Below are 55,233 nucleotides of genomic sequence, written 5' to 3' on the forward strand. Positions count from 1 at the left end.
GGCAATACGGTGAAATTGGACGTGCCGACCGTGATAAACCTGCGCCTTGATCCATTCGAGCGTACGGCCTTTTTCAAGGGTAACGTTGGTTCACAAGAATACTTTGAATGGTACAAGTTCGAGTTCTGGCGTTTCGTCCTGGTTCAGCAAAAAGTCGAAGAACTGGCGAAGACCGCCATTGAATTTCCGCCGATGCAGAAAGGCGGAAGCTTCGGAATAGACGCAGTCAAGGCACAAATCGCCGAGGCCATGCGCAAGCAACACGCACAGTAAGCCAAGTTGCACGTCGCATGGACGGCACATCAATGCGGGTGGAGAGCTTTTGTGCCTCCAGCCGCATTGAACCAGCTTCTGTCGAGGCGCGAGCGGTTGACGTACGGCCGTTAAGTTAAGCCATTTGGAAGGGTTCAGATCGCAGAGCGCGGTGGCCTTGCTTTAAATCGACTGAGCGCAAGACTGGCAGAAAGGTGTGTGGGGGACGGCGTCAAGCCTCCTCTCGGCGATCGGCTTGCCACATTTTACACAGATGCCAAAAGTTCCAGCCTGAATCCGGTCCAACGCCGCCTCGACGGCGAGGAGCTCCTTTTGTCCAGTCTCGCCGAGTACTTCCAGGACTTCATCGTTATTTCGCTCGGTGGCACGATCGTCATCATCAGGATTACGAGGCTGCTCGAAATCATGCTCGATCGCTCGCAGGCGGGTTTCCAGCTCATGCCGGCGTTCGTCAAGGATCGCCTTGTGCTTTTCGATATGCTGCCTCGGTTGCGAGGAGGACTGCTTCTGCATGGTCGTTCTCCAGTCGGCTTCATGTTCGTGACCGACACTTTGTTCTGCTGCCAATCTCGCCCCCTGATCGAAGAAAACGAGCGATTCCCTCCGCCGCAAGCAAACCTAGGCGTGTCGTGGGTCCGTTGCATTGATCCGGATCAAGATCAGCTCTCGGTCTGACGCGGGGTGACAAATGCCGAGCCTCCGGTCACATGTCCTGCATAAACGACTGCATTTCTTCAGGTGTGACTTTGCCGTCATTGTTTGCATCGACCGCGTCGAAGACGCGTTTGTGGATTGCGGTCAACTCTTCGAAAGAAATTGCGCCGTCCCCATCACTATCGGCGATGACGAACATGATCTTCATCATATGACCGTGCATTGGCCCCATCATGCGCATTCCTTCACTCATGCCCGATGACATCATGTTGCGGCCCATCATGCCGGGCATCATTTCCGATCCTTCGGCCTCGGGCTTAGCCTCCGACTGGGCCAAGTCTGGACTTTTCGTCTGGGCGGACGCGATGCCCATGGCACCGAGCAAGGCCAGCAGAGTGATAGTTGGCAGTCTGAACATGGACATTCTGCATCTCCTCTTTGAGGCATTATCCTCCATGGTTATGGAGTTGCCTGGAGGGATACGATGAATGCCGGGTTCAAGCGTTGCGCTGGATCAAATTGCCTGTCGCGGTAATCCGCGCCTGGCGGCAGTCCGAACCTTGGAGGACGGCTTTACCAACCCGAGAGGGCTGCCGATCCTAACCCGATCTGCAATAGGTCCTAGGCTATCGTCGGTGCGATCGGTAAGCGGATCGGACTTTCCAAGAACCGTGCATTTCAAGGCGTATGGCATGCCGGTCGGCGAGATGACGGCGCATCGTCATTGTCCGTCCGCCGAGATTAAACCTGGGAAATCACTCCGCTTTCTTTTTCGACCGCCCGCCGTGCCCTGATCGCCGTTGCGAAATGGAGCGAGGGCTTGCCGAACCGGGCCTTCGAACTGAAGGCGCTCATTGTGATGGACAAGGTCAGCGCGGCTTGACAATGTGACGAGATGCGTTGCATTTTCGCCACAATGCGTTGCTTAAAGGTCACGCAAGGGTTTAGACATTCGCTCCCGATCGAGTCGTTGCAACGCTGGCTTTTTTAAGCCGGCGTTTCCTTGGTTTCGATCGGATGGCGAGGGCGGCAGGTGCCGTCTGAAGAGAGGCCGAATGACGCAGGATGGGGTATCGCCGGCGGCGGCGGGCGAGACGGTGACGACGGTGACCGATCGCCGCGCCCTTTTTGCCGTGCCCGGCCTCGTGCTCGCCGGCGGCGCGCTTCTCTGCGCCACGGCGACGCTGTTCGTGCTGCTCGGTCTGACGCCGATCGCGCCGACGTCGCATGTCGTCATCACCTCGGTGATCGTCAATTCCTTCTTTGTCCTGACGCTGCTGGCCTTGATCGCTCGCGAGGTGGCAAGGCTGCTCAAGGCGCGCACCCGCGGCCGTGCGGCAGCCCGTCTGCATATCCGCATCGTCGTGCTCTTCTCGATCGTGGCGATCACGCCGGCGATCCTCGTCGCCATCTTCGCCAGCATCACGCTGAATGCCGGCCTTGACCGCTGGTTTGCCCTGCGCACCCAGTCGATCGTCAGCTCGTCGCGCAATATCGGCCAGGCCTACATGATGGAGAATGCCAGCTATCTGCAGGGGCAGACGGTCTCCATGGCCAACGACCTGGAGCGCAACCGTGCGCTCTACAGCCTCGACAGGACGGGTTTTGCCGACTTGATGACCCGCCAGGCGAGGGGCCGCGGCTTGCTCGGCGCCTTTCTCGTCGAGCGCGACGGCTCGGTGATCGTGCAGGCCGATATCGCCACCGAAAAGCCGCTGCCGGCCATTCCACAGGACGCGCTGGAAAAGGCGGCTGCCGGCCAGCCGACGCTGATCCCGCCCGGCGTCACCAATCTCGTCGGCGCCATCATCAAGCTCGATGCCATCCAGGGCACTTTTCTCTATACGGTGCGCGCCGTCGATCCCAAGGTCATGGGTGCCATGCGCATGATGGAGGAGAACGCCACCGAATACAGCTCGATGGAGGCGAACCGCTTCTCGCTGCAGGTCGCCTTCGCCGTGCTCTACATCGGCTTCGCGCTGATCGTGCTGTTGGCGGCGATCTGGACGGCGATCGCCGTCGCCGACCGCATCGTCCGGCCGATCCGCCTGCTGATCACCGCGGCCGACAGCGTTGCATCGGGCAATATGGACATCGTCGTGCCGGTGCATGCCGTCGACGGCGATGTCGCCAATCTCTCACGCACCTTCAACAAGATGATCTCGGAAATCCGCACCCAGCGCGACGAGATCCTGGAGGCCAAGGACGAGGTCGACGACCGCCGCCGCTTCATCGAGGCGGTGCTTTCGGGCGTCACCGCCGCTGTCATCGGCGTCGAGCAGGACCGCCGCATCGCCATCGTCAACAGTTCGGCCGAGACGCTGATGTCGCTATCGGCCGACGAGATGCTCGGAAAGCAGCTGGTCGATATCGCCCCTGAGGTCGATCACGTGCTGACCGAGGCAGCGGTGCGTTATCGCGGCGATTTCCGCAAGCAGATCGCGCTGGTGCGCGGCGGCACTGTGAGGACGCTGAGTGTGCAGGTTACCCGCGAGGAGGTGCGCGACATGAGCGAATCCTACGTGATCACGCTCGACGACATCACCGATCTCGTCATCGCCCAGCGCTCGACCGCCTGGGGCGACGTGGCAAGGCGCATCGCCCATGAGATCAAGAACCCGCTGACGCCGATCCAGCTGTCCGCCGAGCGCATCCAGCGCCGCTACGGCAAGCAGATCGACCCGGGTGACCGGACCGTCTTCGACCAGTGCACCGATACGATCATCCGCCAGGTCGGCGACATCGGCCGCATGGTCGACGAATTCTCCGCCTTTGCCCGCATGCCGAAGCCGACCAAGGAGCCGAGCGACCTGCGCAATATCCTGCGCGACGCGATCTTCCTGCGCGAGATGGGCAACCATCACGTCACCTTCGAGCAGGATTTCGGCGACCAGCCGCTGGAGGGCCTGTTCGACAGCCGCATGCTCGGCCAGGCTTTTGGAAATCTCATCAAGAACGCCGTCGAATCGATCGAGGCCGTTCCGAGCGACGAACGGGACGAACGCAAGATTCTCGTCCGCGCCGCCCTCGATACCGGCCGCGACCGTTTCACCGTCGACGTGATCGACAATGGCCGCGGCCTGCCGGTGGAGAACCGCCACAGCATTCTGGAACCCTATATGACGATGCGTGAGAAGGGCACCGGCCTCGGCCTCGCCATCGTCAAGAAGATCATCGAGGAACATGGCGGGCAGCTGGAGCTGCACGATGCGCCCGCCGATTTTGACCGGGGAAGAGGGGCCATGATCCGCGTGCATCTGCCACGCCTGGATCCGACGCCCGCTCCCGCAGCCAATGACAAGGAAAGCGTTTATGGCCTCTGATATTCTCGTCGTCGACGATGAGCACGATATTCGCGAGATCGTTTCCGGGATTCTCTCCGACGAGGGGCACGAGACGCGCACGGCCCATGACAGCGACAGCGCGCTGGCGGCGATTTCCGATCGGGTGCCGCGGCTGATCTTCCTCGATATCTGGATGCAGGGCAGCAAGCTCGATGGCCTGTCGCTGCTCGACGAGATCAAGACCCGCCATCCGGAACTGCCCGTCGTGATGATATCAGGCCATGGCAACATCGAGACCGCTGTCTCGGCGATCAAGCGCGGCGCCTTCGATTTCATCGAGAAACCCTTCAAGGCCGACCGGCTGATCCTGATCGCCGAACGGGCGCTGGAGAATTCCAAGCTGAAGCGCGAGGTTTCCGACCTGAAGCGCCGCACCGGTGACGCGCTGGAGCTGATCGGTACCTCGGTCGCCGTTTCGCAACTGCGCCAGACGATCGAGAAGGTTTCGCCGACCAACAGCCGCATCATGATCCTCGGCGCCTCGGGCTCCGGCAAGGAGCTGGTGGCACGGATGATCCACAAGAAGTCGACCCGCGCCAACGGCCCCTTTGTTGCGATCAACGCCGCCAACATCACGCCCGACCGCATGGAGGTGGCGCTGTTCGGCACCGAGGGCACGCCCGGCCAGGCGCGCAAGATCGGCGCGCTCGAAGAAGCCCATCGCGGCATCCTCTATCTCGACGAAGTCGGCGAAATGCCGCGCGAGACGCAGAACAAGATCCTGCGCGTGCTGGTCGACCAGCAGTTCGAGCGCGTTGGTGGTTCCAAGCGCGTCAAGGTCGATGTCCGCATCATCTCCTCGACCGCCTATAATCTCGAGAGCCGCATCGCCGAGGGCTGGTTCCGCGAGGATCTCTATCATCGCCTCGCCGTCGTGCCGGTGCGTGTGCCGGCCCTTGCCGAACGGCGCGAGGACATTCCCTTCCTCGTCGATCAACTGATGCGCCAGATATCGGAGCAGGCCGGCATCCGTCCGCGCCGTATCGGCGACGACGCCATGGCGGTGCTGCAGGCGCATGACTGGCCCGGCAACATCCGCCAGCTGCGCAACAACATCGAGCGGCTGATGATCCTTGCCCGCACCGACGGCCCGGATGCGCCGATCACCGCCGACATGCTGCCGACCGATCTCGGCGACATGCTGCCGAAGGTGTCCGCCAAGAACGACTATCACATCATGACACTGCCGCTGCGCGAAGCCCGCGAGATGTTCGAGAAGGACTATCTGATCGCCCAGATCAACCGCTTCGGCGGCAATATCTCGCGCACCGCGGAATTCGTCGGCATGGAGCGTTCGGCGCTGCACCGCAAGCTGAAGTCGCTCGGCGTCTGATCCTTTCCGGCGCGGCCGACGCTGCGCCGCGCCCATATTGCTTTCCGGAAGACCAGGTTTCCCATGCCGAGAATTGCCTATGTGAATGGCCGCTACGTCAAGCATTCCGATGCCAGCGTGCATATCGAGGATCGCGGCTACCAGTTTGCCGACGGCGTCTACGAGGTCTGCGAGGTGCGCCACGGCTATATCGTCGATCTCACACGCCATCTGAACCGTCTCGACCGATCGCTTGGTGAGTTGCGCATCGCCTGGCCGATGGGCCGGGCGGCGCTGACGCAGGTCATTCGCGAGACGCTGCGCCGCAACCATGTCCGCAACGGGCTTTTCTACATGCAGGTGACGCGCGGCGTCGCCCGCCGCGATCATGTCTTCCCGGCTGAGGGGACGCCGCCCTCACTCGTGATCACCGCCAAGAGCACCGATGCCAAGATCATCGCCGCCAAGAACGCCAACGGCATCAAGGCGATCACCCTTGTCGACAACCGCTGGGACCGCGTCGACATCAAGTCCGTCGGCCTGCTGCCGAATGCCATGGCCCGCCAGCAGGCCAAGGAGGCCGGCGCCCAGGAAGCGATCTATACCGACGGCAACGGCATGGTGAAGGAAGGGGCGGCGACCAATGTCTGGATCGTCGATCCGGACGGAACGCTGGTGACGCGCCCGGCCGAACACGGCATTCTGCGCGGCATTACCCGCACCACTCTGATGGATGTCGCAGCCAAGCTGGGGCTGACGATCGCCGAGCGGAACTTCTCCGTTTCGGAGATGCTCGCAGCCCGCGAGGTCTTCCTCACTGCAGCCACAAGCATTTGTTTTCCGGTCGTTTCCGTCGATGGCCAGGCCATTGCCAACGGGCATCCGGGCAGCGTTTCGCAGAAAGTCCGCGAAGCTTTTTTCGACGTTGCGGAAAAGATTGCGATTTGATACCAAGATTTGCTGGACAGGTGGAACGAGGATGCCACCCGGTCTTCGCATGGTGAGGTTGATTGATATTCTACCGGCCAGATCAGGTCGGCAATAAAGAAAGAAGCGGCGCGATGGCGGAACGTTCTCAGAATCTTCAGGACTTATTTCTCAATACTGTTCGCAAGCAAAAGATTTCCCTGACAATCTTTCTGATCAACGGCGTGAAACTCACGGGCGTTGTTACGTCTTTTGACAATTTCTGTGTTCTTCTTCGCCGTGACGGCCATTCGCAGCTCGTGTATAAGCATGCGATCTCGACGATCATGCCGGGCCAGCCCATGCAGATGTTCGAGAGTGAAGAAGCAGCGTCCTAACAGGATCAGCCGTCATTTCGACACGCGATACCAAGAACGATTCGATCATCCCTGAGGCCGCCAAGCACAGGGACGATATGCGCGCGACTGTGGTCGTGCCGGTGCTGAAATCGCGCAGTCGCGGCGGCCAGAGTGAATCGGCCTCGACCCGCACGCCGGAAAGCCGTCTCGAAGAGGCGACGGGCCTTGCCCAGGCGATCGACCTCGATGTCGTCAATGGCTCGATCGTCCCGGTCAACGATCCGAGACCAGCCACGCTGCTCGGCACCGGCAAGATCGAGGAGATCAAGGCGCTGCTCGATGAGCGCGATTCCGGTCTCGTCATCGTCGATCATCCGTTGACGCCGGTGCAGCAGCGCAATCTCGAAAAGGAATGGAACGCCAAGGTCATCGACCGGACGGGCCTCATCCTCGAAATCTTCGGCCGCCGCGCCTCCACCAAGGAAGGCACGCTGCAGGTCGATCTCGCCCATCTGAATTATCAGAAGGGCCGCCTGGTCCGAAGCTGGACCCACCTTGAACGCCAGCGCGGCGGCGGCGGCTTCATGGGCGGCCCCGGCGAAACCCAGATCGAAGCCGACCGGCGGATGCTGCAGGACCGCATCATCAAGCTCGAACGCGAGCTGGAGCAGGTCGTGCGCACCCGCCAGCTCCACCGCGCCAAGCGCCGCAAGGTGCCGCACCCGATCGTGGCGCTGGTCGGCTATACCAATGCCGGCAAATCGACGCTGTTCAACCGTATCACCGGCGCCGGCGTGCTGGCCGAAGACATGCTCTTTGCCACGCTCGACCCGACGCTTCGGCGTATGAAGCTGCCGCACGGCCGCACCGTCATCCTGTCCGACACCGTCGGCTTCATCTCCGACCTGCCGACCCATCTGGTCGCCGCCTTCCGGGCGACGCTGGAAGAGGTGCTGGAAGCCGATCTCATCCTGCATGTCCGCGACATGTCCGATGCCGACAACCAGGCGCAGAGCTCCGACGTGATGCGCATCCTGAACGACCTCGGCATCGACGAAGCCGAAGCCGAAAAGCGTCTGATCGAAGTTTGGAACAAGATCGACCGGCTGGAGCCCGAGGTGCATGATGCCATGATGCAGAAATCGGCCGGCGCCAGCAACGTGGTGGCGGTTTCGGCCGTCAGCGGCGAGGGCGTCGACACGCTGATGGAAGAGATCAGCCGCAGACTGTCAGGCGTGATGACCGTGGCGACGATCCGCCTTCCGGTCGACAAGCTGGCGCTGCTGCCCTGGCTTTACGACCACGCGATCGTCGACGGCCGCGAGGATAATGAGGACGGCACGATCACCCTCGATCTGCGCCTCTCGGAAACCGAGGCGACCGAACTCGAACGCCGCATCGGCAACGGACCGAAGTCTTCAAAGGAAGATTGGGAGCGGTAAGGTCGACGAGACCAGCCCCTCATCCGGCTGCCGCCACCTTCTCCCCGTAAACGGGGCGAAGGGACAAGCCGCAATGTCTCGGCTCCCGCGCACCTCTGGTATGGCACGTCCCCTCTACCCGTTTACGGGGAGAGGGTTAGGGTGAGGGGCAGCCATCTGCACGAACCGGACAGGCGATAACTCACTCCGCCCCAACCACGATCGCTCTTTCAATCGCCTTCGCCGCCTGCCAGATTTCCTCCATGCGTTCGAGACTGGCTGCCTCCAGCGTCTCGCCTTCTGCTTCAAGAACCTGTTCTATATGGCTGAACCGCCTGCGGAATTTTGTATTTGTTCCGCGCACTGCCTGTTCCGGATCCGCCTTCACATGCCGGCCGATATTGACGACCGCGAAGATCAGGTCGCCGAGCTCGTCGCTGACCTTTGCCTGATCGCCTTCGCGAAGGGCCACCCGCAATTCGCCGATCTCCTCCTCGATCTTGTCGAGGATCGGCTCGGGTGCCGACCAGTCGAAGCCGACTTTGGCGGCGCGTTCCTGCAGCTTCAGTGCCTCCGTCAAGGCCGGGAAGCTACGCTGCACGGAGCCGAGGAAACCGCCGTTGAAGTCCTCGGTGATGCCGCGCCGTGACCGCCGTTCAGTGCGCTCGCGTTTCTCCGCCTGCTTGATCTCGTCCCATTGTCTCTTCACCGCGTCCGGCGTATCCGCCGCCGAGCGGGCAAAGACGTGCGGATGGCGGCGGATCATCTTGGCGGTGATGGCGTTGACCACGTCGCCGAAGGAAAATTCGCCCGCCTCCTCGGCCATGCGGGCATGAAAGACCACCTGCAGCAGCAGGTCGCCCAGTTCGTCGCAGAGATCGTCCATATCGCTACGCTCGATCGCATCGGAGACCTCATAGGCCTCTTCGATCGTATAGGGCTTGATCGTCTCGAAACTCTGCACGATGTCCCAGGGGCAGCCGGTTTCGGGATGGCGTAGCGCCGCCATGATCTCGATCAGCCGCGAAATGTCTTTGGAAGGTTCCATGTTGCCTCGGTTCAGCAGGCTTCAGTTCAGAGGCCCTCAGTTCAATGGCCCTCAGTTCAGTGGAATGTCGTTGGCGCTCTTCGACGACTGGTAGCTGGTCGACAGCACGTCGTAGCGCGCCTTGATGCGGGCGGTCTGTGTCTGCAGCGCGGTCTTCAGCGGAGCCTCCTCGGTCTCGACGAGATCGGCGATGGCAAAGCTGTTCCAGAAGGCGTTTTGCCTGCGGTAGCCGCCGGGTTCAAGCCCGAAGACTTCCTTCAGGATCTTCAGGTCGTGCGGAATGGCGAAGGCGTCGCGCGAATCCTCGTGGCTGAAGAAATAGTAGAAATTGTCTAAGCCCGCCCAGGTGATCGCCGACATGCACATGGTGCAGGGTTCGTGCGTCGACAGGAAGATCAGATCCTTGGTCGGCGGCTTGTCACCAAGCTCGTAGAAACGCTTCAGCGTATGCACCTCGCCGTGCCAGAGCGGGTTCTCCAGCTCGTTATTGGTCTCGGCGACGACAAGCGAAAGATCGGATTTCCGCAGGATCGCCGCACCGAACACCTTGTTGCCAAGCGAAACGCCACGCTCCGTCAGCGGCAGGATATCGTCTTCCATGACCTGAAGCAGGCGGGAGGCAATGGTCTTATCAGGCATGGGGGCTCTCCAGTTTTCCTCAGTCTATCGTCTTGGCGGCGCGAGTGAAATGCGCGAAGCACCGGTGGACGTCTTTTGTCACAGGCTTTATACTGCGCTGCAGCAAGCGGGCTGGGAATATGCGGCTTTTTGGCAGCACGGGTGACTTTTCTCAAATCATTGACGGCACGAGCAAAAGAATACCTGCTTGCTTGGGCTTTCGAATTTCTGTTCCTTCAATCCCTTGTCGATCAAGGGCATATTCCGGCAACTTCGAAGTGGATTGATGATGCCTCCCAAGACTGAACAGCTTTCGGTATTTCCCGCCTTCTTTCGCGTGGAAGGCCAGAAGACGGCTGTCTTCGGCAATGGCGACGAAGCTTTCGCCAAGGTGCGGCTGCTGCTGAACACAAAGGCGCGGATCATTGCCTATGCCGACCGGCCGGAAGCCGATTACCACGCCTTCGTGATTGCCAACCGCATCGAGACCGTGCGCGCTGCCTTCTCCGCCGAACAGGTCGAGGGTTCAGCACTCGTCTTCGCCGCAACCGGCAATGAAGCCGACGACCGCAGCATCGTCGATGCCGCCCGCGCTGCCAGAATTCCGGCCAATGCCGTCGATCAGCCCGATTACTGCGATTTCTTCACGCCGGCGCTGGTCAACCGCGCGCCCGTCGCCGTTGCGATCGGTACCGAAGGGGCAGGGCCGGTTCTGGCGCAGATGATCCGCGCGCAGATCGACCAGCTTCTTTCGCCCTCGCTCGGCCGTCTTGCCGGGCTGGCAACGAGCTATCGCAAGGCCGTCGAACAACTGATTCCCAGAGGCGTCTCCCGCCGGGTCTTCTGGCGCCGCTTCTTTTCCGGTGCCGTTGCCGATGCGATCGCCAACGGCAACCTGCCGCAGGCCCGCCATGCCGCCGATCGGCTGCTGCAGGCGATGGACAAGGTCGCCGGCCACGTCTGGCTGGTCGGCGCCGGTCCGGGTGCCGAGGATCTGCTGACGCTGCGCGCCCAGCGCGTGATGATGGAAGCCGATGTCATCGTCTATGACGCGCTGGTGCCGCAGGCGATCGTCGATATGGGTCGCCGGGATGCCGAGCGGCTTTCCGTCGGCAAGCGCAAGGGCTGCCACTCGAAGTCCCAGGAAGAAATCAACGACCTGCTGGTCGATCTCGGCCGCCAGGGCAAACGCGTCGTCCGTCTGAAATCCGGCGATCCCTTGGTCTATGGCCGGGCAGGGGAAGAAATGGCGGCCCTGCGCGCTGCCGGCATCACCTATGAGGTCGTGCCTGGCATCACCTCGGCTTTCGCAGCCGCTGCCGATTTCGAGCTGCCGCTGACGCTGCGCGGCGTCGCCTCCTCGCTGGTCTTTACCACCGGCCATGATCTTACCGGCGACGTGCTGCCCGATTGGGCAAGCCTTGCCGTTTCCGGCGCGACAATTGCCGTCTATATGGGCCGCACGGTTGCCGCCTCCGTCGCCGAGCGGCTGATGCAGGCGGGCATTCCCGCCGAAACCACTGTCGCCGTCATCGAAAATGCCAGCCGCGCCGATCGCCGCCTGCTGCATGGCACGCTCGCCGATCTGCCCGATCTGCAGCACCGCGACGAATTGACCGGGCCTGTCATGGTCATCATCGGCGATGCGGTCGCCGGCGCCAATTTCGAACTGTCCGAGCCCCTGGTGCGCGCAAACGCCCGGCTCGAGGAACTTGCAAGGAGCTGAATATGGGTGACAAGGTTCTGACCGCCAACCGGCTGACGGACGGCATTGCCGTCTGGCTGGATGCGAATGGGAAGTGGTCCACCTCGCTGCAGGAGGCGCTCGTTGCCCGTCATGCCGAGGCCGTTGCGGCGCTGGAGGCGATCGGCAAAATATCCTATGCCGACAACGAGGTCGTTGACGTCGCCGTCGTCGACGTTCAGGAAACCAACGGCATTCTCTGGCCGCTTCGCCTTCGCGAGCGCATCCGCGCACAAGGCCCGACCATAGAATATGCCCCGGGCTACGCTCCTGCCGATCCCGAATTCATTGCAGTCTGAGGAAGACGATGTACCGTTACGACGAATTTGACCATGCCTTTGTTACCGAGCGCGTCGAGCAGTTTCGCGATCAGGTCCAGCGCCGCCTTTCCGGCGAGCTCGCCGAGGACGCGTTCAAGCCGCTGCGCCTGATGAACGGCGTCTACCTGCAGCTCCACGCCTACATGCTACGCATCGCCATTCCCTATGGGACGCTGAGCGCGCGCCAGCTGCGCATGCTCGCCCATATCGCCCGCACCTATGACCGCGGCTATGGCCACTTCACCACGCGCCAGAACCTGCAGTTCAACTGGCCGAAACTGTCCGACATTCCAGATGCGCTCGCTGATCTTGCCAGCGTCGAGATGCATGCCCTGCAGACCTCGGGCAACTGCATCAGAAACGTCACCGCCGATCACTTCGCCGGTGCCGCCGCCGATGAGATCGCCGATCCGCGTCCTTACGCCGAAATCCTGCGCCAGTGGTCGTCGGTCCACCCGGAATTTTCCTTCTTGCCGCGCAAGTTCAAGATCGCCGTCACCGGCGCCGAGCGCGACCGCGCCGCAATCCAGGTCCATGATATCGGCCTGCACGTGAAGAAGAACGACAAGGGCGAGATCGGCTTTGCCGTCTATGTCGGCGGCGGCCAGGGTCGTACGCCGATGATCGCCAAGCTGATCCGCGACTTCCTGCCCGAGGAAGACCTGCTCTCCTACACCACGGCCATCGTGCGCGTGTACAATCTGCACGGCCGCCGCGACAACAAATACAAGGCCCGCATCAAGATCCTCGTGCACGAAACCGGCACCGAGGAACTGACGCGCCAGGTGGAGGCTGAATTCGCCGCGCTGAAGGATACCGAGCTCAAGCTGCCGGAAAAGGACGTCCAGTCGATCGCTGCTTATTTCGCGCCGCCTGAGCTGCCCGAGCGCGCCGAAGGCTGGGAAAACCTTGCCCGCTGGAAGAAGGCCGATTCCGGTTTCGCCCGCTGGGTGCAGCAGAACGTGCAGCCGCACAAGAACCCCGATTACGGCATGGTGACGATCTCGCTGAAGCCGATCGGCGGCATTCCGGGCGATGCCTCGGATGCGCAGATGGATGCGATCGCCGATCTTGCCGAGGAATATGCCTTCGACGAAATCCGCGTCAGCCATGAGCAGAACCTGATCCTGCCGCATGTGGCGCTCGCCGATCTGGAAGCCGTCTATCGCGGCCTCGTCGCCATCAATCTGGCCGAAGCCAATGCCGGCCTGATCACCGATATCATTGCCTGTCCCGGGCTGGACTACTGCGCGCTCGCCAATGCGCGCTCCATTCCGCTGGCGCAGGAAATCTCCCGCCGCTTCGGCAATGCCGAGCGCCAGGCAGAGATCGGTGAGCTGAAGATCAAGATCTCCGGCTGCATCAATGCCTGCGGCCATCACCATGTCGGCCATATCGGCCTGCTCGGTGTCGAGAAGAAGGGCGCCGAACTCTACCAGATCACGCTCGGCGGCTCCGGCGACGAACATACCTCGATCGGCGAAATCATCGGCCGCGGCTTCGAGCCGGACCGGGTGACGGACGCGATCGAAACGATCGTCGACACCTATCTCGGCCTGCGCCTCGATCATTCCGAGAACTTCCTCGCCGCCTATCGCCGTGTCGGACCGCAGCCTTTCAAGACTGCGCTCTACGGCTCGGCCGCCGAAGCGGCATAAGGAGGGGATGATGACGAAGATCTGGAGAGAAACCGGTTTTGTCGAAAACGATCCCTGGGTGATCGAAACCGACGAGGTGAAGGCGACCGAGGAGCAGAAGCCGCTGCTCGGTCTCGACGAACTGATCGCCAAGGCCGATGAAAGCAACGATGTCGGCCTCGGCGTGCTGATCAAGCCGGCCGACGATGTGCGCAGGCTGGAGCCCTATCTCGATCGCCTCGAAATCGTCGCTGTCGCCTTTCCGGCTTTCAACGACGGCCGCGCCTTCAGCCATGCCTCGCTGCTGCGCCAGCGCCTCGGCTACACCAATGAGCTGCGCGCCGTCGGCGACGTGCTGATCGACCAAGTGCCGCTGATGCTGCGCGTCGGCATCGACAGCTTTTCCGTCACCAACGCCACGGCGCTGAAGCGGCTGGCCGAAAACCGTCTTCCCGCCATTCCCCATCATTATCAGCCGGCGGTGCGTGACGCCGAAGCCGGTAAGGGCTATAGTTGGCGCCGACAGGCGAAGCCGGCCGCATAAGCGACCGGTCCGCCGTTGCAGAGCATGTCGCGCAAAAGTGTGCAGCGGTTTTGCGATAACGACATGCTTTAGAATGGCGGAACGATAGCATGAAGACATTCGAAGTGGCGGTGATCGGTGGCGGTCTCGCTGGCATGATCGCCGCAATCGCCCTTGCGCGCGGCGGTCGCAGCGTGGCGCTGGTGGCACCCATCGCTCCGAAAGAGGATCGACGCACCACCGCGCTGATGGATCAGTCGATCCGCTTCCTCGACCGCCTGGCGCTCTGGGAAAAGCTCCGCCCCGCAGCCGCTCCTCTGACCAGCATGCGCATCGTCGACGGCACCGACAGGCTGCTGCGCGCGCCGACGACCACCTTCCGCGCGGCCGAGGTCGGCCTTGATGCCTTCGGCTACAATTTCCCCAACAAGGCGCTGACCGGCATTCTCGAGGAGGCTGCCGCCGGCGAGGGCAATATCACCCGTTTCACCGATATGGCCGAATCGATCGACATATCAGCCGAGGCTGTCTCGATCACGCTGGCCGGCGGCGAGACGCTCTCGGCCGATTTTGCCGTCGGCGCCGATGGCCGCGGCTCGAAGCTGCGCGAGACCTCAGGCATTACCGTGCGCAACTGGTCCTATCCGCAATCGGCCATGGTGCTGAATTTCGCCCATTCGCTGCCGCACCAGAATATCTCGACCGAATTCCACACCAAACACGGCCCCTTCACCCAGGTGCCGCTGCCGGGAAGCCGCTCCAGCCTCGTCTGGGTGCAGGATCCCGCTGAGGCAACGAGCCGTATAGAATTGCCGCTTGCCGATCTCGGCGCTCTCGTCGAGGCGCGCATGCAGTCCATGCTCGGCAAGGTGAGCGTCGAAGACGGTGTCCAGGTCTGGCCGCTCTCCGGCATGATGGCGCATCGTTTCGGCAAGGGACGCATCGCGCTGATCGGCGAGGCCGCCCATGTCTTCCCGCCGATCGGGGCTCAGGGGCTGAACCTCAGCCTGCGCGATATCATGGCGCTTGCCGATATCCTCTGCGACAGGGCGGAATTGCCGGTGCCGGCCGACGCCGGCGAAAGCTTCGACCGCAGGCGCCGCGCCGATATCATGACGCGCACGGCAAGCGTGGATATTCTCAATCGGTCGCTGCTCTCGGATTTCCTGCCGGTTCAAATGCTGCGGGCTGCCGGCCTGCATATCCTCTCGGCCATACCGCCGCTGCGCAACATCGTCATGCGCGAGGGCATCGAGCCCGGCCGCGGCTTCCGCGATATTCCGGATGCGCTACGGGAAAAGCTGAAGCGGAAGAAGGCCTGAACGGATCACGATTAGCCAGAGCGAAACAGTCACCACCGAAAACACCGTGGTGATCAGGATCGTCGCCGAGGCGCGCTCCTGCCAGACGCCGTATTGCTGGCCGATGACGAAGACGTTGGTGGCCGTCGGCAGTGAGGCGAGCAGCACGGCGGCCTGGATCCAGACCGGCTCGAAACCACCAATCGCCGTCAGCGCAACGAAAACCGCGATCGGATGCAGGATCAGCTTCGCCGGCACGATATAGGAGATCTCCGCCGGGATCCGCTTCAGCGGCCGCAGCGCCAGCGTCACGCCCATGGCAAAGAGCGCGCAGGGCGCCGCCGCCTGGGCGAGATAATCGACGAGGCGCTGAAACGCCAGCGGCGGGTCGATGTGCAAGGCAGCCACCGCAAAGCCAAGCGCCATCGACAGGATGAAGGGATGCAGCCCAACTTTCCGCACGATATCGGCGACAAGCCGACTGAGCGAACGTTTGTCGTCGCCGGCCGCCGCCATCAGCGCCGGTGCCACGATGAAATGCAGCGCGTTTTCGAAGCAGATGATCAGCGCTACCGGCACGGCTGCGCCTTCGCCGAGCGCCAAGAGCGCCAGGCCCGGTCCCATGTAGCCGATATTGCCATAGGCGCCGGCAAAGGACTGGATGGTGCAATCGGCGAGCGAATTGCCGCGCAAGAGACGGCCGATGACGAAAAGCAGGATGAACACCGCATAGGTTGCCGCGATATCGGTGGCGATGAAATCGACCCGCGTCAGCTCCTCGATCGGCGTGCGCGAGACGAGCTTGAAGAACAGGGCGGGCAGGGCGGCATAGATGATGAAGGTGTTCAGCCAGCCGAGCGCTTCGGCCGGCTGCTTGGTCGCCTTGGCGGCGATGTAGCCGATCAGGATCAGGCCGAAGAACGGCAATAGCAGGCTGACGATATCGGCCAAGAGGTCTTCCAGAGCACGGGGATGATCGGCGGGTCAGGATCTGACTTAAGCAATTCCAGCAAAAGTGTGTAGCGGTTTTTCGTCCGGAATTGCGCAGAAACAAGAGCAATTCCAACAAAAGTGTGTAGCGGTTTTTGCGTCCGCAATTGCTCAAAAAACAAACCAGTAGAGCGTGGACTCATTCACGCGATGAGTCCACGCTCTAAGATCCCAACCCAATAACCGGTCAGTAATCCCAGAAGGCCGCTACCCAGCGAAAGGCGTCGCCGTCGGCCGCCACCCGGCCGACAGACGGGAACGGCAGGTGAGTGGCCACTAGCTGCTCGCCGGTATCCGCCAGTTCCCGCAGAAGACGGAGGCGAACGCGGACCGCCTCCTCGGGGTCGTGTTCGAAACCGTTGTACCAGTCGGGGTGTTCGAACCCGACCGCGAACACGGCGTCGCCGGCAAACATCAGCCTGTCGCCGCCGGACGCCAGGCGGATCACGCTGTGCCCGGGGGTGTGCCCGCCGGTGCGATGGACGACCACGCCCGGCGCCACCTCGTACTCGTCATCGAACAGCCTGAAATAGCTGCGATACTCTTTGGTGAACCGCTTGGCGGTCGCCCGAAGCGCGTCCGGGAAGCCCGGCGGCATGGAGACCCGGGAGAAATCGGGCGCCTCCCAGAATTTGACCTCGGCCGCCGCCACGTGGATCCGCAGGTCCGGACGCAACTGGTCCTTCACCCCGTCGACGAGCAGCCCGCCAATGTGGTCCATGTGCATGTGGGTCAGGACCACATCGGTCACCGACGCAAGATCGATACCGGCGGCCTCCAGTCGCTTGATCAGCTGCCCGGCCCGCGGCAGGTGCAAGTCCGGGTCGATCCCCAGCCCGGCGTCGAGGAGTATGGTCTGGTCGCCGCTGCGTACCACGACAACGTTCAGCGCCCAGTCGAAAGCGTCCGCTGGCAGGAACATGTCTTTCAGCCAGGTCGCTCGGACTGATGGATCGATGTTGTGTCCCAGCATCGCGGTTGGGAGCGGTAGCACTCCGTCGCTGACCACCAGCACCTCAATCTCGCCGACCTGCACCGCGTACCGCGACGGAACCAATTCGTCGAGCCGAGGTCTGCCGGTGTGTGCGGTGTTTTCCAGGCTCATCTTTGTCTCAAGGTTCATGTTCGTCTCCTTCTGACCGCCGCCTTAAACACGGCATCGACGACGCTACATGGAGGCGTGTTTGCGATCGATTGGGTGGAGGGATAAGGGCGGGTGGGGCCGAGGGACAGGGCAAGCCATACCACGGCATAGGTCCAGGCCCCCTTTCTACCGCCGGCGGCATGCTGATGAGCGCGGATGATCGAGCAATCGATCGCATGCGGCAAGCCGCTGCCATCGCCTCGAAAATCCGCGACCGGCAGTTGGGTACGGAATCTAGCCGATCTGCATCAGGATCGGAAAGGTCTGCTGGAACCAGATCGCCACATTGCTGACCCATCCGAACAGGAAGGCGAGGCCGGTCAGCACGAGGAAGAGACCCATCACCTTTTCCACCGTGCCGAGATGGCGGCGGAAGCGCGACAGGAACCGCATGAAGGCGCCGGAAAAGCCGGCGGCGATCCAGAAGGGAATGGCAAGGCCGAGCGAATAGATGGCAAGCAGCCCGGCGCCGGAGCCGACCGTCTCGCGCGAGGCGGCAACGCCGAGGATGGCGCCGAGCACGGGACCGATGCAGGGCGTCCAGCCGAAGGCGAAGGCAAGCCCCATGACATAGGCGCCCGTCAGCGTTCCGGGCTTGCCGCCGTCCTGGAAGCGCGCCTCGCGGGTCAGCAGTCCGATTCGGAAGAGGCCGAGGAAATTCAGCCCCATGACGATGATGATCAGCCCGCCGATCTTCGACAGGAGGTCGAGATGCTGGCGAAGCGCCATTCCGATGCTGGAAGCACCGGCGCCGAGCGCCACGAAGACGGTGGCAAAGCCGAGCGTGAAGAAGAGGGCAGAGAAGAAGACGCCGCGCCTGACACCGGGCGCGACCGCAATCGCACCGCCGCCGCGGAACTGCTCGACTGAAATGCCGGCCATATAGCAGAGATAGGGCGGGACGAGGGGAAGCACGCAGGGCGACAGAAACGAAAGCGCCCCGGCTATCAACGCGCTCCACAGGGAAATATCGGCAATCGACACGCATTCTCTCCGGCTGCAATCTGCGTGATGTTCCTAGCTTTGCAGGCCAGCGATTGCCAATCACCTTTTTGCGCACGCACGAAATCTGTCTTTGCACGCGAGACATCTGTCTTGCGCTTGGCAAGAAATGTGCCGACCGCCGGAAAAAGGCAAATTTTTCGGTTGACCGCAATGGGTCGCCTGCCTATGTTCCGCCCACTTCCAGCCGGGGTGGTCACACCCGCGGAGAGGGAGAGCGTAGCTCAGCTGGTAGAGCAACTGACTTTTAATCAGTAGGTCTCGGGTTCGAACCCCGACGCTCTCACCATTTCTAGTCTTCAAGATAGCTGCCGCGATCTTAGATCAACAGTCGCAGTAACGCGCCCTCGTCCTTCACCCCATGCTGGTACGAATGGATAACCCGCCGAGCTAGATCTTCGCGCTCGGTGTCTGTTGTGATTTGTCGCACCGAGCTGATGTGGTCAAATACTCTCTGGCAGAGGGTAACTTCTTCGTCGCTCAACGCGGTTTGTGCGTCGGCTATCTGGGATCGGATCATGATCGCCCTCGCTTCCTTCGGATCGATGGGAGGATGGAACATCTCCTTTTTAAGCACGTGAAGGGAGACACAAGGTCGTGAGGTCTCACCCCCATTGTCGTGATAGGTCGTTGTCCCATCTGGCAACTAATTCTCGTTCGGCCCGCTCCACACATATGCAGATGCCGGCTTTCTCTGGGCATTCCAGATCACTTCGTACCCTATCTTCTCAAGCGAGAGTAAAGCGCCAAGCCTTTCGTCATCTGACAGGCTTCGCAGAGAAACGTTAAGTGCGTCCAGGCCACCTAAATTGTAGAGGTTCACGAATACATCGAGCGCCATTGTTCTTCTCCCCGTTGGACAGTATAGCACAAGAATAGAGGAATATTTGCTTCATACATAAATAAATATTTTATACATCTATTCGTTCTTCACGAATTATTTATGGTTTTATTCATTAGGGTGTGGATATTTGACATGGGCAGCGCCTTGTGTCTTTGACGTTGGAATTGAGCTTCGCGGAAATCCGCTGAGACACAGGAACCAACTTCCACTGCGGTCCGTTTTCTTCTCATCAACAACAGGAGAAATCGACCATGGATTGGAATCGGATCGAAGGAAACTGGAAGCAGGCGAAGGGCAAGATCAAGGAGCAGTGGGGCAAACTCACCGACGATGATCTCGACCAGATCGCCGGCAAGCGCGACCAGCTGGAAGGCAAGATCCAGGAGCGGTATGGCATCGAAAAGGATCGTATTAAACGCGACATCGATGACTGGAGCGGTCGCCAGACTTGGTAGTGCCTGAACAAAAACCCGGTGAAAGCCGGGTTTTTGCTGTCGGCGCCTGCCGGCCAACATTTCTCGAGCCGCTTGCTGCCACAAAATTGCAAGTGCTTTATTGTCGAAATCGAGATCATTCTCATTTCTTTATTTAGCATATTCATATATATGGTCACGGTCGGTCTCGACCGCGGTAATTGGAATAGAAGTTCCACACATCCAGATCCGGCATCGGGGGCATGCCAATCCGCCAGAACAGTGCCCAAGCATTTCTCGACCGCCTTGCCGTTCCAATTTTTTCTGACGCTCAATTTTTCCGGGTCATCACGTGGGTCGCGCAGATCACCGCCCCGGCCACAGAGCAATTCAGCCTGCGCACGAAAAGGGGATATCGATGAGAAGTTTCTTGACACTGATCGCTGCGACGTCAGTAGGGCTGTCGGCGATGGCGGCCTATGGACAAAATCCCGTTCCCAAAGCCAGTGATGTGCTTGTCAAATATGGGGAGGTTGAGAACTGGACCGTCTATACAAATCAAACCCGCGGAGATTGCTTGATCGTGCGCGACTATGGTGCAAGTTCGGTGCAAATGGGTGTTACCGCAGATCAGCAGGTGGGATATCTTGGCGTATTCTCGAAGGCTGATATCGGCCTTCAGAACGGGACCAAGTCGGAAGTCTTCGTCTCAATCGGAGGTCATCTCTATGGTGGTGTTGCCACCAGCACCCACGGTGAGCTCAAGGGCGGATATTCTGGCGGCTACATCTTGACGGACAGCCCGGAGTTCAAGCGCGACCTGGCGAAGAAATATGAAATGATCGTGTTTCCGGAAACCAAGGGGACCTTTGTCGTCGACTTGAAGGGAACTTACAAAGCAATGGCAATGGGCCGCAAATGCCTCAAGCATTGACCGGCGGCTCTTATATTGCCGTCAATCGACGTTCGTCGTTTTGCTGCACTATCTCGGCGGCATTGTGAAACAAGCGCCGCACGTGCCCCCATAATGCCGGAATTTTGGAGCGGTCGAGTGCTGTCGGATGTCACGAATATCCGCCAAAAGCCAAGAGAAGTGCGCCGAGTGCGATAACCGCCAGGGCCGGCCAGTTTTTCGATATCCCGAGGAATCTGAGGCCTTGCCGTCGTGGCTCCAGCGTGGTGCCGCCTTGCGGCATTTGATGCGGATCACTCGGTCTTCGTCCAAGCACCGAGGTAAAGAGAAAGAGAAGTCCGCCGATGATGAGAGCGGCTCCGATCAGGATGGCCCACATGGTGACCTCCATAGCAACCAGGATGTGGGGTAAACCAGATCCGGACCGGATCGTTCCGTGAATGGGTGCTCACTTGAACTACCTCCGCGTCGGAACCAAAGGCGCTCGCAGCGAATTTGATCGCTGAGTAACCTTGGAGATGTTGATGGACGAGACACCGAAGACGGCAATCCGCGGCATGATATTCTACGTCCTCGCTCTTCTCGTCTTGGGGGTGCTGGCGGGGCCGTATACACAATCTATGGCCATCCCGCCGATCCGTCTGAGCAACCAGCGGCCGAGACGATTCCGCAAAAAGCTCCAGCTCCGCAGTGAGATACGTCTTTCCAAGGAATTGATTGATCCGTTCGAGGGGATCGACCACGGACGGCGCCTGCCACATCCAGCGCCCACCCGGTCAGGTCGCGTTGGAGGCGCCTGGGCTCCACAGCAAGAGACCCGCAAGTGGCAGCGAATAGGGCTTTGGAGAGCAAGCCCGAAATCCTGTCGCAAGTCCTTCCAACCAGTATGGAGCTCATATTTATAGGGAGAACAACCTGCGACAGAGAAAATCGGTATCTACGCAGGACCGATTGGACGGGCCGATTGGATGGGGAGAAAGCAGTGGGGCCAGGTCTCTGGAACCCTGAGATATTGCGTTGGAGCAATTGAAATAAGGGAGTTTGCGGATGAAGGAACATGCAGTCGTGGTTGCGGGGGCAGGGCCAACGGGCCTGATGCTGGCAGGCGAGCTGGCCTTGGCAGGCGTCGATGTCGCCATTGTCGAGCGCCGACCCAACCAGGAGCTTGCCGGTACGCGTGCCGGCGGTCTGAGCGCACGCACGCTCGAGGTTCTCGATCAGCGCGGCATCGTCGACCGGTTCCTCGCGGAAGGGCAGGTGGCCCAGGTCACGGGGTTCGCGGTCACGCGTCTGGAAATCAGCGATTTTCCGACCCGGCACAATTACGGGCTGGCGCTGCGGCAGAAGCATATCGAGCGCATTCTGGCCGGCTGGATCAACGAGCTGGCGGTACCGATCTATCGCAGTCTCGAGGTAACGGGTTTCGCGCAGGACGACAGCGGCGTCACCATCGAACTCTCCGATGGCGCCTCGCTCAGGGCAGGCTATCTCGTCGGCTGCGATGGAGGGCGCAGTCTGGTTCGCAAGGTTGCCGGCATTGCGTTTGAGGGATGGGATCCGACGACCGGCAACATTCTGGCCGAAGTGGAGATGGAAGAGGAGCCGCCATTGGGCATCCACCGCACGGCCCTTGGTATTTATGCCTTCGGCAGGGAGGAGTACGAAATCCACGACGGCAAGATCGTCTTTGCCAAAGAAGGTCCGATCGACGTGATGGTGCCGGAGAAGAATGCCGGCGCGACGACCGAACCCACGCTCGACGATCTCAGGGAAGCGCTCATCGCCGCCTTCGAAACGGATTACGGCATCCATCGCGTCAACTGGATTTCCAGGTTCACCGACATGTCCAGGCAGGCAACGGCCTACCGCAAGGGCCGGGTACTTCTCGCCGGCGATGCCGCCCATGTGCATTCTCCGGTCGGCGGACAAGGCCTCAATACCGGTGTGCAGGATGCCGTCAATCTCGGTTGGAAATTGGCCCAGGTGATAAAAGGCACGTCGCCTGAAGCCTTGCTCGACACCTATCACGCCGAGCGCCATCCGGTTGCGGCCCGCGTGTTGCGCACGACGATGGCGCAGGTCGCATTGCAGCGGACCGACGATCGCACCGAAGCCTTGCGAGACATCGTAACGGAGCTGCTTGGCATGGAGGAACCGCGCAAACGCATCGCAGCCGAAATGTCCGGATTGGCAATCCACTACGAGTTCGGCGAGGGGCATCCGCTGCTCGGCCGCCGCATGCCTGACCTCGATCTCACCACGCCTGATGGTCCTCTGCGTCTCTTTACGCTGCTCCAGGATGCGCGGCCCGTGTTCCTGAACCTCAACGCGCCCGGCAGCTTCGACATCGCGCCGTGGTCGGACCGCGTCAGGTTGGTCGACGCCGAATATGACGGTGCGTGGGAGCTGCCTGCGCTGGGTGTGGTCTCCGCGCCAACCGCCGTGTTGATCCGGCCCGATGGATATGTGGCGTGGGTGGGTAACGGGACGCAGGAGGGTCTGGACGAGGCTGTGAATAGCTGGTTCGGACCACCCCGCTAAAGGCCGAGAAGCTCCGACCTAAGCGGCGAGCGAGATCGAACCGCAATCGGATATCGTCGCGGGATCCGGCATCGGTTTGCCGCGGCGTTCCCACGTCCGGCGGCTGATGCCGAAAGCCTCCCAGGGGCGCGCTTGGCTGAAAGAATTGGCGAGATAGTCGGCTCTGGAAAGGGCGCCGGCGGCACGGCGCTGCTCCTCTTTTCGCGCTCGGTCCCGCTGGCGCCGCTTTTCCTTTTGAAGTTTTGCTCTCTTCCGCTTCGGCACGTCGAAGGCACCGATGGTGCGGATATCGAGGGCGCTCCGTTCCGCGTAGCTTAGGTGCAGCGCGTGACCGAGCGCGTCGGCGGACAAGTCAGAAAAGCGCACCTTGGTCCGCTCGTAGATGACGTCCTCTATGTCGGCTTTCCCAGCCCAGGGAAGCCATCGCGCCGCCCAGCCGAGCACCACCTCGACGAACTCTTCCTTGAACTCGACCAGGGCGAGGCCGGCGATCACCTCGACATAGATCAATGCGTCATCGGCCTCGGGCACGATGTCTCCGTGGCGATGCCGGATCAATTTTTCGATCTCGCGCATCCGGCCGCGGAAATGGTTCCAACGGCTGGCCCGCATGCGGCGCTGGACGGCCTTGTAGCCCAGCAGACAGTCGCCGATCTTGATGACCGCAACATCCCGCGCCAAGCCCTCCGGCCGATCAGCTTTCTCAGCCCGCTTCTCCGATTGCGTCGCTTCATCTGCACCAACAAGACGATCCATCGATTTTCCCATGCACTGGCTTGAGAGGCCGAAACGACTGATTGTAAAGGAAGACCGAGGGGGTGATCATCCACTTTTCGCGCTGTTCACACGTCATTCTGCGGATAGTCGAGGACATGGCGGTCGATCTCGAATCGACCCGCCGCAGCTCGGAAAATGGCAAATGCGATAGCAAAGGAGTCGCTCAGGTGCCGAGTGTGTGGCGGCGATCGGCATTGCTTTGCCGATGGCCTCTTCCACGCTTATGATGCGGGGCGTCCGCGGGCTGGTCATCGGACTATACGGGAAGGAGAAGGAGATGCGCTATTGGCTGGGCCTGCTTGCGATAGGCGCACTTGTCTTGCAACCGCTCATCATCTCACAGGCGCAAGCGGCGAATGCGCTGGAGCGGGCCATCGGAGACGCGCAACCTTGCAGGTCGCTCAAGGCGAAGGTCTCGAGTTTTGGGATTACCGTGCAGGTAGGCGTCGACAAGCTCGATTCGGTGAAGATCGAAAACCTCCAGGTGTCGGTGAATGGCGACGCTGCGCAGGCCAGTGCCCGGGGCACGCTGGCCTGCAAGACATCGGACGAAGCTCTCGTCAAAGGCGGGTTCTCGGCGACCGCAGAAGTCCATCTGCAGGTCGACCTTGCGACATGCAAGACCACCGAGAGTTCGATCGAGATCGTGCAGACTGGCGGTCGCTTCGGCGATGTTGTCAAAGGACTGCAGACCGAGATTTCCGACGCGCTGCGCCGAAGTCTCGAGAAGAACATCGCGAAGATCTGCCAGAGGTAATCGACGGCTTTGACCCCGTTCTAGGCGTCCGCTGATTGACGCCGGCGGAGATATAGCTTTCGACTAGTACCTCTGCACAGAGGATTTGACGGGTTGATTTTGGTTCATTGCAGGATTGGCAAGTTTTCTGGGGCGACCAGGATTTCGATGCTTCGGGCGACGCCGGTTTGGCGTCGGATCAGGCCGGCGCGTTCGAGCGTAAGAACCATCTGATGAACCGAGGGCGGGGTGACCTGGAAATGGCGCTGTTGAAATATTTTTAGAACGACGCGAACCGAAACTGCATTCCCAGCCCTCTTACCTTTCGAGCGTGCCATTGCGCTTGCAACTTTGGAGGGTTAACCGTGCTTTATGTCAAGAATGTACCTGGATGGGAACGCGCGGTTCGCGTCGTTGCCGGTTTGGCTATGATCGCCTGCGGCTTGCTGGGCTTAAGTGGGCTAATGATCGGCTATGCGATTGCTGGCGTCGGCGTCAGCACACTGCTCACCGGCTTCATCGGTTTTTGTCCCATGTGTGCCATGGCGGGCCGCCGCTTGGATGCCGCGAACCGCCGCTTGGACACTGCGAAGTAGGACACCCGCATGCACACGCCGAAGTATGACCTGGCTCTGGTTGACGACGCGCGCAATGGCGACAAGCAAGCCATCTTGGCTTTGCTGGACCTCGCACAGCCAGACATTCGGCGCTATGCGCGGCGCAGCTGCAGCGCTTCCGACGACGTTGACGACGTGGTGCAGGAGACATTGTGGCTACTGTACCGCCGCGTCGGAACGCTGCGCGCACTGGGCTCGATATCGGGCTGGCTGCTGGCCGTGGTACGCCGCGAATGTTTGCGCATGGCAATGCGCGCGTTGGGAAAGCCGGACAATCTGGACGACGCATTGCTGAATCCGGCCAACGTGGACCGCCTGGCACATTTGTCGCAGGACGAACTCCGGCTTGACCTTTCACGCGCGATCCAATCCCTGCCCGAACACTACCGCGAGGTGATCATACTACGCGATATCGAAGAGATGACGATCGACGAGGTCGCCGCGTCACTGAACCTCACCCGCGAGAGCATCAAGGGTCGACTGCACCGGAGCCGGGCCCTGCTACGTGAATACCTCTTGGATTGATTGAACCACCATGGATTGGAGAGATAAATTTCAATGAACCCCATGAACCTGTCATCTACCGCTTCGCCCAAGACAATGTTCGCCAGCAATGGTCTTGTCGAACATCTGGTCCGCGGTATTGTCGGCATCGGCGCTTTGAGTTACGCGATATCGATCTCTGTGCCACATCCATTTTATTCGCTGGCCCTGGCTGGCGTGTCGATGGTGGCTTTTCGCGGTTGCCCCATCTGCTGGACGATCGGTCTCGTCGAGACAACCTACCGTATGTTCAAACGCCACCATGCGGCACCGTGAATGACCATCTGTAACGATGGCAGCGTGTTGAGTGAAGCCTTTGCGCCCGCCGAAGCCCGGCGCATTCTGCGTCGCCTGCAGCTCCACTACACCCCCAAGCACGCCAGCTGGCTGAACATGGTCGAGATCGAAATCGGCGTCTTGCGCTGCCGGTGCCTCGATCGCAGAATCAACGACCCCAAGCGCGCCTTGTCCGTGAGCTTGCCGCATGGGAGAAACAGCGCAACACCGCCGGCGCCCAAATCAAGTGGATGTTCACGACCGACAAAGCCCGCACCAAAATGGGCCGCACCTATCCCGATACGGCCAAAGAGTCATAATCACTGTGCAGAGATACTAGGCACGCCCGTCCCAATCGATCCATCGGCGCGGAGGAATTCATCGTCCATCCGATCGCCGGGTAGGGAACACGCGGTTGTGCCGCCACATTTCCATCAGCGCGTCTGCAATCAGCGGAAGCCGAAGAAACTCAAAACCGCGAGCACGATGACGACAGCGCCGACGAGCCAGATCAAATTGTTCATGGGGAACCGTTCTCCTGTTTAGGATCGGGCCAACTGTGACCCGATCACATAACGGTGAAGCAGGTTAGGAGTTCCCGACCGGCCCCATTGCTGTCGCGTGCCGCCCCTAGTGCAAAACCCAATTTCCGGCTCTAACCTTTCAATAACTGCACGAGCGCGCATTGCTGGGTCTGAACCCATCCGCGCATGCCGGGTTTACCGATGTATCCCGCTGATATTGAAAATCCTGGTGATCCTGCCTTGCAGGCGATGTGCAGGAAGACGTGAACGCGGACACACCGATCAGCACTCCCGCTACCAATGAAAAAAATCGGTTCATCCGAACGTCTCCTCGCGAGGTTGTCATGGTCGCAATCTACCATGCCAACACGAGAATATACGAAACTTCTAGCACGTCTGATCACGCTTAGCTGATCCGAAACATTCCTACGATTGATCTACCAATCTATATTGGTGATGCGTCGACCCTCAACCGATGGTCAAATGCGCTTAAGTCTACTCTGATCGGGCTATTCTGCCGTTGTGGAAGTAGTTGCATGACGTTAATAGTCCGACGAACTCGATTTTGACTTGAAAAAATCGCGGTTATTCAGTAAAATTACACCATAAAAAAGTAATATAAATGGGAGGATACTATGTCGTCAACTCGGTTTGATCCGATTCTGCTTCATCGTCAACATTTCATCGATGAGGTCACGTGCCTCGATGAAATCTTCGATGTTCTGGACGGGTGGCCGGAGGACAAACGGGGTTTGGCATATGACACGCTGTTGAAGGCGTGCAGGGATACGGCCAACGGGCGTTTCCCGTTGAGCGCTGCGCGCGAGAATTTCCGCCGGTTCCTGAAGATGTCGGGCGTACTTGCAATGGTCGAGGGCGGCCCCAAATTCGAGCGGCTGATGAACCATCAAATTGGTAATGCTTAGTCAGATATAGGCCTGTTAGGCCCGTCTGCATGGCAGGTGAGGGCGCGCCGTCACATCAGTTGCGGCGCGTTTTGGTTTAGATATCTCCGGATCGGATGATCGCCTATTTCTTGGCCAAAAAGCGCCGCGGCAAGCCCCGCCAAGAGGCAGCCGGCTATTCGGGTATCGGATCCAACAGATCTTAGTTTACGTCGGCATTGGCCCAGTCGCATCGGAAGACCTGCATCGGCTTCGAGAACCCCTTGAACCGTCGGCGCGTTGCGTGAGTGAAGAGATCGGCGGCGCCATACTCCCGAAAAATATTCTCCGAGACGAGGATCTGGTCGGTGGAGGCTGCCGCGCAGAGACGCGCGGCAAGTTGCACGGTCGAGCCGAAGAGGTCGTTGCTGTCCTCGACCGGCTCGCCGCAATCCACTCCGATGCGGATATGGATAGGCTCGGTGTTTCCGCCGTTGTAACGCTCGAATTCCCGCTGGATCGCCATGGCGCATTCGACGGCTGCCGTTGTCGCGGCGAAGGCCGCCATGATGCCGTCGCCTGTGTGTTTCACTTCGCGACCTGAATTCTGGCTGAGGCATCGGCGCACGATAGCGTCATGGGCTCTGACCATTTCTGTCGCAATCCGGTCGCCGAGGCGCGATGTCATCGCTGTCGATCCGACGATGTCGGTAAAGAGAATTGCCCGGTGGCCGGGATCGACGTCGCTGGATGACTGGCCAGGCGCCGGCTCCGGATCATGAATTCGGCCAAGAAAAGCCTCGACCGCTGACAAGGCGACCTCGACGATCTCGCCGGCGACGAAGCCATGGGCCTCGCGATGCACACATTGCGCAGTTTCCGCGTCCGGCGCATCCACGAGGCAAAAGGCGGTCCCACGCCGCTGATCGAACCAGTAGGTCAGGAACTTGACGCCGTACTTGTCCTGGATGTCGAGATCCATGCGATGCGCCCGGGCAACGTCGGCGGCCGTCGTTCCTTCAAGAAAGTGCCGATCCATGAAAATAGGCATCGCGCGCTCCTCCCAGATCCGCCGCGTGCAGGATAGATCGCATTGTACGACCCGGATGAAACTCCGTCCACCTCTGGGACAATCAATGAAGGATGATAGAGACTTTTGCTTCCAGCAAAGCATATGAGTTGCTGTAATCCTTATGGAGTATAGAAGGAAAGACTGAGGTTTAATCAGCGGGCTTGGGATGATAAGCCTGATATTTACCATAATCAGTTGCTTAATGACTGATCGTGGGGCTCTCGGGGGTCGCTCAGGAAGCTTCAAGCGTTCCATGTTCTCAAACGCGTCGCCTGCAGGGACCCGGAGGGATGGAGAAACACGTCCGTCGCAGCATCATTGGCCAGGATCAAAATCCCCGCTTCGGCCGTTGACGCGGCACACCAACGGCACGCAAATTGCATCGTACCCATAAGCTCCACCGAAATTGGGAAAAGCTGTAGCAAAGTGAGACAGACGGCACATTTTCGACCGGTTGGCTTGGCCTCAATGGGGCTTGGTCATTATGCCGTTATTAACTCTGTGTGGGACGCCGCGCGCACGCTCCTGCGCGACTGGCCGGTAGACGACGGCGAAGAGTATTTCGAGGCCGTCAAGTCGTGCCTGGATGCGATTATCGGCGATCTCCCACCTGAACACGTGCGGGCGGCCTTCATCAGGGCGGCACAGGAGGCGGGCATTGCTGTCATAGAAGCGGCGGACTGAATGCTCTCCGCGCTTCCCCACCTATCCTCAAAGCCATATCGTCCCGACGCTTGACTTTTCCTGCCAAAGTTCTAACTTAGAACAAAACAGGAACATTGGAGATGATCATGACGCATACGGAACAGGTGATCGCCAACGCCCTTGCGCTCGTCGAAGCGTCCCGCGCAGCCCGGGAGCGGGATCAACAGCGGCGTGCCGCCTGGCAGAGAAAAGTCGAACTCAGCCGGCCGCTGCCACCATTGCCGCGCCCGGTTCAATTGCCGTTGGCGCTGAACTGATGCGGCCGGCAAGGACCTTGGAACCCGATCGGGCATCCCCCGAACAAGCTGGCCCCGAACAAACCTGGCCCGATCAGGCCTGGGAAGTCGAAGCCGTGCTTGCCTGGCATGACGACAATGCCAAGGCGGCGATACGCTCGCTGCTTGATGACTGCAAACATCTCCGCCAGCAATTGGCGCTGGCGGAAAGCGTGATGAGCCGCGGGATGGCCCGCGGATGGGCGCCGCGATACGAGCGCGACGCCCTCTGAAAGATCCGATGCCGCTTGGTCTATGGTGCGGCAACGTACAAGGATGAGGCTGTCTTGGGCCTTGTGCGGCGGCTAACAACGAAAGTGCGCTATTCGCGGTGGCGATTGGCTACGGCGCGCGTCTTTTCAGGCGCGCGAAAGACGCGGTGGCGCTTTGAGTTGCCGCTTATGCAGCAAGGCCGACATTTGCGAGATAGGCTTCCAGCGCCCAGGCGTGAGCAGACGCAATGATAGCGCCGACATAGCCGTCCGGACGCACGAGCACCCAGTCGCCCGATGTCAGGCCGTAGGCATCATGGAAATGCCCGCCGTCGTCGATGAGATCTCCGCACCGGCCGATCCTGTGGATATGCAGGCTCGGGCGTGGCGGCACGGCGGCTTGCTCGGCCTCGTAGCCCAGCAGCGTCCAGTGCGGCCCCCTGAATAGTTCGAACAGACGCGTCGGCTGGCCGGCGACACCTCTGAGCGGCGCATCGGGTGCACGGTCGCCCGCAAGCAGACCGGCGCTCCGCTCCGGCTTTTCCAGCGCGAAGGAGGAGGAGGGATAGCCGATATCGAGTTGATGCACATCGCGGCCGCGCCGCATATCGCCTCGCTTCATGGCGTCAAGAAGATTGGTCGCCAGACCGAGCACGGCGGCGGCGACCGGGCGGCGCTCTTCCTCATAGCTGTCGAGCAGCGCGTCGGGCGCGCCGGCAGTGGCCGCCGCCAGTTTCCATCCGAGATTATAGGCGTCCTGAACGCTGGTATTCAGACCCTGTCCGCCGGTCGGCGGATGCGTATGGGCGGCATCGCCGACGAGGAACACGCGGCCGAGCCGGTAGCGATCGGCAAGCCGGGCGTTCATGTGGAAGGCCGATGCCCAGGAGACCGATTGAACCTCGATGTCGTCGCGGCCGATGCGCTCCTTCACCAGGGTGGTCAAGCCTGCCGCGGAGAGATCGAGCTCGCCTTCGAGCGGGATGGGTCCCTGGATCTGGAACAGATCCGTCCCCGCGAGCGGGCAAATGGCGATCTGCCGCTGCATGTCGCCATCGCCGAAGCGATGCCATACGTCGCGATCCAATCCCTTGAGAACGACATCGGCGACGATAGCGCGCACGCCGAGCGTCTTGCCGGGAAAGCCGATATCCAGCGCATGGCGCACAAAGCTGCGGCCGCCATCGGCGCCGACGAGCCAGCGTACGCGGATGGTCTCTTCGCCGGATGTGCCCTTAAGCCGCGCGGTCACGCCCGCCTCATCCTGTTCGAAGCCGATAAGTTCACTGGCGAATTCGGGCCGGTGCCCCAGTTCGAGCAGGCGCTCGCGCATCACCCCTTCGGTCAGGAACTGCGGCACCATCAGCGGAAGATGATAGGGCTCGGCGGGCGTCGGCGCCCCACCCATCACGGCATCGGATTCGCTAACGCTGCCGTCATCGCGATATTCCCGCTGTCTGGGGTAGGCGCCGCCGAGCGCGACGATCCGGTCGAGAATGCCGAGATCCTCGAACACCTCTTGGCTTCGCGGCTGAATACCCTTGCCGCGGGAACCGCGGAATGGGTCGTTCAATTTTTCGATCAGGCGGAAGGACACGCCCCACCGCGCCAGCTCGATCGCCAGCGTCAGGCCGGCAGCCCCGGCGCCTGATATCAGCACGTCGACTGTGGAATTTTCTGTCATTGGTTTCTCCATATGTGTATTATGCACATAATAGGAGAATCGGCATGGCGTCAACAAAGAATGTGCAAAATACACATATCAGTGAAAAACTGCGCGAACTGCATGGGGCTTTGATCGAGATCGTCAGCGTCATGAACCGCCCGCAGCGCGACGAGCAGATGGTCCGCGAGGCGGGCATTTCGCTCGATCGTGCGCTGTTTCCGCTGTTGGTCACGATCGAACGGCTCGGTCCGATCGGGGTGGTCGAACTCGCCGACCGCGCCGGGCGCGACTACACCACCGTCAGCCGTCAGGTCGCCAAGCTCGAAAGTCTCGATCTGGTGGAGCGCCGCGGCAACGCCGCCGACCGCCGCGTGCGCGAGGCGGTCATCAGCCCGAAGGGCAAGGCAATGACCGATCGCATCGACGTCGCCCGCGAGCGGATGGGCCGCGCCATCTTCGAGAGCTGGGAGGAACACGACTTCAATGAACTCGTGCGGCTCATGCGGAAGTTTGCCGAGGATATCAGCGGCGATATCGGCAATGGCGCCGGAGAAACTGAGGGCGAGGGCGGACCGCAGCCGGAACCTCTGGGCAATCCTGCTCACCCAGTTCGGCCAGGCGGCGCCCAACTGGGCACCTGTGGGACGCTGGTTCTGGCACCTCGGCCGCGGCAAGGTCTTTCACGAGAGCATTGCCGATGCCGAGCCCTATGCCCATGAGCTGGCGCTCGGCTGGATCAGCCATTACGCCGTCGGCATCCTCTATGGGGTGATCTTCGCCATCATCATGGGCTCGGCCTGGCTGACGGCCCCGACATTTCTTCCCGCCTGGATCTTCGGCATCGTCACCGTCGGGGCAGGGTGGTTCCTGCTGCAGCCCGGCCTCGGCATCGGCTGGGCCGCCTCCAAACACCCTACCCCGAACAAGGTCCGATGCTTCAATCTGCTGGCTCATACGGTGTTTGCGCTGGGGCTTTATGGCACGGCGTTGATTATCGGCTGAGATCGCGGGGTCGGTTTCGTCCGCCCGGCCGAGGGGACATGCCGCAACGTCTCGATCCCCTCTTCTCCCCAGCGGGGAGAAGGTGCCCGTAGGGCGGATGAGGGGGCCGGCGAAGCCGGTCTTTTCAACAACACGGACCCCGCAGGCCTCGACCGTGTCGGTATCGTCTCGACTGTGTTCAGGGCGCTGGATCTCGGCGTCGGCGTGGCAGGATAGCTGAATTATGTGAGAGGTGTGCCGTGTGGCCCCCTCATCCGCCTGCCGGCACCTTCTCCCCGAGGGGAGAAGAGATTATGCCGCGACCTCTCCGTCCCTCGCCACATCTCGCAAAAGCACGTCCTCCGCCGCGTTTACAGGGGCCGGAGGGTCGAGACGAGTGGCTCGACCCCGGTAAGGTGCGGCTATCCCCACGAATCGGCCAGCCTTACCGCGCCGCCCAGTTGGCGCCGCGGCGGAAGATGGTCTTCATTTGGGGAACGTCGAATTCCTTGGCCTGATGGCCGAGCGAGGAATAAAAGACGCGGCCCTTGCCGTATTTCCGCTTCCAGACGACGGGCATGACGACGCCGTCGATCCAGTAGGCATGTTCGCCGGTGAACTTGGTCGTCGCCAGAACCTCGTTCGAGGGGTCGACATGCATGTAATATTGCTCTGACGTATAGGGAAAATCGGCAATCCCTTCCATGAGCGGATCGTCGGGGCGTGTGATGTTGACGGTATAGTCGATGATGTTGCCGGGGTGAGCCACCCACTGGCCGCCGATGATGAACTGGTAATCGACGGAGTCGCGGAAGGCATCGCCGGCGCCGCCGTGATAGCCGGCGATACCGACGCCGCTCTCGATCGCCGTGGCGAGGTTCTTCACCTCCTCCTTCTCGATCTTCGACATCGTCATGATCGGCACGACGAGGCTGAGATCATGGACGGAGGGGTCGGCAAGCGCCTCGGTGCCGTGTTCGAGATAGACCTTGAAGCCGTCCTCCTCGAGCATGGTCTTGATGATTTCGGCGCACTCCTGCGGCTCATGCCCGCTCCAGCCGCCCCAGACGATCAGTGCTTCACGCATAGTCTTTCCTCCTGAAATTTATTTCGCCAGCCGTCCGTCGACGATGGAATCGGACAGCGGGGCAGGGCGCTCCGTTGCCGTGGTGATCGCGACCGTCCGGCCGGTCGCAGCAGCAGTGTGGAATGCCTCCATGACTTCGAGCACATGCAGTGCCAGATCGCCGTTAGCGCGGTGCGGCCGGTTGGAGCGGATCGCATGCGCCATGTCGGCAACGCCGAGCGAGCGATAATTGCCGTCGGCATAAGGCGATGTGACCGGCTGGTCCTCGAACGGACCGCCCTTCTTCAGATATTCCACAGGGCCGCCGAACTTGTTCGGATCGGGAACGATCAGCGTGCCCTCGGTCCCGTAGACTTCCAGCGGCACATGTTTGTGGCCGGCGACATCGAAGCTCATGGCGATCTGCACGACGGCGCCATTGGCAAAGGCCATCATGCCGGTGACATGGGTCGGCACATGCACGGGAATGCGCTCGCCGTTTCGCGGTTCGCTGGTGATCAGCCGTTCCGATCGCGGCGTCGTCGCAAAACCCGCAACTTGAGAAACCGGCCCGAGAAGATTGACGAGATCGGTGATGTAGTAAGGACCCATATCGAGCATCGGCCCGCCGCCGACCTCGTAATAGAAGGCCGGGTTCGGATGCCAGCGCTCATGGCCCGGGCACATGAAGGTTGCCGAGCCGCCGACCGGCTGGCCGATGACGCCTTGGTCGATCAAGCCACGCGCCGTCTGGTGGCCGCCGCCGAGGAAAGTGTCGGGGGCAGCGCCGATGCGCAGATTCCTCGCCTTGGCGGCTTCCGCCAATTTTTTCCCTTCCGCGAAATTAATCCCGAGCGGCTTTTCCGAATAGGTGTGCTTGCCGGCATCGAGCGCCTGCAGCGCCACGGCAACATGGGCCTTCGGGATCGTCAGATTGACGATGATCTCGACCTTGGGATCGGCGAAAAGCTCCTCAACCGTCTTGACGGGAACATTGAATTCCGCCGCCTTTGCTTCCGCCAGCTCCCGGTTGAGGTCGGCGACGCCGCGGATGTCGAGGATGGGAAAGGATGCCATCGCCGTGAGATAGGCGCCCGAAATATTGCCGCATCCGATGATGCCGATACCGACCTTGTCCATGAATTCCTCCATTGGTCTTGCCATTGATCTTGCCATTGATCTTGATTGTGTCGCTCGTCAGAGCGCCGGCCCCGTCGTGCTCCAGGGCGATTCATAGAGTTCGTAGAGCGCCACCGCAGCGGCACCCTGCGCCCAGAAATCATCGGTCGAATCGTCGAAGACGAGTTCGCTCACCCCGCGCAGCGACGGCGGAATGGCGAGCGCATAGGCATCGCGCAGGCTGTTGAGAAAGGGTTCGCCGAGCGCTAGGCTCGACCCCACAAGAATGACCCGCGGCGGCGCAAACAGCGTGACGATGTTGGCAATGGTCAAACCCACCGCTTCGCCGGCACGGATGGCGGCGCTGATCAGCCGGTCGTCATCGGCCTTGATCAGCGCCTGGGCATGGTTCATGCCACGCCCGAGGCGGATGGCCTCGGCAAAACGCCCATCAGCCTGTTGTTCTCCGAGGATCGCGCTTTCGCCGGCCTGGCTGAAGAGCCGGACGACGCCGTTCGGTCCCATGCCGAGCACCAGGTCGCCGAGATTGTGGCTGAGGCCGCCGGCGCCGCGAAACAGGCTGTTACCGTGCAGGACACCGAGCCCCAGTGTCTGCTCCAGCGAAATCAGCACCATATCTTCGAGATCGCGGGCCTTTCCGAACCAGTGATGGCCAAGTGTGATGGCGTGCGCGTCACTTTCGACAATGGTCGGTGTTGCCAGCCGCGTCGACATCTCGGCGGCGAAGTCGACATTGGTGTCGCGAAAGATCGGGCTGCTTCTGATGTAGCCGGTGCGGTGCTCGATAACGCCGGGAAAGCCGAGGCAGACGCTGTCGACATCCTCCAGCGACAGCCCGGCATCGACGACGCAGCGCCTGACGCCGTCCTCGACGAGGTCGGCGATGACGCCGATCGGCTGCCGGTCGATGCGGATCGGCAGGGCAAGCTTCGACAGCACGTCGCCGCGGAAATTGGTGACGACGAAGACCATCCTGTTGGCAGCGATCTTGGCGCCGACCACGCGGGCGGCATCGGGATTGAGTTCCAGCGCCACCCGCGGCCGTCCGCGCACGGCCTCGTTGCGGATATCGCCTTCGTGCCGCGGCAGGATCAGCCCGTCGTCGAGCAGCGAGGCGGTGATCGCCGAAACGGTCGTGGTGGAGAGTTCGGTACGCTCGCTGATCTCTATCCGCGAGATCGGACCATGGCGCCGGACGGTATCGAGCACGTTCAAGCGATTGATCGCGCGCATTAATTCTGGATCTGCAGTCTTCATGGGTACTAGCCGGGCGAGCGTTTCGTTGGGGCGGAACCCAAATATTTTTAACGGGTTACGAAATAAATAGTCGGGAATTCAGTGGTCATGTCAAGCGCATTTGATAAAAATAGAGGCATTGGGTTGACAATATGCCAAAGCTCCGTTGAATTAATCCGCATAGGGGAAAAATTGTGAGGATAGGCCCCTGGGAGGAAAATCATGACTTTTAGCTTCAAGAGCGCCGTTCCTAGCGGCAGGCGTATCGCATCCATGGCGGCGGCTGCCGGCATGTTGCTGGCGGGGGCAGGCGCAGCGTCTGCGGCGACGGTGGTCAAGTGGCTGCATCTCGAGCTCGACCCGAAATACGTGGCGGCCTGGGAAGAGATCGTCAAGAAATACGAAGCCCAGCACCCTGACGTCGATATCCAGATGCAGTTCCTCGAAAACGAGGCTTTCAAGGCCAAGCTTCCGACATTGCTGCAGTCCGACGACGTGCCGGATTTCTTTTTCAGCTGGGGCGGTGGCGTCTTGAAGCAGCAGTCCGAGACCGGCGCGCTCCAGGATGTGACGCCGGCCCTCGATGCCGATGGCGGCAAACTGCGCGGCGCCTATAGCCCGGCTTCGGTCAGCGGCCTGACATTCGAAGGCAAGACCTGGGCTATTCCCTATAAGGTCGGTCTGGTCAGCTTTTTCTACAACAAGGCGCTGTTTGCCAAGGCCGGTGTGAAGGCCGAGGACATCAAGAACTGGGCTGATTTTCTCGACACGGTGAAGAAGATCAAGGCAGCCGGCATCGTGCCGATCGCCGGTGGCGGCGGTGAGAAGTGGCCGATCCATTTCTACTGGAGCTATCTCGTCATGCGCGAAGGCGGACAGAAGGTTTTCGAAGCGGCAAAGACCGGCCAGGGCGAAGGTTTCCTCGATCCTTCGATCATCAAGGCCGGCGACGATCTCGCTGAACTCGGAAAGCTCGAACCGTTCCAGCCCGGCTATCTCGGCTCGACCTGGCCGCAGGCGCTCGGCGTGTTCGGTGACGGCAAGGCTGCGATCATCCTCGGCTTTGAAAATACCGAGGCCAACCAGCGAAAGAATGCCGGCGACGGCAAGGGTCTCGCACCCGACAATATCGGCCGTTTCGCCTTCCCGGCCGTCGATGGCGGCGCCGGCAAGCCCACCGATACGCTCGGCGGTCTGAACGGCTGGGCCGTCACCAAGAAGGCATCCAAGGAAGCGATCGATTTCCTCGCCTTCCTGACCAGCGCGGACAATGAGCGGGCGATGGCCAAGGCCGGCATGCTTCTGCCGGTTGCCGTCGGCGCCGGTGATGGCGTCACCAACCCTCTGCTTGCCGAATCGGCAAAACAGCTGGCCGCTTCCACCTGGCATCAGAACTATTTCGACCAGGATCTGGGCGCTGCGGTCGGCCGTGTCGTCAACGACGTGTCGGTGGAAATCGTCTCCGGTCAGATGAATTCCAAGGACGGCGCCCAGATGATCCAGGACGCTTTCGAACTGGAACAATAACCAGCGCCTGCAGACCCATCCTGGCGCTCCGCTAAAATTCGGAGCGCCAGCATTGCTGCCGACGAGACGCGAAAGCAGGACCCATGGCCAATATCTCAGTCCCATCGATAACCACGGCCGCAAGGCCGGCAAGAAAAGCCGCAAACAGCAGGAGCTCCGTCGCCCATGACCGGCTGGCGGTGCTGCTGATCTTCCTGCCGCCGGCGCTGCTGCTTTTCACCCTCTTCGTCATCATGCCGATGGGTGAGGCGGCCTGGTACAGCCTCTACAAGTGGAATGGCTACGGCACGCCGACCGAGTTCATCGCGTTGCGCAATTTCCAGGTTCTGTTCCGCAATGCGGCTTTCACCCAGGCGCTGGTCAATAACGGCCTGATCATAGTGATCTCGATCTGCATCCAGGTGCCGCTCGCCATCTGGCTGGCCACCATGTTGGCGCACCGCATTCCAGGTGTCGTCGGCTACCGCCTGATCTTCTTCCTGCCCTATGTGCTGGCGGATGTTGCCGCGGGTCTTATCTGGCGCTTCGTCTATGACGGCGACTATGGCCTGTTTGCCGCCGTTTCCAATTTCTTCGGCTTCGCCAACCCTTATGTGCTCGCCGACAAGGATGTGGCGATCTATGCCGTGCTTGGGGTGATCGTGTGGAAATATTTCGGCTTCCACATGATGCTGTTCATCGCCGGCCTGCAATCCGTCGACAAGAGCGTGCTGGAGGCCGCCGAAATCGACGGCGCCACCGGCTGGCAGAAGTTCCGTTACGTGACGCTGCCGCTGCTCGGCTCGACCTTGCGTCTTTCTATCTTCTTTGCCGTCGTCGGCTCGCTGCAGCTCTTCGACATGATCATGCCCCTGACCGGCGGCGGACCGTCCAACTCCACCCAGACGATGGTCACCTTCCTCTACACCTATGGCGTCATGCGCATGCAGGTCGGCCTCGGCAGCGCCGTCGGCGTCGTGCTCTTCATCATCTGCGTGACGCTCGCCTTCGGTTACAAAAGGATATTCATGCGCCATGACTGATTTGAGCTCTTCCATCCGCATGAGCACGTCCACACGCGTCTATCTCTATGTGTCGCTGAGCCTGATTGCCGCGATCGTGCTCGTGCCGCTGCTGACGACGGCGCTCGGCGGCTTCAAGACGCTGGGCGACCTGCGCACCAATCCCTTCGGCCTGCCGACGGAGTGGCAATGGGCGAATTACACCGATATTCTCTTCGGTGAACGCTACTGGCTGCAGATCGGCAATTCGCTGGTGATCGCGTCGCTTACCGTCCTCCTGACGCTGATCGTCTCGTCCATGGCGGCTTTCGCCTTTGCCCATGTCCGCTTTTTCGGCTCGTCGTTCCTGCTCAATTATTTCTTGCTCGGCCTGATGTTTCCGGCGGCGACCGCGATCCTGCCGCTGTTCATCCGCATCCGCGATCTCGGCCTGCTCGATACCTATTGGGGCGTGGTGCTGCCGCAGGTGGCCTTCGGCCTTGGCATGAGCATCCTGCTGTTTCGAAACTATTTCCGCAACCTTCCGGAAGAATTGTTTCAGGCGGCTTTCGTCGACGGTTGCGGTTATCTCAGATTCTTCTGGCATATCTCGCTGCCGCTTTCGCGCCCGATCGTCGCCACCGTCAGCATCATTTCCTTCGTCGGCAGCTGGAACAGCTACATCCTGCCGCTGATCATGCTGAACTCGGAATCGAAATATCCCTGGCCGCTCGGCATTATGGTCTATCGCGGCGAGTACGGCACGGAATGGCAGCTGGTGCTGGCCTTCATCACGCTGACCATCCTTCCCACCATCATCGTCTTTTTCGTCGCCCAGAGACACATCATCGCCGGCCTGACCGCCGGCGCCGTGAAGTCCTGAGCCGAACCGTTGGAGTGCAATCATGGCATCCGTTGAACTCACCGATATCAGCAAGACCTACGGCGCCGTCGACGTCATCCACGGCATTTCGCTTCATATTGAGGATGGGGAATTCGTCGCTCTCGTCGGCCCATCCGGTTGCGGAAAATCGACGCTGCTCAGAATGATCGCCGGCCTCGAGGAGATCACCGACGGCGACATCGCCATCGGCGGCAAGGTCGTCAACGCCATGACGCCGCGCGAACGCAACATCGCCATGGTCTTCCAATCCTACGCGCTCTATCCGCACATGACGGTTGCTGAAAACATGGGCTTCAATCTGAAGCTCGCCGGCGTTGCCAAACCGCAGATCGAGGCCCGGGTGGCCGAGGCCGCCCGCATGCTGGATCTCGCCGAACTCCTCGACCGCAAGCCGGCCCAGCTTTCCGGCGGCCAGCGCCAGCGCGTCGCCATGGGTCGCGCCGTGGTGCGCAATCCCGCCGTCTTCCTGTTCGACGAACCGCTGTCCAACCTCGATGCCAAGCTGCGCGTGCAGATGCGCTCGGAAATCAAGACTTTGCACCAGAAGGTCAGGACGACCTCGATCTATGTCACCCACGACCAGATCGAAGCGATGACGCTTGCCGACCGCATCGTCGTGCTCAATCAGGGCAGGGTGGAGCAAGAGGGAACGCCGCTCGAACTCTACAGGAAACCGGCCAATCTCTTCGTCGCCGCCTTCATCGGATCGCCGGCAATGAACATGCTCGAAGGCACGGTGGACGGCGAAAACGGTGAACCCGCCGCCCGCCTCGGAGACGGCACGGCAATCCGCATCGCGCCCGACCGCAAGGTCAAGGCCGGCCAGGCCATCACCATCGGCCTGCGCCCCGAACATCTCGTTCCAGGCGTCGCCGCCGGCACGCCGCTCGCCGGCCGGACGATGCTGGTGGAACCCACAGGCGCTCAGACCCATGTCGTCTTCGACCTCGCCGGACAGCAGGTGACCGCCATCGTCGACGGCGAATACCCCGCCCGTTACGGCGCCGTCTTCGAGGCCAGCATCACCAGCGATCAGGTGCATGTGTTTGACCGCGGTACTGGTGTGGCGCTGTAGGCACAAGAATCGCTGGGGCATGCGAATCCTCGGTCCAGGAGATCGCCGAAACCAGCCCCTCATTCGGTTTGCTGCCACCTTTCCCGTGGGTGATCGCGATCATTTGTGAGCTGAACAAGTCCGATGGTTTCGCGCATACAGGTGATGCCGATATGGCCGCCTGGGCGGAATCGGCCCGCAATGTGGGCCGTCCTTAACGTAACCGAGCGATTGGCACCCACCAGTATGGACTGATGCCAAGGGTGTAGCCAGCTTCCGGCACTTTTAAACCACCAGCTGCGCTCTATCTGAGGATTTCCTTCTGGAAATGCCTCCGCGAATGCACGGCAACGCCACCAGCCGTGGAGCGCTGGCAATTAGCCAAGAGCAGTCATCAACTACGAATATTAGTTACCAATTGATCGCGATATTGGAGGTCAGAGAATGCAACAACACCACTTGGGGATTTTGATTGGTGGCAGTTCGCATGTTGGAAAATCCACACTGGCAAAGAGCGTGGCTGTCTCGCTTGGTAGGGAACTCATTTCCACCGACAAATTGGGCCGCCACCCCGGTAGACCGTGGCCGACGCTCCGTCCCCAGGTAGCTGAATATTATTCACGTCTCTCCGACGATACAGTGCATTGGTTTTTGAAGGTTCACCACGAGAATATGTGGCCGTACATATGTCAGATCATCGAAAATCAGAGGCAGCTTTTGAAGCCCTTCATACTCGAAGGGTCAGCACTGCGGCCAGAATATATGACGAAACTCGATCCAAGCCTCGTCAGAACCGTGTTCCTATACGCAGAAGACCACTTCTTACGTTCCCGCATGATGGAAGAAGCCGGCTACAAGGGCGCCACTCAATCGGCGGCTTTGATCATCGAGAAATTTGTCGAGCGTTCGATCCGCGACAAGAGGGAAATGTTAGAGGCAGCGCGAGACGCCAAACTTCAATGTGTTGACGTAGCTTACCCGGAAGCCCTTGAAGCCTTGGCCAAGCAACTCGCTGCTGCCTACTCGGTGGCCAATGAATAGGGAGGATAGCCAGCACCTGCTTGCTCAAAAGACCGAAACGGACGGATGAGCGGCTAAGCCATAGTGAGTTTGGCGATAATTATGGTCGTGTCCTGTGCCGGCGGATGGTCCGGCGACACTGATCAGCAGAATTCCACGCCCACTAACACCAGAATTGGATCCGCTCTGGGAGGCTGGACGATCAAAAGACGAAAACCTAAAAGAGATTAAGCCCATACCCGCCTCTTGAAGAAGGAGCAAAAATGAAACGCGTCGAAATGGAGGTGAGCGGCGGCTGCCAGTGCGGTGCCGTGCGCTACCACGCAACCGCTATGCTCGACAATTCGCATCTCTGCCATTGCCGCATGTGCCAGAAAGCCTCGGGCAACATCTTTGCCGCGCTCGTCGCCGCGCCCGATGAAGCGCTCAGCTGGACACGCGGCAAGCCGAGCGTCTGGAAGAGCTCGGAGCTTGTCGAGCGCGGCTTCTGCGCCAATTGCGGCACGCCATTGTTCTTCCACCACCTCGAAAACGGTCGCACCAACCTGATGATCGGTTCGCTTGACGATCCGCACGCCTTCTCGCCGCTTGCCAATACCTGCACCGAGAACATGGTGGCATGGTTCGATACGATCACGGGCATAGAAAATACCGGTGCGACCGAAAACAACGGCGCCGACTGGGCCGCGGCGATCAAGGAGAGCACCAACCAGCACCCCGATCACGACACCACCTCATGGGCGGTGAGGGGGCCCGATGGCTGAGTGCTATTCCGGCGTTTGCCAGTGCGGCGCTGTCCGTAGCCGCTGTTCCGAAAAGCCGTTGCGCTGGAAACCAACGACAGCAACAGCTTGCTTTCAAGATGATGCACGCAGGGTGCCTGAAGGTCTGCTCTTTAGGTAATTTGTGCCTCGAGCGGCCCGTCCGCTTCCTGCCCCGTGGCGGTCGTCTATCCAAGGCCGAGCCGATGTCCGTTGTTGTTGGTGCGAACCGGACGGCCGCCGGGCCACCCGGCGGCCTACTGCCGCGATATATTATTCCGCCGCGATCCGTGTGACGCCGTTGGCCTGGACGATCTTTTCCAGCAGCGCGAGCTCTTCCTGGGTAAGATCCGTCAAAGGCGGGCGCACGGGGCCTGGGTTCTGCCCGAGGACACGAAGGCCGGCCTTGATGATCGAGACGGCATATCCCTTCTTGCGGTTGCGCAAGGCGACGAAGGGGAAGAAGAAGCCTTTCAGGATCTCGTCGACGGTTGCCTGATCGCCGGTGCGCAAGGCGCCGTAAAAGCGCTGGGCAAGCGCAGGCACGAAGTTGAAAACGGCCGATGAATAGGTCGTCACGCCTGCAGCAAAATAGGCTTGCGCATAAACCTCATGGGTCGGCATGCCGCCGACATAGACGAGACGGTCGCCAAGCAGGGTGGTGATCTCGATCACCTTGTCGACATCGCCGACACCGTCCTTGAAGCCGATCAGGTTCGGGCATTCCTCCGCCAGGCGCGCGATGCTGTCGGCGGTCAGAATGGCGTTGTCGCGGTTATAGACGATGACGCCGATGCCGACCGATTGGCAAACCGCCTTGACGTGGGCGATGAGGCCCGCCTGTTCGGCAAACATCAGATAGGGCGGCAACAGCAGCAGTCCGTCCGCGCCGGCCTTTTCGGCCGCGACGGCGATCTCGATGGCGAGCGAGGTGCCGTAGCCGGTTCCCGAAATGATCGGCGTCTTGCCGGCCGACGCCTTGGCGGCCCGGACAACCTGCGGAATCTCGGCCGGATTGAGAGAGAAGAACTCCCCGGTGCCGCCGGCGGCAAACAGTGCAGCAGCGTCATAACCGGAAAGCCATTCGACGTGACGGCGATATCTAGCTTCGTCGAACTTGAGTTGATCGTCGAAATGCGTAACCGGAAACGACAGGAGACCACTACCAACGGCCTTCTTCAATTCAATCGGGTTCATCATGAAGTCCTATTCTTGACGTGTTGAAAACCGGCTCACTCGCTCTCGAGCACTTGCAGAAGTGCGGCGATATAGCCGTAGCAGAAGGCAAATGCGGTGGCGGTGGGATCCTTGCCGCTGACCGTCGGCACATGGTCGGGCATCAGCATGTATTTGAAGCCCACCTCCTTGTAGATCCTGGCCGAGCGGACCATGTCCATGTCGCCTTCTTCAGGGAAGGTCTCCATGAAGGACAGCTTGCCGCCGCGAATATTGCGGAAATGAACATTGAAGATCTTGCCGCGCTGGCCGAACCAGCGAATGACATCGTCGATTTCCTTGCCGGGATTTTCCAGCATCTCGCCGATCGAACCCTGGCAGAAATTGAGGCCGTGATACGGGTTTTCGCGCATCAGCACGAATTTCTTCAGGCCTTCCACCGTACCCAGCACCCGTGTGACGCCGCGATAACCCGGCGGCGTATAGGGATCGTGCGGATGGCAGGCGAGCCGGACGCGGTTGCTTGCAGCGACAGGAACGACGCGTTCGAGGAAATAGTCGATCCGTTCCCAGTTTTCGTCCTCGGAAAGCACGCCGGCAAGGCCGGGCTCGGCCTGCTGATCCGTCTTGTCCCAGCGGAAACTGGCATTCAGCGATCCGCCGCGTCCCGGTTCATCCGGAGTACGGGGAATGCCGATCAAGTTGAGATTGTACTTCACCGCAGGAATGCCGGCGGCTGCGGCATTCTCGATCAGCTTGCAGACGGCATCGATCTGTCTGTCGCGCTCGGGGCCGGCAAGCAGAATATCGGGATAGGAAGCCTTCTCGATCGGCTGCGAGGGCAGGGGTAACTGGATCATGTCGAGGATCAGGCCGAAGCTTTCGACCTTGTCGCGATGCCGTTCGAGATCGGAGAGCGTCCAACTGCTCGGCTTTCCCGCCGGGTCGGCGTTGATATGCTTCACACCCAGTTGCGCGAAGATACGATAATCGTCGTCATCCCGCGCTGCGACCTGTGTTCCCAGATACATTTGAGTCTCTTTCGAAATTACACAATGTCATATGACATAATATGAATGTTGAAGAGTGTCGAGCCCTATTGCTGCTCGGCAAGCATGCGGTAGCGGCGTTGGCTGGCCAGCATATGGGCGCGCATTGCCTGGCGGGCGCGTTCGGGATCCTGATCGGCGATTGCCGAGAGGATTTCGACATGTTCGGCATAAACCTTCTGAAGATAGCTGCGGTCATTGGCCTCAGGCAGTGTCGGAAACTGACCGCGGGGGATGGCTCTAGGGCCGAAATGGCGCAGGACATCGACATAGAATCGGTTGTTCGTGGCGGCGGCAATCGCCATGTGGAAGGCGTAATCCGCTTCCACGGTTTGCTGTCCGGTTTCGATCAGGTGCGCCATTCTGCGGTTGGCCTCACGGATTGCCGCCTCCTGCTCGGCTGTGCGGCGATAGGCGGCAATTGCCGCCGCTTCACCCTCGGCCGCCATACGAAACTCCAGCAATTCCAGGGTTTCCGGAATGCTTTTGATTTCCACCGGCGTCAGTGACAGAACCGAATGCGCCTTCGGATCCGCGACAAAAACGCCTTTGCCCTGGATCGGCTTGACGAAGCCTGCCGACCGCAGATCGGCTATCGCCTCGCGCACCACGGTACGGCTGACGCCGAATGTCGCTTCAAGCTGCGGCTCGGTCGGCAACTGATCGCCAACACGCAGCGTCCCCGTCTCGATTTGCGCCCTCAGCTGATCGATGACCTGTTGCGCCAGTCTTTGCCGACCACCGCCGAATGTTGTCATTGTCCGTTCCCCAATTCCTTTGCATCAAGTCTCCCGCTCGGGTCTTGCAAATCATATCAGACTTCGATAAATCATAATACGACATACGGGCGACATAATATGTCTTTTATAGTAGTCTAGGGAGGACTGACAATGAAGCATTTTTCTAAAGGCTTGTTCGTCGGCGCCGTCATCGGCGCCCTGACGATCGCTGCACCGCTCTCGCAGGCTGCCACCCCGCAGGACCAGCTGGTGGTCGGCACATCGCTTGCGCAGGTTCTGTCGCTGGATCCGCAGCAGGCGACCGAAGGCAAGGCGGTCGAGATCATGTCGAATCTTTACGATCGACTGGTCGCCAGCACGGCTGATGGTAAGATCCTTCCGCAGCTGGCGGAAAGCTGGAAGGTTGACGACAAGGGCATCACGTTTACGCTGCGCAAGGCCAATTTCGCCTCCGGCAACCCGGTCACCTCGAAGGATGTCGTCTATTCATTGGCGCGGCTCCTGAAGATGGACCAGGCCGCCGCCGCCAACCTCAAGCGCGTCGGTTACGACAAGGACAATGTCGAAAAGCTCGTCAAGGCCGTCGATGACCAGACGGTGCGGATCGATCTCTCCGACCAGGTGACGGCAGAGCTTCTGCTTTACCGGCTGACGACGACCACCACCAGCGTAGTCGACAGCGTCGAGGTCGAGAGCCACGCCGTCGACAACGACTACGGAAACGCCTGGATGCGAACCCATTCGGCCGGTTCCGGTCCGTTCACCCTCAATCGCTGGTCTCCGAACGAACTGGTGATCCTCGATGCGAATAAGGACTATATGGCCGGCGCGCCGAAGATGCGTCGCGTCATCGTCCGGCATGTGCCTGAAAGCCAGGTCGAGCGGCTGATGCTCGAACGCGGCGATATTGATATTGCCAGCGCCTTGACCGCCTCGGATCTCGCGACCTTTCAGAGCAAGAAAGGCTTTGCCATCCAGCGTATTCCGACGGGCGGATTCTACGTGCTGTCGATGAATGCCGGCAACAAATACCTCTCCAACCCGAAGGTTCGCGAAGCCATTGCCTACGGCATCGACTATAAGGGCATCGAAAAGACCATCATGGGTCCTTACGGCCGGGCCAGAAACGTTCCCGTTCCGGAGAATTTCGAATATGCCATCCCGAATCCCGATTGGCATCTCGACGTCGAAAAGTCCAAGCAGCTGCTGAGCGAGGCAGGCTTCAAGGACGGCTTCTCGCTTTCGCTGAAGACCATCGCGCAAACGCCGCGCATCGATCTTGCCACCGCCATCCAGGCATCGCTTGCTCAGGTCGGCATCAAGATCGCCATCCAGCAGGGCAACGGCTCGGAAATCATCGCCGCCCATCGCGCCAGGGATTTCGATCTGCTGATCCCGCAGACCAGCGCCTATATGCCGAACGTCCTCGGCTCGATGGAGCAGTTTTCCTCCAATCCCGACAACTCGAAGGAAGCCAACAATGCCGGCAATTTCGTCTGGCGCTCGGCCTGGGACATCCCGGAACTCACGGCCCTGACGGCGAAAGCATCGATGGAGCCGGACGCCAAGAAGCGTGGCGAAATCTATGTTCAGATGCAGAAGCTGTTCGTCGAACAGAAGCCGGCGGTGCTTCCGCTCTTCGAGCGCTTCGAGCCGATCGTCCTCAACAGCAAGGTCGAGGGATATGTGGGGCATCCGTCTCAGCTGACGCGTCTCGAGAACGTGACCAAGGTCGAAACCCAGTAATACTCCCAGGACAGCCGATCATGAAGGAACTCTCCGTAGCCGAATTTGGCCGACGCCTGGCGCATTTGCTGGTCAGCCTATTCATCCTCTTATGTGTGACCTTCGTGATCGGCCGCGTCTTGCCCACCGATCCGGTCGGTGCGATTGTCGGTGAGCTCGCCGATCCCGCCGCCTATGCGGCGATGCGGGCGCGCCTGGGGCTCGATCTGCCGATCTACCAGCAGTTTTTCCTCTATCTCAACGGGCTGGCGCATGGTGATTTTGGCACGGCCGTCCTCACCGGCAATCCCGTTTCTTCAGACCTTGCCCAAGCTTTTCCCGCAACGTTCGAACTCGCGACGCTAGCGGTGATCATTTCGACCTTCGTCGGTGTCCCGCTGGGGTTGGTCGCGGCGCTGTTTCGCGACAGCTTCATCGACAAGACGGCCCGCGTGGTCGCGCTCGTCGGTCATTCGATCCCGGTTTTCTGGTTCGGCATCGTCGGGCTCGTCATCTTCTATGCCGGCCTCAACTGGGTCGGCGGGCCGGGCAGGATCGATGTCTTTTATGAAGGCCTCGTCACGCCGAAAACCGGCCTGTTGTTGATCGATAGCCTGCTGCAGGGCGAGACGGAAATCTTCTGGAATGCGCTCGGCCATATCATTCTGCCGGCCGTCATCCTTGCCTATGCGGCGATGGCCTACATCACCCGCATGACACGCAGCTTCACCCTGGAACAGTTGAGCCAGGATTATGTCATCGCGGCCCGAGCCAAGGGTGTGAGCCCGCTCGGCACGATCTGGCACCACGTCCTGCCGAACATTGCGGTGCAGCTGATCACCATCCTTGCCATATCCTACGGCGGTCTGCTCGAGGGCGCTGTCGTGACCGAGATCGTCTTCTCCTGGCCGGGCATTGGCCAGTACATGACCAACGCGCTGATGATCGGCGACATGAACGCCATTGTCGCCGGCACCATCATTGTGGGATTCATTTTCATGTTGTTGAACTTCCTGGCCGACGTCGCTTACGCCGTCTTTGATCCGCGCATGCGGGAGGCGGCCCGATGAGCGATGTCATCCGCAGCGAGATTCAGATCCGCCCTCCAAGTGTGTCGACCCGTATCGCGGCGTCGTTTGCGCGCGCCGGCCGCAAATTGGCGGCCGAGCCGCTTGGTCTTGGAGGGTTTGTCATCCTCGGTCTGCTTTGCTTGATCGCGATCTTCGCGCCGCTCCTGGCGCCTTACGATCCGGCCATACAGTCGCTTGGCGAGGCCTTGCAGCCGCCGAGCCTCGCGCACCTGGCAGGCACGGACGAATTTGGCCGCGACATCTTGAGCCGCCTGATCTTCGGCACGCGCATCACTATCCAGACCGTGCTGTCGATCTCCTTGATCGTCGGGCCGATCGGCCTGTTGATCGGCGTCGTTGCCGGTTTCTTCGGAGGGCGCACCGATGCGCTGCTGATGCGCGCCACCGACATCGTTCTCTCTTTCCCGTCGCTGATCCTGGCTCTGGCTTTTGCTGCGGCACTCGGCGCGGGCTTGACCACGGCAATCATCGCAATCTCGCTGACCGCATGGCCGCCGATTGCGAGGCTCGCGCGCGCTGAGGCCCTTGTCGTCAGAAACGCCGACTACGTGGTCGCCGCCCGCCTTTATGGCGCCTCGCCGATGCGCATTCTTCTGCTCTATATCGCGCCCATGTGCGTTCCCTCGGTCATCGTTCGCCTGACGCTCAACATGGCGGGTATCATTCTGACCGCAGCTTCGCTTGGCTTCCTCGGGCTTGGCGCCCAGCCGCCGGCCCCGGAATGGGGCGCGATGATCTCCAGCGGCCGCAAGTTCATGCTGGATTATTGGTGGGTTGCCGTGATGCCGGGTATCGCCATCCTCCTCACCAGCCTTGCCTTCAACATCGCCGGAGATGCTCTGCGCGACATTCTGGATCCTCGCCATGCAAGATCGTGATCTGCAGCCCGTTCTTTCCGTCGAAGGATTGAGCGTCCGTTTCGGCCGGGGTGCCGTGCCCGCCGTCTCCAATGTCAGTTTCGACGTCGGGCGCGAACGCGTCGGGATCGTCGGAGAATCCGGTTCCGGCAAGTCGACGACTGGTCGCGCCATCATGCGTCTTCTGCCGCCGGCCGCGGTGGTCTCTGCCGAGCGTCTGGATCTCGCCGGCAGTTCACTGCTGTCGAAGACCGAACGTCAGATGGGTGCGCTGCGCGGCAAGGACATCGCGCTGATCATGCAGGATCCGCGCTATTCGCTGAATCCGGTGCTTTCGATCGGCAAACAGATCGCCGAAGCCGCCCGCCTTCACCTCGGTCTTCATAAGAAACAGGCGCATGAGGCTGCCCGCGCCATGCTGGAGCGCGTGCGCATCAGCGATGCGGAGCGGGTCATGGCGCTTTATCCGCATCAGATCTCGGGCGGAATGGGCCAGCGCGTGATGATCGCCATGATGCTGCTGGCGCGGCCGAAGCTTGTCATCGCCGACGAGCCGACCTCGGCGCTTGATGTCAGCGTCCGCAAGGACGTGCTGCTGCTGCTTGATGAACTGGTGCGCGAGAACAATTCCGGACTGCTGTTGATCAGCCATGACATTCGCATGGTGGCAGCTTTTTGCGAGCGCATCATCGTCATGTATGCCGGCCGGATCGTGGAAACGCTGACCCGTCTCGAGGAGGCGCGCCATCCCTATACCCGCGGGCTGATCGCTGCGCTGCCCGACCCCAGGAAACCGGTTCGCCGGCTTGCGGTTCTCGACAGGACGAAACTCGATCTGGAGACGGCGCAATGATCAATGTGCGTGACCTCGATGTCGTCTTTGCCTCCGGCAAATCAAGCAACCATGTCGTCAGGGGCATCAGTTTTCAGGTTGGCCAGGGGGAGACGCTTGGCATTGTCGGTGAATCCGGATGCGGTAAATCAACGGTGCTGCGGTGTCTCGCCGGCATGGAGGCCGGCTGGACCGGTCACATCGAGCTTGGCGGCAAACCGATCGGCAAGAAGCGCTCCCGCGAGGAGCTGAAATTTGCCCAGATGGTGTTTCAGGACCCATACGGATCCCTGCATCCGCGCCATCGTATCGGCACCGCCTTGGCCGAGCCGCTGCGCGCCATGCGCCATTCGGATATCTGGTCGAAGGTCGAGAGGGCGTTGATCCAGGTGGGTTTGCCGGCGAGCTTCGCAAACCGTTTTCCGCATGAGCTTTCCGGCGGCCAGCGGCAGAGGGTGGCAATCGCCCGGGCCCTGATCCTGTCGCCGCCCATCCTGTTGCTCGACGAGCCGACATCGGCGCTCGACGTCTCGGTCCAGGCCGAAATCCTCAACCTGCTTGCCGATCAGCGCGAGGAAAAGGGCCTGACCTATCTGCTTGTCAGCCACGACCTCGCAGTCATCGCCCATATGTGCGACCGGGTGCTGATCATGAAGAACGGTTGCTTCGTCGACGAGCTCACAAAAGCGGATCTGCAAGCCGGCACCACGCATGATGCCTATGCGCGTGAACTGTTTGAGGCGAGTTTTATCGAGGCTTGATATCCTCGATCGCGGTGTGGGTTCAGCGGCCCGCCGTTGCGGCAGGGATGCGGACAGCCGCAACGCTGCCCCTTTCGACAAGATGGCAGGCAAGCTCGACCCGCCGCCGTGGGGCAGCAAGGCCGAGCATCATGTCGCGCAAAAGATCGAGCGCGGTGGCGCCGAGTTCGCGCATCGGAATATGCACCGTCGAGAGCGGCGGATTGAGAAAGGCCGACTGCGGCAGGTCGTCTATGCCCATCACCGAGATGTCCTGCGGCACGGCATAACCCATGGCTTGCAATCCGCGCACCGCGCCATTGGCCAGACTGTCGCCCGCCGTCAGGATGGCGGTGAAGGTGAGGCCTTTCTCGCGGACAAGACGGGTGACGGCCTCGGCGCCGAGTTCCGGCAGCCAGTCATCGACTTCGAGCACCAGATCGGCATCGGCCGTCAGCCCATGATGCTGCAGGGCATCGCGCCAGCCCTCAAGGCGCCGCTCGATGGTCCGCCGCCCCGGCCTCAGCATGAACAGGATGCGTTGATGCCCGGCCTTGATCAGCCGCTCGGCAGCGATGAAGGCGGCTGAACGGTTGCAGGGCGTAACACTCGAAAGCCGCATATAGGGATCGTCGCTGTTGACCAGCACGACGGGCTTTCCGAGATCAGCGGCCGCTGCCAGCATCTCCTCTTCGTCGACGGTCAGGATCAGCATGCCGCCAAAGCTCGGATCGTCACGCATCTCGGCGACGACGCGGGCTTCATCCCCCTTGCCGGCAATGGGGCGCATCGCCAGTTCGATGCCGAGGGCGGCGGCACGCGCGTTCAATCCTTCGAGCACATAGAGCGTGAACTGGTTGCGGACATAGTCGATCATCGCCGCGCCGGAGGCGACGAGCATGACCTTCTTGCCGGCAACGCTGGCCGGCAGCGCGTAGCTGACCGCACTTGCCGTTTCCAGCACCAGCTTGCGGATCTCCGGCCTGACGCCCTTTTCGCCGGCCAGCGCACGCGACACCGTGCTGATCGAGACGCCGCATCGGGCGGCAATGTCGTCGAGGCGCGTGCGCCTGCCTTTTTTCTCTTCCGCCGCCATGTCGTCTCCTCGCTGTCTGTTACTATGCAAAAATCTTTCAGATTGCGCAAATGGAATGCCTATGCACAATTGTTGCTGAGGAGTCCGCGGCAAGCGGCAGAGCAGGGAGGCTTTGAAATGTGGCTAGACCGCCAGTCCATGCGTCGGCGTTTTACCCGGCGTCCCAAGGATCGAGCATGATGCCGAAAAGTGTGAGCGGTTTTCGGACGACCTCATGCTCTAGCTGTTCTCGGGCGGGCTGAAGCATGACCGCCGAGCAGCAATCTCATCTCCGCCGTGCAACGGTGAAGGAAAGCCCGATCGTCTACTGGCAGCTCGCCGACCTGTGGCAGGAGCGCTATGACGTCGCCGACCGTCCGATGGACGGCAGCATGGATCCCTTCTTCTTCGTCACCAAGACGAAGAACTTCATTCCGCATGAATATCCCTGCCGCACCGAATTCAAAAAGTCCTTCTCCGGCCGGCGGCCGCAACCGGCTGCCGAATTCGAAGCTGTCCGCTGGTGGCTTCCCTTTGCTTCCCCGCGTGTCGATCTCTCCGGCTTCTGGTTCCGCCCGACACGCATCGGCTGCTGGGCGCGCACCTTCCTCGATGTCCAGTCTGCTGGGGCCGCGACGCTCCGTCTGTCGACCTGCGGTGGCGCGATCCTCTTCGTCAATGGCCGCGAGCAGGGCTTCATGGCGCCTTATGAGCGCAATCTCGAAGCCGAGCAGCTGTTCGAGGTCGAGCTGGCCGCCGGCCTCAACGAGATCCGCGTCTATTTCGACGATCTCGCCGAGCGCGACGCTCGCTTCTATTTCCAGCTGGATTATGTCGATGGACCGGAAGTTGAGACCGTCGTGCCTGTTCCCATCGCCGCCGGCGATGCGGATGCGCTGGAGGTCATCCTCGAAGGCATGCGCTTCGACCGCACCGCCTATCTCGGCGACGACGTGACCATCCTTTTTCCCGCGCCGCTGCCGGTGGCGCTGAGCTGCCATGTCGAGATCGAAGGCGACTTCATGTCGATCGAGCGCTTCGACTATGATTTCGAGCTGGAAGCGGGAGCAACGAAACTGGCGCTCGGCGCCTCGGCCGATATGCCCGCCGATTTCCGCCATTTCCGGATTACGTTCAAAACAGGTGCGCTTTCTCTCGGTCGCACGCTCGGCGTGGAGATCTGTCATCCCGAGCGCCAGGGCGAGGCACCCGCCGCCCTTGAGGACCGCGTCGCCGAGGCGCTGGCCGAGGTCGCCGGCCATTCCGAGCCCGACACGGTCTGTGCTTTCGCGCGCCTCGCGCTGGGGCAGGGCGGCGAGGAAACCGAGGCCATGATCTCGGCCATGCTGCCTGTTATCGAGGATTGCCACGACTGCGCCGATTTCGTGCTGGTGCCGCTGCTCTTTGCCTATACGCGCTGGAGCGATCTGCTATCACCTGCGCTGCGCGACAGGATCGAACACGCCGTCCTCAATTACCGCTACTGGATGGATGAGCCCGGCAACGACGTTCAGTGGTATTTTTCGGAAAACCACGCGCTTCTCTTCCATACCGCCGCCTATCTCGGTGGCAGGCTTTTCCCCGATGCCGTCTTCGTCCGCTCCGGCCGCACCGGCGCCGTGCAGATGCAGGTCGGCGAAGAGCGTGTCCGCGCCTGGCTCGATCATTTCGAGCGCTGGGAAATGGCCGAGTGGAATTCCGTTCCCTATTTCCCGATCGACCTCAAGGGCCTGACGGCGCTCGCCGCCTGCGCGCCGGATGAGACGATCCGCAACCGCGCGAGCGCCAGCATCATCCGCCTGATGGAGATCGTCGCCCGCTCGGCCCATCATGGCATGCTGACCGGTAGCCAGGGCCGCTCCTACGAACATACGCTGCGCCCCGGCCGCTCGGTCGAACTCTCCGCCATCGCCCGGCTGCTCTGGGGCCGCGGCTGGTACGGCCGGCGTGTCCACGCCTTGCCGCAGCTTGCCGTCTGCATTCGCGATCATGGCCTGCGTTTTCCAGAAGCACTTGCGGCGATTGCGGCGCACCAGTCCGACGACGCGCAGGAATGGACCTTTTCCCAGGGCGAAAACCGTTTCGCTGCCCTCTATCATTATAAGACCCGTGACACCGCGCTCGGCACCATCGCCCATTATCGTCCCGGCGCCTGGGGCTATCAGGAAACCGTGCTGCATCTGCGTCTGGGCGACCGGCCGGAAGCGCAGATCTGGATCAACCATCCCGGCGAAACCATCCAGTTCGGTTATGGCCGGCCGAGCTTCTGGGGCGGCTGCGGGACATTGCCGCGCGTGCACCAGTATCGCGATCTGGCGATCCTCGATTTCGAGATCCATGAGGGCCAGCCGGATTTCACCCATGCCTGGTTCCCGCTCGAGGCTTTCGACGACACGGTGGTTGACGGCAATCTGGCGTTCGCCCGTTCCGGCAACGGCATTGCGATGCTGATCGGCAACGGCGCATTGGAGCCGGTAAAGCAAGGCCCGACGACGGATATCGAGCTGCGTCTGGCCGGCCGCAACGGCCGCTGGATCGTCCGTCTCTCCGATGTCGGGCGTGAGGTTGGCCTTGACGGCATGCAGGCGCGTTTCGCTACGCTTTCGGCCCGCCGCGACGACGAGGGCGCATTGATCGTTATCGATCCGGATTATGGCCGGGTCGTTTTCGAAGAGGACGGCACCGTGCGTGCCGAAGGCCGTATTCTTCGCCCGCCGGACTGGTCGGTGCGAGGAGACGCGGTACATCTGAAGATACCGGCCAGGCAGCCTCGGCGCGCGGCCTCGTAGACGACGTGTCCGGCAGGTGGAGGACCGGCCAGACGCAGGAATTGTTCGATCAAGAGGAGGAAAAAATGACCAGAATGAAATCGATCGGCGCGGCTTTTGCTGCTGTTCTCTTGAGTTCCGTTGCCGCCCATGCCGGCGACGTGCGCATCATGTGGTATTCCGATGGCGGCGAAGGCGAGGTGATCAAGGATCTGCTGTCGCGCTTCTCCAAGGCCAATCCTGACGTCAACGTCATCCTCGACGAAGTCTCCTACGACGTCGTCAAGGAACAGCTGCCGGTGCAGCTCGAAGCCGGGCAGGGGCCGGATATCGCCCGCCTCACCAATCTGAAGGCGCCGGCACAGCACTGGCTCGATCTTCGCCCCTACCTCACCGACGCGAAATATTGGGAGGATAATTTCGGCGCCCAGGCCGACTGGATGCGTCCGGACGGCTCGAACGCCATCACCGGCTTCATGACGCAGCTGACGCTGACCGGCGGCTTCGTCAACAAGACGCTGTTCGAGCAGGCCGGCGTCGAGATCCCCGGCCCGAAAGCCACCTGGGACGACTGGGCGGCGGCGGCCAAGAAGGTCGCCGACAGCCAGAAGGTCTTCGCCATGGCGATCGACCGCTCCGGCCACCGCGTTTCCGGCCCGAATATCTCCTACGGCGCCAACTATATCGCCGCCGACGGCAAGCCGGCACCGATCGATCAGGGCGCCAAGGAGTTCCTCAGCCGCTTCGTCAAGTGGAACGAGGACGGCATCGTCAACAAGGATGTCTGGGTCAGTGCTGCCGGCACCACTTACCGCTCTGCCGCCGAGGACTTCATCAATGGCGGCCTTGCCTATCTTTATTCGGGCAGCTGGCAGGTCTCGGGCTTCGCCCAGAAGATCGGCGACAGTTTCGACTGG

General features: G+C 60.9%; 56 protein-coding genes, 1 tRNA gene and 3 pseudogenes (1 of these 60 only partly in view). 40 read left to right on the forward strand and 20 right to left on the reverse strand.

The annotated features are described in order from the left end of the window. A pseudogene (locus AC1ECN_RS19720) lies at positions 1-273 on the forward strand (arylsulfatase); the annotation flags it as partial. 162 nt (positions 274-435) lie between these two features. Here the strand turns inward: AC1ECN_RS19720 and AC1ECN_RS19725 are convergent. Further along, complete coding sequence (locus tag AC1ECN_RS19725) at positions 436-696, reverse strand: TraR/DksA family transcriptional regulator (protein WP_245484743.1); 261 nt, start codon at positions 694-696, stop codon at positions 436-438. On the opposite strand from AC1ECN_RS19725, the gene AC1ECN_RS19730 reads away from it, so the two are divergent. Next, positions 586-948, forward strand: coding sequence for a hypothetical protein (locus tag AC1ECN_RS19730; RefSeq protein ID WP_245484751.1), 363 nt, complete (start codon positions 586-588; stop codon positions 946-948). The two genes, AC1ECN_RS19725 and AC1ECN_RS19730, sit on opposite strands and share 111 nt — an antisense overlap. Before the next feature lie 28 nt (positions 949-976). Here the strand turns inward: AC1ECN_RS19730 and AC1ECN_RS19735 are convergent, their stop codons facing one another. Then, entirely contained in the window at positions 977-1,351 is a 375-nt protein-coding gene (locus tag AC1ECN_RS19735) for an EF-hand domain-containing protein (RefSeq protein WP_245483780.1), read from the reverse strand. A 631-nt stretch (positions 1,352-1,982) separates the two neighbouring features. Here AC1ECN_RS19735 and AC1ECN_RS19740 point away from each other — a divergent pair. The 5 genes from AC1ECN_RS19740 (at position 1,983) to hflX (ending at position 8,290) form a co-directional block, all read left to right on the forward strand. Next, on the forward strand, positions 1,983-4,250 hold the full coding sequence (locus tag AC1ECN_RS19740) for a sensor histidine kinase NtrY-like (RefSeq protein WP_130655326.1): 2,268 nt from the start codon (positions 1,983-1,985) through the stop codon (positions 4,248-4,250). Continuing rightward, complete coding sequence (gene ntrX, locus AC1ECN_RS19745) at positions 4,240-5,604, forward strand: nitrogen assimilation response regulator NtrX (RefSeq protein WP_130661532.1); 1,365 nt, start codon at positions 4,240-4,242, stop codon at positions 5,602-5,604. Before AC1ECN_RS19740 ends, ntrX begins: the two co-directional genes overlap by 11 nt. A gap of 63 nt (positions 5,605-5,667) precedes the next feature. Then, a complete protein-coding gene (locus AC1ECN_RS19750) occupies positions 5,668-6,531 on the forward strand; it encodes a D-amino-acid transaminase (protein ID WP_018073499.1) in 864 nt (287 codons plus the stop codon). Between the two features lie 113 nt (positions 6,532-6,644). After that, entirely contained in the window at positions 6,645-6,887 is a 243-nt protein-coding gene (gene hfq, locus AC1ECN_RS19755) for an RNA chaperone Hfq (protein WP_003539403.1), read from the forward strand. A gap of 77 nt (positions 6,888-6,964) precedes the next feature. After that, positions 6,965-8,290 carry a GTPase HflX gene (gene hflX / locus AC1ECN_RS19760; RefSeq protein ID WP_130661533.1) on the forward strand — a complete coding sequence of 442 codons (1,326 nt, stop codon included), beginning with the start codon at positions 6,965-6,967 and terminating at the stop codon, positions 8,288-8,290. 181 nt (positions 8,291-8,471) lie between these two features. Here the strand turns inward: hflX and mazG are convergent, their stop codons facing one another. After that, positions 8,472-9,317 (reverse strand): nucleoside triphosphate pyrophosphohydrolase, encoded by an 846-nt coding sequence (gene mazG, locus AC1ECN_RS19765; RefSeq protein ID WP_130661534.1) that lies wholly within the window; start codon positions 9,315-9,317, stop codon positions 8,472-8,474. 51 nt (positions 9,318-9,368) lie between these two features. After that, positions 9,369-9,956, reverse strand: coding sequence for a deaminase (locus AC1ECN_RS19770; RefSeq protein ID WP_130661535.1), 588 nt, complete (start codon positions 9,954-9,956; stop codon positions 9,369-9,371). 268 nt (positions 9,957-10,224) lie between these two features. Between AC1ECN_RS19770 and cysG the strand changes: the two genes are divergently transcribed. From cysG to AC1ECN_RS19795, 5 genes are all read left to right on the forward strand, one after another. After that, positions 10,225-11,661, forward strand: coding sequence for a siroheme synthase CysG (gene cysG / locus AC1ECN_RS19775; RefSeq protein WP_477953890.1), 1,437 nt, complete (start codon positions 10,225-10,227; stop codon positions 11,659-11,661). Between the two features lie 2 nt (positions 11,662-11,663). Next, a complete protein-coding gene (locus tag AC1ECN_RS19780) occupies positions 11,664-11,978 on the forward strand; it encodes a DUF2849 domain-containing protein (RefSeq protein ID WP_130661536.1) in 315 nt (104 codons plus the stop codon). Between the two features lie 8 nt (positions 11,979-11,986). Continuing rightward, on the forward strand, positions 11,987-13,657 hold the full coding sequence (locus AC1ECN_RS19785; RefSeq protein WP_130661537.1) for a nitrite/sulfite reductase: 1,671 nt from the start codon (positions 11,987-11,989) through the stop codon (positions 13,655-13,657). A gap of 10 nt (positions 13,658-13,667) precedes the next feature. Then, complete coding sequence (locus AC1ECN_RS19790; protein ID WP_130662793.1) at positions 13,668-14,180, forward strand: DUF934 domain-containing protein; 513 nt, start codon at positions 13,668-13,670, stop codon at positions 14,178-14,180. An 89-nt stretch (positions 14,181-14,269) separates the two neighbouring features. Then, positions 14,270-15,481 carry a UbiH/UbiF family hydroxylase gene (locus AC1ECN_RS19795; protein ID WP_130672558.1) on the forward strand — a complete coding sequence of 404 codons (1,212 nt, stop codon included), beginning with the start codon at positions 14,270-14,272 and terminating at the stop codon, positions 15,479-15,481. Here the strand turns inward: AC1ECN_RS19795 and AC1ECN_RS19800 are convergent. From AC1ECN_RS19800 to AC1ECN_RS19810, 3 genes are all read right to left on the reverse strand, one after another. Then, positions 15,449-16,411 carry an AEC family transporter gene (locus tag AC1ECN_RS19800; RefSeq protein ID WP_130661539.1) on the reverse strand — a complete coding sequence of 321 codons (963 nt, stop codon included), beginning with the start codon at positions 16,409-16,411 and terminating at the stop codon, positions 15,449-15,451. The two genes, AC1ECN_RS19795 and AC1ECN_RS19800, sit on opposite strands and share 33 nt — an antisense overlap. Positions 16,412-16,637: 226 nt before the next feature. Beyond that, the gene (locus AC1ECN_RS19805) at positions 16,638-17,573 is read right to left on the reverse strand and encodes an MBL fold metallo-hydrolase (protein WP_130661540.1); all 936 of its coding nucleotides are present in this window, start codon (positions 17,571-17,573) and stop codon (positions 16,638-16,640) included. A 255-nt stretch (positions 17,574-17,828) separates the two neighbouring features. After that, the gene (locus AC1ECN_RS19810; RefSeq protein ID WP_018484762.1) at positions 17,829-18,578 is read right to left on the reverse strand and encodes a cytochrome c biogenesis CcdA family protein; all 750 of its coding nucleotides are present in this window, start codon (positions 18,576-18,578) and stop codon (positions 17,829-17,831) included. A 231-nt stretch (positions 18,579-18,809) separates the two neighbouring features. Between AC1ECN_RS19810 and AC1ECN_RS19815 the strand changes: the two genes are divergently transcribed. Next, positions 18,810-18,885, forward strand: a tRNA-Lys gene (locus tag AC1ECN_RS19815). Between the two features lie 30 nt (positions 18,886-18,915). On the opposite strand, the gene AC1ECN_RS19820 is transcribed toward AC1ECN_RS19815, so the two are convergent. Together AC1ECN_RS19820 and AC1ECN_RS19825 are read right to left on the reverse strand one after the other, a co-directional pair. Beyond that, a complete protein-coding gene (locus AC1ECN_RS19820) occupies positions 18,916-19,116 on the reverse strand; it encodes a hypothetical protein (protein WP_024321920.1) in 201 nt (66 codons plus the stop codon). 126 nt (positions 19,117-19,242) lie between these two features. Then, positions 19,243-19,437: a hypothetical protein gene (locus AC1ECN_RS19825; protein ID WP_024321921.1), complete on the reverse strand. Its 195-nt coding sequence runs from the start codon at positions 19,435-19,437 to the stop codon at positions 19,243-19,245. Positions 19,438-19,691: 254 nt separating this feature from the next. On the opposite strand from AC1ECN_RS19825, the gene AC1ECN_RS19830 reads away from it, so the two are divergent. Together AC1ECN_RS19830 and AC1ECN_RS19835 are read left to right on the forward strand one after the other, a co-directional pair. Continuing rightward, positions 19,692-19,895, forward strand: a complete 204-nt coding sequence (locus AC1ECN_RS19830; RefSeq protein WP_003559213.1) for a CsbD family protein — start codon at positions 19,692-19,694, stop codon at positions 19,893-19,895. A gap of 376 nt (positions 19,896-20,271) precedes the next feature. Beyond that, positions 20,272-20,787, forward strand: a complete 516-nt coding sequence (locus AC1ECN_RS19835) for a hypothetical protein (RefSeq protein WP_018484770.1) — start codon at positions 20,272-20,274, stop codon at positions 20,785-20,787. 130 nt (positions 20,788-20,917) lie between these two features. Here the strand turns inward: AC1ECN_RS19835 and AC1ECN_RS19840 are convergent, their stop codons facing one another. After that, complete coding sequence (locus AC1ECN_RS19840) at positions 20,918-21,145, reverse strand: hypothetical protein (protein ID WP_130655338.1); 228 nt, start codon at positions 21,143-21,145, stop codon at positions 20,918-20,920. 668 nt (positions 21,146-21,813) lie between these two features. Here AC1ECN_RS19840 and AC1ECN_RS19845 point away from each other — a divergent pair. Then, on the forward strand, positions 21,814-23,307 hold the full coding sequence (locus AC1ECN_RS19845) for an FAD-dependent monooxygenase (RefSeq protein ID WP_130661541.1): 1,494 nt from the start codon (positions 21,814-21,816) through the stop codon (positions 23,305-23,307). A gap of 18 nt (positions 23,308-23,325) precedes the next feature. On the opposite strand, the gene AC1ECN_RS19850 is transcribed toward AC1ECN_RS19845, so the two are convergent. Further along, entirely contained in the window at positions 23,326-24,063 is a 738-nt protein-coding gene (locus tag AC1ECN_RS19850) for a hypothetical protein (RefSeq protein WP_130672560.1), read from the reverse strand. A gap of 298 nt (positions 24,064-24,361) precedes the next feature. Here AC1ECN_RS19850 and AC1ECN_RS19855 point away from each other — a divergent pair, with 298 nt between their 5' ends. From AC1ECN_RS19855 to AC1ECN_RS19880, 6 genes and pseudogenes are all read left to right on the forward strand, one after another. After that, positions 24,362-24,841: an LBP/BPI/CETP family protein gene (locus AC1ECN_RS19855; RefSeq protein ID WP_165406147.1), complete on the forward strand. Its 480-nt coding sequence runs from the start codon at positions 24,362-24,364 to the stop codon at positions 24,839-24,841. Positions 24,842-25,185: 344 nt separating this feature from the next. After that, positions 25,186-25,416: a YgaP family membrane protein gene (locus AC1ECN_RS19860; RefSeq protein WP_024321926.1), complete on the forward strand. Its 231-nt coding sequence runs from the start codon at positions 25,186-25,188 to the stop codon at positions 25,414-25,416. Positions 25,417-25,425: 9 nt separating this feature from the next. Continuing rightward, complete coding sequence (locus AC1ECN_RS19865; protein WP_024321927.1) at positions 25,426-25,962, forward strand: RNA polymerase sigma factor; 537 nt, start codon at positions 25,426-25,428, stop codon at positions 25,960-25,962. A gap of 33 nt (positions 25,963-25,995) precedes the next feature. After that, entirely contained in the window at positions 25,996-26,256 is a 261-nt protein-coding gene (locus AC1ECN_RS19870) for a hypothetical protein (RefSeq protein ID WP_024321928.1), read from the forward strand. 27 nt (positions 26,257-26,283) lie between these two features. Further along, a pseudogene (locus AC1ECN_RS19875) lies at positions 26,284-26,576 on the forward strand (transposase); the annotation flags it as partial. A gap of 839 nt (positions 26,577-27,415) precedes the next feature. Continuing rightward, a complete protein-coding gene (locus AC1ECN_RS19880) occupies positions 27,416-27,706 on the forward strand; it encodes a DUF982 domain-containing protein (protein ID WP_018073545.1) in 291 nt (96 codons plus the stop codon). Between the two features lie 181 nt (positions 27,707-27,887). Here AC1ECN_RS19880 and AC1ECN_RS19885 read toward each other — a convergent pair whose 3' ends face one another. Continuing rightward, positions 27,888-28,715, reverse strand: coding sequence for a nickel-binding protein (locus AC1ECN_RS19885; protein ID WP_024321930.1), 828 nt, complete (start codon positions 28,713-28,715; stop codon positions 27,888-27,890). Positions 28,716-29,162: 447 nt separating this feature from the next. On the opposite strand from AC1ECN_RS19885, the gene AC1ECN_RS19890 reads away from it, so the two are divergent. The 3 genes from AC1ECN_RS19890 (at position 29,163) to AC1ECN_RS19900 (ending at position 29,949) form a co-directional block, all read left to right on the forward strand. Next, positions 29,163-29,420: a DUF982 domain-containing protein gene (locus tag AC1ECN_RS19890; RefSeq protein WP_011651896.1), complete on the forward strand. Its 258-nt coding sequence runs from the start codon at positions 29,163-29,165 to the stop codon at positions 29,418-29,420. 107 nt (positions 29,421-29,527) lie between these two features. After that, on the forward strand, positions 29,528-29,698 hold the full coding sequence (locus AC1ECN_RS19895; RefSeq protein ID WP_162039352.1) for a hypothetical protein: 171 nt from the start codon (positions 29,528-29,530) through the stop codon (positions 29,696-29,698). Beyond that, on the forward strand, positions 29,698-29,949 hold the full coding sequence (locus AC1ECN_RS19900) for a hypothetical protein (RefSeq protein WP_075223880.1): 252 nt from the start codon (positions 29,698-29,700) through the stop codon (positions 29,947-29,949). Before AC1ECN_RS19895 ends, AC1ECN_RS19900 begins: the two co-directional genes overlap by 1 nt. A 166-nt stretch (positions 29,950-30,115) precedes the next feature. Here AC1ECN_RS19900 and AC1ECN_RS19905 read toward each other — a convergent pair whose 3' ends face one another. Beyond that, positions 30,116-31,612 carry an FAD-dependent oxidoreductase gene (locus AC1ECN_RS19905; RefSeq protein WP_130672562.1) on the reverse strand — a complete coding sequence of 499 codons (1,497 nt, stop codon included), beginning with the start codon at positions 31,610-31,612 and terminating at the stop codon, positions 30,116-30,118. 44 nt (positions 31,613-31,656) lie between these two features. On the opposite strand from AC1ECN_RS19905, the pseudogene AC1ECN_RS19910 reads away from it, so the two are divergent. Next, a pseudogene (locus AC1ECN_RS19910) lies at positions 31,657-32,178 on the forward strand (MarR family winged helix-turn-helix transcriptional regulator); the annotation flags it as partial. Then, a complete protein-coding gene (locus tag AC1ECN_RS19915; protein ID WP_477953898.1) occupies positions 32,135-32,596 on the forward strand; it encodes a DUF2938 domain-containing protein in 462 nt (153 codons plus the stop codon). The pseudogene AC1ECN_RS19910 and the gene AC1ECN_RS19915, both read left to right, overlap by 44 nt. A gap of 424 nt (positions 32,597-33,020) precedes the next feature. Here the strand turns inward: AC1ECN_RS19915 and AC1ECN_RS19920 are convergent, their stop codons facing one another. The 3 genes from AC1ECN_RS19920 to AC1ECN_RS19930 are packed head-to-tail and all read right to left on the reverse strand — an operon-like array spanning position 33,021 to position 36,038. Continuing rightward, positions 33,021-33,662: a ThuA domain-containing protein gene (locus AC1ECN_RS19920; RefSeq protein WP_003539493.1), complete on the reverse strand. Its 642-nt coding sequence runs from the start codon at positions 33,660-33,662 to the stop codon at positions 33,021-33,023. A gap of 18 nt (positions 33,663-33,680) precedes the next feature. Next, positions 33,681-34,781, reverse strand: a complete 1,101-nt coding sequence (locus tag AC1ECN_RS19925) for a Gfo/Idh/MocA family protein (protein WP_018069625.1) — start codon at positions 34,779-34,781, stop codon at positions 33,681-33,683. A gap of 57 nt (positions 34,782-34,838) precedes the next feature. Then, complete coding sequence (locus AC1ECN_RS19930; protein ID WP_018494677.1) at positions 34,839-36,038, reverse strand: ROK family transcriptional regulator; 1,200 nt, start codon at positions 36,036-36,038, stop codon at positions 34,839-34,841. Positions 36,039-36,239: 201 nt separating this feature from the next. On the opposite strand from AC1ECN_RS19930, the gene AC1ECN_RS19935 reads away from it, so the two are divergent. From AC1ECN_RS19935 to AC1ECN_RS19960, 6 genes are all read left to right on the forward strand, one after another. Next, entirely contained in the window at positions 36,240-37,544 is a 1,305-nt protein-coding gene (locus AC1ECN_RS19935; RefSeq protein ID WP_130672564.1) for an ABC transporter substrate-binding protein, read from the forward strand. Between the two features lie 83 nt (positions 37,545-37,627). Next, positions 37,628-38,566, forward strand: a complete 939-nt coding sequence (locus AC1ECN_RS19940) for a carbohydrate ABC transporter permease (protein WP_018494675.1) — start codon at positions 37,628-37,630, stop codon at positions 38,564-38,566. Further along, entirely contained in the window at positions 38,559-39,407 is an 849-nt protein-coding gene (locus tag AC1ECN_RS19945) for a carbohydrate ABC transporter permease (protein ID WP_130661551.1), read from the forward strand. Before AC1ECN_RS19940 ends, AC1ECN_RS19945 begins: the two co-directional genes overlap by 8 nt. A gap of 22 nt (positions 39,408-39,429) precedes the next feature. Next, positions 39,430-40,503: an ABC transporter ATP-binding protein gene (locus AC1ECN_RS19950; protein WP_130661552.1), complete on the forward strand. Its 1,074-nt coding sequence runs from the start codon at positions 39,430-39,432 to the stop codon at positions 40,501-40,503. A 423-nt stretch (positions 40,504-40,926) separates the two neighbouring features. Then, positions 40,927-41,523, forward strand: a complete 597-nt coding sequence (locus AC1ECN_RS19955; RefSeq protein WP_130661553.1) for a hypothetical protein — start codon at positions 40,927-40,929, stop codon at positions 41,521-41,523. Between the two features lie 242 nt (positions 41,524-41,765). Beyond that, positions 41,766-42,266 (forward strand): GFA family protein, encoded by a 501-nt coding sequence (locus AC1ECN_RS19960; protein ID WP_130672565.1) that lies wholly within the window; start codon positions 41,766-41,768, stop codon positions 42,264-42,266. A gap of 270 nt (positions 42,267-42,536) precedes the next feature. Here the strand turns inward: AC1ECN_RS19960 and kdgD are convergent, their stop codons facing one another. The 3 genes from kdgD to AC1ECN_RS19975 form a co-directional block, all read right to left on the reverse strand. Continuing rightward, entirely contained in the window at positions 42,537-43,463 is a 927-nt protein-coding gene (gene kdgD, locus AC1ECN_RS19965; RefSeq protein ID WP_130672566.1) for a 5-dehydro-4-deoxyglucarate dehydratase, read from the reverse strand. Between the two features lie 32 nt (positions 43,464-43,495). Continuing rightward, the gene (locus AC1ECN_RS19970; RefSeq protein WP_029873219.1) at positions 43,496-44,470 is read right to left on the reverse strand and encodes a mannonate dehydratase; all 975 of its coding nucleotides are present in this window, start codon (positions 44,468-44,470) and stop codon (positions 43,496-43,498) included. A gap of 65 nt (positions 44,471-44,535) precedes the next feature. Next, entirely contained in the window at positions 44,536-45,246 is a 711-nt protein-coding gene (locus AC1ECN_RS19975) for a FadR/GntR family transcriptional regulator (RefSeq protein ID WP_024321942.1), read from the reverse strand. A gap of 132 nt (positions 45,247-45,378) precedes the next feature. Between AC1ECN_RS19975 and AC1ECN_RS19980 the strand changes: the two genes are divergently transcribed. Genes AC1ECN_RS19980 through AC1ECN_RS20000 form a run of 5 tightly spaced genes read left to right on the forward strand, consistent with a single transcriptional unit; the run spans position 45,379 to position 50,494 of the window. After that, entirely contained in the window at positions 45,379-46,974 is a 1,596-nt protein-coding gene (locus tag AC1ECN_RS19980; RefSeq protein ID WP_130672567.1) for an ABC transporter substrate-binding protein, read from the forward strand. A gap of 20 nt (positions 46,975-46,994) precedes the next feature. Then, positions 46,995-48,023 (forward strand): ABC transporter permease, encoded by a 1,029-nt coding sequence (locus AC1ECN_RS19985; protein WP_130655502.1) that lies wholly within the window; start codon positions 46,995-46,997, stop codon positions 48,021-48,023. Continuing rightward, complete coding sequence (locus tag AC1ECN_RS19990) at positions 48,020-48,922, forward strand: ABC transporter permease (RefSeq protein ID WP_130661558.1); 903 nt, start codon at positions 48,020-48,022, stop codon at positions 48,920-48,922. Before AC1ECN_RS19985 ends, AC1ECN_RS19990 begins: the two co-directional genes overlap by 4 nt. After that, positions 48,909-49,754, forward strand: a complete 846-nt coding sequence (locus AC1ECN_RS19995) for an ABC transporter ATP-binding protein (protein WP_130661559.1) — start codon at positions 48,909-48,911, stop codon at positions 49,752-49,754. The genes AC1ECN_RS19990 and AC1ECN_RS19995 overlap by 14 nt, the downstream gene beginning before the upstream one ends. Beyond that, positions 49,751-50,494, forward strand: a complete 744-nt coding sequence (locus AC1ECN_RS20000; RefSeq protein ID WP_072638523.1) for an ABC transporter ATP-binding protein — start codon at positions 49,751-49,753, stop codon at positions 50,492-50,494. Before AC1ECN_RS19995 ends, AC1ECN_RS20000 begins: the two co-directional genes overlap by 4 nt. A gap of 22 nt (positions 50,495-50,516) precedes the next feature. Here AC1ECN_RS20000 and AC1ECN_RS20005 read toward each other — a convergent pair whose 3' ends face one another. Continuing rightward, positions 50,517-51,569, reverse strand: coding sequence for a LacI family DNA-binding transcriptional regulator (locus AC1ECN_RS20005; protein WP_130661560.1), 1,053 nt, complete (start codon positions 51,567-51,569; stop codon positions 50,517-50,519). Between the two features lie 245 nt (positions 51,570-51,814). On the opposite strand from AC1ECN_RS20005, the gene AC1ECN_RS20010 reads away from it, so the two are divergent. After that, positions 51,815-54,337 (forward strand): hypothetical protein, encoded by a 2,523-nt coding sequence (locus AC1ECN_RS20010; RefSeq protein WP_130661561.1) that lies wholly within the window; start codon positions 51,815-51,817, stop codon positions 54,335-54,337. Between the two features lie 65 nt (positions 54,338-54,402). Further along, positions 54,403-55,233, forward strand: the 5' portion of a protein-coding gene (locus AC1ECN_RS20015) for an ABC transporter substrate-binding protein (protein WP_130672568.1). 429 nt of this gene lie beyond the right edge of the window; only the first 831 of its 1,260 coding nucleotides appear in the window; it begins with the start codon at positions 54,403-54,405; its stop codon lies beyond the right edge, outside the window.

It is taken from the genome of Rhizobium sp. 01N447_2 (genome assembly GCF_056399245.1).

Excerpts from the sequence above, each read along its gene's own strand:
- AC1ECN_RS19785 (WP_130661537.1), top strand. The coding sequence starts at position 11,987 with ATGTACCGTTACGACGAATTTGACCATGCCTTTGTTACCGAGCGCGTC.
- AC1ECN_RS19740 (WP_130655326.1), top strand. The coding sequence starts at position 1,983 with ATGACGCAGGATGGGGTATCGCCGGCGGCGGCGGGCGAGACGGTGACG.
- AC1ECN_RS19935 (WP_130672564.1), top strand. The coding sequence starts at position 36,240 with ATGACTTTTAGCTTCAAGAGCGCCGTTCCTAGCGGCAGGCGTATCGCA.
- AC1ECN_RS19970 (WP_029873219.1), bottom strand. The coding sequence starts at position 44,470 with ATGTATCTGGGAACACAGGTCGCAGCGCGGGATGACGACGATTATCGT.
- AC1ECN_RS19835 (WP_018484770.1), top strand. The coding sequence starts at position 20,272 with ATGAGAAGTTTCTTGACACTGATCGCTGCGACGTCAGTAGGGCTGTCG.
- AC1ECN_RS19770 (WP_130661535.1), bottom strand. The coding sequence starts at position 9,956 with ATGCCTGATAAGACCATTGCCTCCCGCCTGCTTCAGGTCATGGAAGAC.
- AC1ECN_RS19865 (WP_024321927.1), top strand. The coding sequence starts at position 25,426 with ATGCACACGCCGAAGTATGACCTGGCTCTGGTTGACGACGCGCGCAAT.
- AC1ECN_RS19850 (WP_130672560.1), bottom strand. The coding sequence starts at position 24,063 with ATGGATCGTCTTGTTGGTGCAGATGAAGCGACGCAATCGGAGAAGCGG.
- AC1ECN_RS19990 (WP_130661558.1), top strand. The coding sequence starts at position 48,020 with ATGAGCGATGTCATCCGCAGCGAGATTCAGATCCGCCCTCCAAGTGTG.
- AC1ECN_RS19780 (WP_130661536.1), top strand. The coding sequence starts at position 11,664 with ATGGGTGACAAGGTTCTGACCGCCAACCGGCTGACGGACGGCATTGCC.
- AC1ECN_RS19855 (WP_165406147.1), top strand. The coding sequence starts at position 24,362 with ATGCGCTATTGGCTGGGCCTGCTTGCGATAGGCGCACTTGTCTTGCAA.
- AC1ECN_RS19795 (WP_130672558.1), top strand. The coding sequence starts at position 14,270 with ATGAAGACATTCGAAGTGGCGGTGATCGGTGGCGGTCTCGCTGGCATG.
- AC1ECN_RS19920 (WP_003539493.1), bottom strand. The coding sequence starts at position 33,662 with ATGCGTGAAGCACTGATCGTCTGGGGCGGCTGGAGCGGGCATGAGCCG.
- AC1ECN_RS19825 (WP_024321921.1), bottom strand. The coding sequence starts at position 19,437 with ATGGCGCTCGATGTATTCGTGAACCTCTACAATTTAGGTGGCCTGGAC.
- AC1ECN_RS19750 (WP_018073499.1), top strand. The coding sequence starts at position 5,668 with ATGCCGAGAATTGCCTATGTGAATGGCCGCTACGTCAAGCATTCCGAT.
- AC1ECN_RS19925 (WP_018069625.1), bottom strand. The coding sequence starts at position 34,781 with ATGGACAAGGTCGGTATCGGCATCATCGGATGCGGCAATATTTCGGGC.
- AC1ECN_RS20000 (WP_072638523.1), top strand. The coding sequence starts at position 49,751 with ATGATCAATGTGCGTGACCTCGATGTCGTCTTTGCCTCCGGCAAATCA.
- AC1ECN_RS19950 (WP_130661552.1), top strand. The coding sequence starts at position 39,430 with ATGGCATCCGTTGAACTCACCGATATCAGCAAGACCTACGGCGCCGTC.
- AC1ECN_RS19960 (WP_130672565.1), top strand. The coding sequence starts at position 41,766 with ATGAAACGCGTCGAAATGGAGGTGAGCGGCGGCTGCCAGTGCGGTGCC.
- cysG (WP_477953890.1), top strand. The coding sequence starts at position 10,225 with ATGCCTCCCAAGACTGAACAGCTTTCGGTATTTCCCGCCTTCTTTCGC.
- AC1ECN_RS19955 (WP_130661553.1), top strand. The coding sequence starts at position 40,927 with ATGCAACAACACCACTTGGGGATTTTGATTGGTGGCAGTTCGCATGTT.
- AC1ECN_RS19840 (WP_130655338.1), bottom strand. The coding sequence starts at position 21,145 with ATGTGGGCCATCCTGATCGGAGCCGCTCTCATCATCGGCGGACTTCTC.
- hflX (WP_130661533.1), top strand. The coding sequence starts at position 6,965 with ATGCGCGCGACTGTGGTCGTGCCGGTGCTGAAATCGCGCAGTCGCGGC.
- AC1ECN_RS19880 (WP_018073545.1), top strand. The coding sequence starts at position 27,416 with ATGTCGTCAACTCGGTTTGATCCGATTCTGCTTCATCGTCAACATTTC.
- AC1ECN_RS20010 (WP_130661561.1), top strand. The coding sequence starts at position 51,815 with ATGACCGCCGAGCAGCAATCTCATCTCCGCCGTGCAACGGTGAAGGAA.
- AC1ECN_RS19940 (WP_018494675.1), top strand. The coding sequence starts at position 37,628 with ATGGCCAATATCTCAGTCCCATCGATAACCACGGCCGCAAGGCCGGCA.
- AC1ECN_RS19975 (WP_024321942.1), bottom strand. The coding sequence starts at position 45,246 with ATGACAACATTCGGCGGTGGTCGGCAAAGACTGGCGCAACAGGTCATC.
- AC1ECN_RS20005 (WP_130661560.1), bottom strand. The coding sequence starts at position 51,569 with ATGGCGGCGGAAGAGAAAAAAGGCAGGCGCACGCGCCTCGACGACATT.
- AC1ECN_RS19995 (WP_130661559.1), top strand. The coding sequence starts at position 48,909 with ATGCAAGATCGTGATCTGCAGCCCGTTCTTTCCGTCGAAGGATTGAGC.
- AC1ECN_RS19790 (WP_130662793.1), top strand. The coding sequence starts at position 13,668 with ATGACGAAGATCTGGAGAGAAACCGGTTTTGTCGAAAACGATCCCTGG.
- AC1ECN_RS19830 (WP_003559213.1), top strand. The coding sequence starts at position 19,692 with ATGGATTGGAATCGGATCGAAGGAAACTGGAAGCAGGCGAAGGGCAAG.
- mazG (WP_130661534.1), bottom strand. The coding sequence starts at position 9,317 with ATGGAACCTTCCAAAGACATTTCGCGGCTGATCGAGATCATGGCGGCG.
- AC1ECN_RS19985 (WP_130655502.1), top strand. The coding sequence starts at position 46,995 with ATGAAGGAACTCTCCGTAGCCGAATTTGGCCGACGCCTGGCGCATTTG.
- ntrX (WP_130661532.1), top strand. The coding sequence starts at position 4,240 with ATGGCCTCTGATATTCTCGTCGTCGACGATGAGCACGATATTCGCGAG.
- hfq (WP_003539403.1), top strand. The coding sequence starts at position 6,645 with ATGGCGGAACGTTCTCAGAATCTTCAGGACTTATTTCTCAATACTGTT.
- AC1ECN_RS19900 (WP_075223880.1), top strand. The coding sequence starts at position 29,698 with ATGCGGCCGGCAAGGACCTTGGAACCCGATCGGGCATCCCCCGAACAA.
- AC1ECN_RS19915 (WP_477953898.1), top strand. The coding sequence starts at position 32,135 with ATGGCGCCGGAGAAACTGAGGGCGAGGGCGGACCGCAGCCGGAACCTC.
- AC1ECN_RS19945 (WP_130661551.1), top strand. The coding sequence starts at position 38,559 with ATGACTGATTTGAGCTCTTCCATCCGCATGAGCACGTCCACACGCGTC.
- AC1ECN_RS19735 (WP_245483780.1), bottom strand. The coding sequence starts at position 1,351 with ATGTCCATGTTCAGACTGCCAACTATCACTCTGCTGGCCTTGCTCGGT.
- kdgD (WP_130672566.1), bottom strand. The coding sequence starts at position 43,463 with ATGATGAACCCGATTGAATTGAAGAAGGCCGTTGGTAGTGGTCTCCTG.
- AC1ECN_RS19980 (WP_130672567.1), top strand. The coding sequence starts at position 45,379 with ATGAAGCATTTTTCTAAAGGCTTGTTCGTCGGCGCCGTCATCGGCGCC.
- AC1ECN_RS19930 (WP_018494677.1), bottom strand. The coding sequence starts at position 36,038 with ATGAAGACTGCAGATCCAGAATTAATGCGCGCGATCAATCGCTTGAAC.
- AC1ECN_RS19905 (WP_130672562.1), bottom strand. The coding sequence starts at position 31,612 with ATGACAGAAAATTCCACAGTCGACGTGCTGATATCAGGCGCCGGGGCT.
- AC1ECN_RS19805 (WP_130661540.1), bottom strand. The coding sequence starts at position 17,573 with ATGAACCTTGAGACAAAGATGAGCCTGGAAAACACCGCACACACCGGC.
- AC1ECN_RS19820 (WP_024321920.1), bottom strand. The coding sequence starts at position 19,116 with ATGATCCGATCCCAGATAGCCGACGCACAAACCGCGTTGAGCGACGAA.
- AC1ECN_RS19845 (WP_130661541.1), top strand. The coding sequence starts at position 21,814 with ATGAAGGAACATGCAGTCGTGGTTGCGGGGGCAGGGCCAACGGGCCTG.
- AC1ECN_RS19870 (WP_024321928.1), top strand. The coding sequence starts at position 25,996 with ATGAACCCCATGAACCTGTCATCTACCGCTTCGCCCAAGACAATGTTC.
- AC1ECN_RS19895 (WP_162039352.1), top strand. The coding sequence starts at position 29,528 with ATGACGCATACGGAACAGGTGATCGCCAACGCCCTTGCGCTCGTCGAA.
- AC1ECN_RS19885 (WP_024321930.1), bottom strand. The coding sequence starts at position 28,715 with ATGCCTATTTTCATGGATCGGCACTTTCTTGAAGGAACGACGGCCGCC.